This is a genomic window from Gilliamella sp. Choc5-1, from assembly GCF_001690595.1.
GTDB classification, from domain to species: domain Bacteria; phylum Pseudomonadota; class Gammaproteobacteria; order Enterobacterales; family Orbaceae; genus Gilliamella; species Gilliamella apicola_M.
In genome coordinates this window covers 1-47,612 of record NZ_LZHH01000076.1, presented here as the reverse complement: position 1 = coordinate 47,612, position 47,612 = coordinate 1, and the positions used below count along the sequence as shown (strand labels likewise).

At 34.0% G+C, this 47,612-nt stretch carries 47 protein-coding genes and 1 pseudogene; 13 read left to right on the top strand and 35 right to left on the bottom strand.

Translation table 11 applies throughout. From position 1 onward, the window contains the following. The 3 genes and pseudogenes from A9G35_RS13905 to A9G35_RS06890 form a co-directional block, all read right to left on the bottom strand. Positions 1-636: pseudogene (locus A9G35_RS13905) on the bottom strand (transposase); the annotation flags it as partial. An 88-nt stretch (positions 637-724) separates the two neighbouring features. Beyond that, positions 725-1,141, bottom strand: a complete 417-nt coding sequence (locus A9G35_RS06895; RefSeq protein ID WP_065636241.1) for an RnfABCDGE type electron transport complex subunit B — start codon at positions 1,139-1,141, stop codon at positions 725-727. Then, complete coding sequence (locus A9G35_RS06890) at positions 1,141-2,841, bottom strand: formate--tetrahydrofolate ligase (protein ID WP_218057220.1); 1,701 nt, start codon at positions 2,839-2,841, stop codon at positions 1,141-1,143. Before A9G35_RS06890 ends, A9G35_RS06895 begins: the two co-directional genes overlap by 1 nt. Positions 2,842-3,008: 167 nt before the next feature. Between A9G35_RS06890 and sohB the strand changes: the two genes are divergently transcribed. Next, positions 3,009-4,124, top strand: coding sequence for a protease SohB (gene sohB / locus A9G35_RS06885; RefSeq protein ID WP_065636239.1), 1,116 nt, complete (start codon positions 3,009-3,011; stop codon positions 4,122-4,124). Between the two features lie 44 nt (positions 4,125-4,168). Here the strand turns inward: sohB and A9G35_RS06880 are convergent, their stop codons facing one another. The 16 genes from A9G35_RS06880 to A9G35_RS06805 form a co-directional block, all read right to left on the bottom strand. Continuing rightward, a complete protein-coding gene (locus A9G35_RS06880; RefSeq protein ID WP_065636238.1) occupies positions 4,169-5,395 on the bottom strand; it encodes a beta-ketoacyl-ACP synthase in 1,227 nt (408 codons plus the stop codon). Beyond that, a complete protein-coding gene (locus tag A9G35_RS06875; protein WP_065636237.1) occupies positions 5,392-6,123 on the bottom strand; it encodes a 3-ketoacyl-ACP reductase FabG2 in 732 nt (243 codons plus the stop codon). The genes A9G35_RS06880 and A9G35_RS06875 overlap by 4 nt, the downstream gene beginning before the upstream one ends. Then, the gene (locus A9G35_RS06870; protein WP_065636236.1) at positions 6,120-6,602 is read right to left on the bottom strand and encodes an ApeP family dehydratase; all 483 of its coding nucleotides are present in this window, start codon (positions 6,600-6,602) and stop codon (positions 6,120-6,122) included. The genes A9G35_RS06875 and A9G35_RS06870 overlap by 4 nt, the downstream gene beginning before the upstream one ends. Further along, on the bottom strand, positions 6,602-7,783 hold the full coding sequence (locus tag A9G35_RS06865; protein ID WP_065636235.1) for a beta-ketoacyl-[acyl-carrier-protein] synthase family protein: 1,182 nt from the start codon (positions 7,781-7,783) through the stop codon (positions 6,602-6,604). The genes A9G35_RS06870 and A9G35_RS06865 overlap by 1 nt, the downstream gene beginning before the upstream one ends. Next, the gene (locus A9G35_RS06860; RefSeq protein WP_065636234.1) at positions 7,784-8,356 is read right to left on the bottom strand and encodes a DUF3261 domain-containing protein; all 573 of its coding nucleotides are present in this window, start codon (positions 8,354-8,356) and stop codon (positions 7,784-7,786) included. A 36-nt stretch (positions 8,357-8,392) separates the two neighbouring features. Further along, complete coding sequence (locus A9G35_RS06855) at positions 8,393-10,576, bottom strand: MMPL family transporter (protein ID WP_218057219.1); 2,184 nt, start codon at positions 10,574-10,576, stop codon at positions 8,393-8,395. A gap of 112 nt (positions 10,577-10,688) precedes the next feature. Next, positions 10,689-11,294, bottom strand: a complete 606-nt coding sequence (locus tag A9G35_RS06850; RefSeq protein WP_065636232.1) for an outer membrane lipoprotein carrier protein LolA — start codon at positions 11,292-11,294, stop codon at positions 10,689-10,691. Then, the gene (locus A9G35_RS06845) at positions 11,291-11,713 is read right to left on the bottom strand and encodes an acyl-CoA thioesterase (protein WP_065636231.1); all 423 of its coding nucleotides are present in this window, start codon (positions 11,711-11,713) and stop codon (positions 11,291-11,293) included. Before A9G35_RS06845 ends, A9G35_RS06850 begins: the two co-directional genes overlap by 4 nt. Beyond that, the gene (locus A9G35_RS06840; protein WP_065636230.1) at positions 11,703-13,454 is read right to left on the bottom strand and encodes a glycosyltransferase family 2 protein; all 1,752 of its coding nucleotides are present in this window, start codon (positions 13,452-13,454) and stop codon (positions 11,703-11,705) included. Before A9G35_RS06840 ends, A9G35_RS06845 begins: the two co-directional genes overlap by 11 nt. After that, positions 13,445-13,825: an ApeI family dehydratase gene (locus tag A9G35_RS06835; protein WP_065636229.1), complete on the bottom strand. Its 381-nt coding sequence runs from the start codon at positions 13,823-13,825 to the stop codon at positions 13,445-13,447. Before A9G35_RS06835 ends, A9G35_RS06840 begins: the two co-directional genes overlap by 10 nt. Continuing rightward, positions 13,800-15,179 carry an AMP-binding protein gene (locus A9G35_RS06830; protein ID WP_065636228.1) on the bottom strand — a complete coding sequence of 460 codons (1,380 nt, stop codon included), beginning with the start codon at positions 15,177-15,179 and terminating at the stop codon, positions 13,800-13,802. Before A9G35_RS06830 ends, A9G35_RS06835 begins: the two co-directional genes overlap by 26 nt. After that, on the bottom strand, positions 15,149-15,595 hold the full coding sequence (locus A9G35_RS06825) for a hypothetical protein (protein WP_141673813.1): 447 nt from the start codon (positions 15,593-15,595) through the stop codon (positions 15,149-15,151). Before A9G35_RS06825 ends, A9G35_RS06830 begins: the two co-directional genes overlap by 31 nt. A gap of 118 nt (positions 15,596-15,713) precedes the next feature. After that, positions 15,714-15,962 carry an acyl carrier protein gene (locus tag A9G35_RS06820; RefSeq protein WP_065636226.1) on the bottom strand — a complete coding sequence of 83 codons (249 nt, stop codon included), beginning with the start codon at positions 15,960-15,962 and terminating at the stop codon, positions 15,714-15,716. Between the two features lie 13 nt (positions 15,963-15,975). Then, entirely contained in the window at positions 15,976-16,230 is a 255-nt protein-coding gene (locus tag A9G35_RS06815) for a phosphopantetheine-binding protein (RefSeq protein WP_065636225.1), read from the bottom strand. A 12-nt stretch (positions 16,231-16,242) separates the two neighbouring features. Next, positions 16,243-17,040 (bottom strand): lysophospholipid acyltransferase family protein, encoded by a 798-nt coding sequence (locus tag A9G35_RS06810; RefSeq protein WP_065636224.1) that lies wholly within the window; start codon positions 17,038-17,040, stop codon positions 16,243-16,245. Then, positions 17,022-17,741: a beta-ketoacyl synthase chain length factor gene (locus A9G35_RS06805; protein ID WP_065636223.1), complete on the bottom strand. Its 720-nt coding sequence runs from the start codon at positions 17,739-17,741 to the stop codon at positions 17,022-17,024. Before A9G35_RS06805 ends, A9G35_RS06810 begins: the two co-directional genes overlap by 19 nt. Before the next feature lie 129 nt (positions 17,742-17,870). Here A9G35_RS06805 and A9G35_RS06800 point away from each other — a divergent pair, with 129 nt between their 5' ends. The 4 genes from A9G35_RS06800 to A9G35_RS06785 all read left to right on the top strand — a co-directional run bounded on the left by A9G35_RS06800 (position 17,871) and on the right by A9G35_RS06785 (position 23,014). Beyond that, on the top strand, positions 17,871-18,956 hold the full coding sequence (locus A9G35_RS06800; RefSeq protein WP_065636222.1) for a methyltransferase: 1,086 nt from the start codon (positions 17,871-17,873) through the stop codon (positions 18,954-18,956). Between the two features lie 34 nt (positions 18,957-18,990). After that, positions 18,991-19,389 carry a hypothetical protein gene (locus A9G35_RS06795; RefSeq protein ID WP_065636221.1) on the top strand — a complete coding sequence of 133 codons (399 nt, stop codon included), beginning with the start codon at positions 18,991-18,993 and terminating at the stop codon, positions 19,387-19,389. 302 nt (positions 19,390-19,691) lie between these two features. Further along, positions 19,692-21,392: an aspartate-alanine antiporter gene (aspT, locus tag A9G35_RS06790; protein ID WP_065636220.1), complete on the top strand. Its 1,701-nt coding sequence runs from the start codon at positions 19,692-19,694 to the stop codon at positions 21,390-21,392. A 23-nt stretch (positions 21,393-21,415) separates the two neighbouring features. Then, complete coding sequence (locus A9G35_RS06785; RefSeq protein WP_065636219.1) at positions 21,416-23,014, top strand: bifunctional aspartate transaminase/aspartate 4-decarboxylase; 1,599 nt, start codon at positions 21,416-21,418, stop codon at positions 23,012-23,014. A 263-nt stretch (positions 23,015-23,277) separates the two neighbouring features. On the opposite strand, the gene A9G35_RS06780 is transcribed toward A9G35_RS06785, so the two are convergent. The 3 genes from A9G35_RS06780 to nadR all read right to left on the bottom strand — a co-directional run bounded on the left by A9G35_RS06780 (position 23,278) and on the right by nadR (position 26,498). Beyond that, positions 23,278-24,219 carry a hypothetical protein gene (locus A9G35_RS06780; RefSeq protein ID WP_065636218.1) on the bottom strand — a complete coding sequence of 314 codons (942 nt, stop codon included), beginning with the start codon at positions 24,217-24,219 and terminating at the stop codon, positions 23,278-23,280. A 351-nt stretch (positions 24,220-24,570) separates the two neighbouring features. Next, complete coding sequence (pnuC, locus tag A9G35_RS06775) at positions 24,571-25,260, bottom strand: nicotinamide riboside transporter PnuC (RefSeq protein ID WP_065636217.1); 690 nt, start codon at positions 25,258-25,260, stop codon at positions 24,571-24,573. Between the two features lie 2 nt (positions 25,261-25,262). Next, positions 25,263-26,498, bottom strand: a complete 1,236-nt coding sequence (nadR, locus tag A9G35_RS06770) for a multifunctional transcriptional regulator/nicotinamide-nucleotide adenylyltransferase/ribosylnicotinamide kinase NadR (RefSeq protein WP_065636216.1) — start codon at positions 26,496-26,498, stop codon at positions 25,263-25,265. A gap of 226 nt (positions 26,499-26,724) precedes the next feature. On the opposite strand from nadR, the gene A9G35_RS06765 reads away from it, so the two are divergent. Then, positions 26,725-28,320 (top strand): DUF4139 domain-containing protein, encoded by a 1,596-nt coding sequence (locus A9G35_RS06765; protein WP_065636215.1) that lies wholly within the window; start codon positions 26,725-26,727, stop codon positions 28,318-28,320. A 24-nt stretch (positions 28,321-28,344) separates the two neighbouring features. Next, positions 28,345-30,195, top strand: a complete 1,851-nt coding sequence (recD, locus tag A9G35_RS06760; RefSeq protein ID WP_065636214.1) for an exodeoxyribonuclease V subunit alpha — start codon at positions 28,345-28,347, stop codon at positions 30,193-30,195. A 96-nt stretch (positions 30,196-30,291) separates the two neighbouring features. On the opposite strand, the gene A9G35_RS06755 is transcribed toward recD, so the two are convergent. The 10 genes from A9G35_RS06755 to A9G35_RS06710 all read right to left on the bottom strand — a co-directional run bounded on the left by A9G35_RS06755 (position 30,292) and on the right by A9G35_RS06710 (position 37,998). Next, complete coding sequence (locus A9G35_RS06755) at positions 30,292-31,017, bottom strand: amino acid ABC transporter ATP-binding protein (protein ID WP_065636213.1); 726 nt, start codon at positions 31,015-31,017, stop codon at positions 30,292-30,294. Further along, positions 31,014-31,715: an ABC transporter permease subunit gene (locus tag A9G35_RS06750; protein ID WP_065636212.1), complete on the bottom strand. Its 702-nt coding sequence runs from the start codon at positions 31,713-31,715 to the stop codon at positions 31,014-31,016. Before A9G35_RS06750 ends, A9G35_RS06755 begins: the two co-directional genes overlap by 4 nt. A gap of 1 nt (position 31,716) precedes the next feature. Further along, on the bottom strand, positions 31,717-32,436 hold the full coding sequence (locus A9G35_RS06745; protein WP_065636243.1) for an amino acid ABC transporter permease: 720 nt from the start codon (positions 32,434-32,436) through the stop codon (positions 31,717-31,719). Positions 32,437-32,590: 154 nt separating this feature from the next. Further along, positions 32,591-33,499 (bottom strand): glutamate/aspartate ABC transporter substrate-binding protein, encoded by a 909-nt coding sequence (locus tag A9G35_RS06740; protein WP_065560951.1) that lies wholly within the window; start codon positions 33,497-33,499, stop codon positions 32,591-32,593. Positions 33,500-33,725: 226 nt separating this feature from the next. After that, a complete protein-coding gene (gene lnt / locus A9G35_RS06735) occupies positions 33,726-35,267 on the bottom strand; it encodes an apolipoprotein N-acyltransferase (protein ID WP_065636211.1) in 1,542 nt (513 codons plus the stop codon). Continuing rightward, positions 35,260-36,132, bottom strand: coding sequence for a CNNM family magnesium/cobalt transport protein CorC (corC, locus tag A9G35_RS06730; RefSeq protein ID WP_065636210.1), 873 nt, complete (start codon positions 36,130-36,132; stop codon positions 35,260-35,262). Before corC ends, lnt begins: the two co-directional genes overlap by 8 nt. Positions 36,133-36,252: 120 nt before the next feature. Beyond that, on the bottom strand, positions 36,253-36,720 hold the full coding sequence (gene ybeY, locus A9G35_RS06725) for an rRNA maturation RNase YbeY (protein ID WP_065636209.1): 468 nt from the start codon (positions 36,718-36,720) through the stop codon (positions 36,253-36,255). A 23-nt stretch (positions 36,721-36,743) separates the two neighbouring features. Next, positions 36,744-37,214 (bottom strand): 23S rRNA (pseudouridine(1915)-N(3))-methyltransferase RlmH, encoded by a 471-nt coding sequence (gene rlmH, locus A9G35_RS06720; RefSeq protein ID WP_065636208.1) that lies wholly within the window; start codon positions 37,212-37,214, stop codon positions 36,744-36,746. Positions 37,215-37,218: 4 nt separating this feature from the next. Further along, a complete protein-coding gene (rsfS, locus tag A9G35_RS06715) occupies positions 37,219-37,536 on the bottom strand; it encodes a ribosome silencing factor (protein ID WP_065636207.1) in 318 nt (105 codons plus the stop codon). 87 nt (positions 37,537-37,623) lie between these two features. Next, positions 37,624-37,998 (bottom strand): hypothetical protein, encoded by a 375-nt coding sequence (locus A9G35_RS06710; RefSeq protein ID WP_065636206.1) that lies wholly within the window; start codon positions 37,996-37,998, stop codon positions 37,624-37,626. 414 nt (positions 37,999-38,412) lie between these two features. Here A9G35_RS06710 and A9G35_RS06705 point away from each other — a divergent pair, with 414 nt between their 5' ends. Genes A9G35_RS06705 through A9G35_RS06695 form a run of 3 tightly spaced genes read left to right on the top strand, consistent with a single transcriptional unit; the run spans position 38,413 to position 41,129 of the window. Further along, the gene (locus tag A9G35_RS06705) at positions 38,413-39,837 is read left to right on the top strand and encodes a hypothetical protein (protein ID WP_141673812.1); all 1,425 of its coding nucleotides are present in this window, start codon (positions 38,413-38,415) and stop codon (positions 39,835-39,837) included. An 8-nt stretch (positions 39,838-39,845) separates the two neighbouring features. Further along, a complete protein-coding gene (locus A9G35_RS06700; RefSeq protein WP_218057218.1) occupies positions 39,846-40,871 on the top strand; it encodes an SPFH domain-containing protein in 1,026 nt (341 codons plus the stop codon). A gap of 15 nt (positions 40,872-40,886) precedes the next feature. After that, positions 40,887-41,129, top strand: coding sequence for a hypothetical protein (locus tag A9G35_RS06695; RefSeq protein ID WP_065636203.1), 243 nt, complete (start codon positions 40,887-40,889; stop codon positions 41,127-41,129). A gap of 135 nt (positions 41,130-41,264) precedes the next feature. On the opposite strand, the gene cydC is transcribed toward A9G35_RS06695, so the two are convergent. Genes cydC through trxB form a run of 3 tightly spaced genes read right to left on the bottom strand, consistent with a single transcriptional unit; the run spans position 41,265 to position 45,574 of the window. Continuing rightward, positions 41,265-42,896, bottom strand: a complete 1,632-nt coding sequence (cydC, locus tag A9G35_RS06690; protein ID WP_065636202.1) for a heme ABC transporter ATP-binding protein/permease CydC — start codon at positions 42,894-42,896, stop codon at positions 41,265-41,267. Next, complete coding sequence (gene cydD, locus A9G35_RS06685) at positions 42,890-44,605, bottom strand: heme ABC transporter permease/ATP-binding protein CydD (RefSeq protein WP_065636201.1); 1,716 nt, start codon at positions 44,603-44,605, stop codon at positions 42,890-42,892. The genes cydC and cydD overlap by 7 nt, the downstream gene beginning before the upstream one ends. Positions 44,606-44,620: 15 nt before the next feature. Beyond that, on the bottom strand, positions 44,621-45,574 hold the full coding sequence (gene trxB / locus A9G35_RS06680) for a thioredoxin-disulfide reductase (protein WP_065636200.1): 954 nt from the start codon (positions 45,572-45,574) through the stop codon (positions 44,621-44,623). Between the two features lie 364 nt (positions 45,575-45,938). Between trxB and A9G35_RS06675 the strand changes: the two genes are divergently transcribed. From A9G35_RS06675 to A9G35_RS06665, 3 genes are all read left to right on the top strand, one after another. Continuing rightward, positions 45,939-46,124, top strand: a complete 186-nt coding sequence (locus A9G35_RS06675) for a hypothetical protein (protein WP_065636199.1) — start codon at positions 45,939-45,941, stop codon at positions 46,122-46,124. A 700-nt stretch (positions 46,125-46,824) separates the two neighbouring features. Further along, on the top strand, positions 46,825-47,394 hold the full coding sequence (locus A9G35_RS06670) for a PoNe immunity protein domain-containing protein (RefSeq protein WP_065636198.1): 570 nt from the start codon (positions 46,825-46,827) through the stop codon (positions 47,392-47,394). Next, on the top strand, positions 47,391-47,612 hold a 222-nt coding region (locus tag A9G35_RS06665), incomplete at its 3' end, for a transposase (RefSeq protein ID WP_065636197.1). The genes A9G35_RS06670 and A9G35_RS06665, both read left to right, overlap by 4 nt.

The following is a 47,612-nucleotide window of genomic DNA, read 5'->3' as shown; positions in this document are numbered from 1 at the left end:
ATAAAGCCACTATCCGGATCGGTTGTACTGACTTTGACATCCTTATATTTCTCTACCGTCGATGGCTTTAAGGCTTTTTTCCGTTTAATTCTCTTTCTTCGTTGATGGCTTGATTAAGCGCATCAATATATTGACTGTGCTCAACAATACGCTGCTCATTACGTGACTTGCCTTTATTGGCATTTGCTTTTCAGACGTGTGCTCTTCCGATCTCCCGACCACTTATCAACCCTTTGGCAATGGCCTGCTCAACAATATTATCAAAAATCTGTTGATAGATTTCACTGTCATTAAAACGACGACGATTTTGGCTGAGTGTTGAGGCGTCAATCACTTTTTGGTTAATCCCATTCCCAGAAACCAACGGTAAGCTAAATTGACCTGAATTTCCTGAACCAGACGACGCTCACTGGGGATACCAAAAAGATACCCCAATAGCATAATTTTAAACAGTCTGACCGGATCTTCTGCCGGACGACCGTTATTAGGGCAATAAAGTGGCGCTACCGCTTCTCGAATAAATTCAAAATCAATGACTTTAGCTATTTTACGAACAAGGTGATTTTGAGGGACAAGCGCATCTAACGAAATTTGCTCTATTTTTTCGGGTGTCGCTGGCGTTGGTTTTTTTAGCATAGAAGAATTCCTCTTATAATGGACTCTTCTCTATTAGATCAAAGAACTCGCCAAAAAGCGAGCTCTTTGTCATCAATCTGAAAGCTCGCTATTTAGCGAGGTTTTTTTTGGCTTTTACTCTAGCAATGGCATCGGCGATGGACTGTTTTCGGTCGATCGATGTGCTAGTTTTGTTTGCCATCGTTGTGACACGAGGAAACAAAATTGTTGGTGGCACCAATTGGTTGTGATTTAATCGCTGTTGCTTTTTTTCAGTTAGCGCTAACTCTTCTGATTCACTTAATACAGTGCCTAAAGTGCTTAATGTAATACAGTCTGTTGGACAGGTATTAATACAATTACTGCACGAGGTACATAACTGTGGCAAAATTGTGTGCAACACTTGCTTACTGCCGACAATGGCATCAGTTGGGCAAACACGAATGCATTTGCCACAGCCAATACAGTTTTCTTCATCAATAAACGCTTTATATTCTTGCTTAGTTTGCATAATCACTTCTTGCATTAACTTAAACCTACAATATTACCATCCTTGTCAATATCAATATGCCTATAAGCGGGATTAGTACCAAGCCCTGGCATGGTCATCACATTTCCAGCGTAAACACGAATAAAGCCAGCCCCTGCTGAAATAGCCAAATGGCTGATATCAACGTCAAAATTAGTTGGTACATTTTTTAAGTTAGCATCGGCACTAATTGACATTGGTGTTTTAGCAATACAAAGAGGCAAATGATCCAGTTTTAATTCTTCGATCTCTTTGATGTTTTCCAGTGCAGTGGCTGATAAATTAGCTTTGTTAGCACCATATTTTTTTACCATGGTTTGAATCTTATCTGCGAGTGGCATATTATCAGGATAAGGCAATTTAATTTCACTTGGCATTTCACACGCTTTAATAACATGTTTTGCTAATTTTTCAGCGCCTTTACCGCCTTGAGTGAAGACTTCACTCACTTCACAGGCAAATGCACCATGTTCAATCGCATATTTTTGTAAAAACGCTAATTCTTCTTCACTGTCGTGAGGAAAGCGATTAATAGCGACAATTACTTGTAATCCATAGCTTTTGGCATTGTTGATATGCCATGCTAAATTGGCAGCACCAATTTCAAGTAATTCAACGTTAGATTCCGAAATTTCTTTTGGAATTGCTTGCCCAGGTTTAATATTATATTTACCACTGTTAGATTTTAAGCTACGAACTGTTGCAACAAGCACTACACATGAAGCTTTAATGCCAGCTTGGCGATATTTGATATTAAAGAATTTTTCCATGCCCATATCTGAACCAAAGCCCGCTTCAGTCACAACATAATCAGCAAGTTGTAACGCAATACGATCAGCAATGACAGATGAGTTACCATGAGCGATATTAGCAAAAGGCCCAGCATGAATAAGTACTGGTGTATTTTCAACGGTTTGCATCAGGTTTGGATTAATTGCATTTTTAAGTAACACAGTCATGGCGCCAGCAACTTCAAGTTGTTCTGCGGTAATGGCTTCGCCTTGCGTATTATAAGCAAGAATAATACGACCAATACGAGCACGCATATCATGTAAATCTGAAGCTAAGGCTAAAATTGCCATGAGTTCTGACGCTGCGGTAATTTCAAATCCATCTTGGCGCGTAATACCATTAACGCCACCACCAACACCGACAGTTATTTTTCGAAGTGCACGATCGTTATGATCTATCACTCGCTTCCACACAATGCGATTTACATCAATGTTTAAACGCGGTAAACCTGTTTGTGCAGTAAATTCATCACCTAAACGTTCTTCATGATAAAGCCTTGAATCTAAAGCAGCAGAAGCTAAATCATGTGCGGCAGTAATGGCATGAATGTCACCTGTTAAGTGTAGATTTAATGTTTCCATTGGCAAAACCTCGGCTTTACCACCGCCAGCAGCACCACCTTTAACACCAAATACAGGACCTAAACTTGGTTGACGGATACAAGCGATTGCTGACTTACCAATATAATTTAAGCCCTCACTTAGCCCGATAGTATTAACTGTTTTACCCTCACCAAGTGGCGTCGGCGTGATAGCAGTAACTAATACCAATTTACCGTTAGGTTTGTTTGGTTTGGTTTTAAGAATGGATAGATCAACTTTTGCCACATGCTTGCCGTAAGGCAGGACAAATTCTTCTGGAATGTTGCATTGTTTAGCTATTTCGGTAATTGGATGTAATGGCATATTAATTCTCATCTAACAGTAATTTGGGTTATCAGTATAAATAATTTGATTTGCCGAATAAAGCGACAATTTTATCTTTATCGTTTTTCGGCACAATTCGCAATTATCTTGTTATAATTACTAAATCTATTCAATCAACATATATTTCATTAAAGGATAATAATTAAATGAATTGGTTTTCTGAGTATTCTCTTTTTTTAGCTGAAACAGCAACAATTGTTATTGCAATTTTAGCTGTGCTTGTTTTTATATTAAGCCAACGCCGTAAATCAGCAACGGTGGCAGGGCGGTTATCGGTTAAAGATATTAGCCAAGAATATGAACAAGTCAAAGACGACATGTTAATGTCAAGTATGGACGAGTTAGAAGCTAAGCTGTTTATGAAAGATCTTAAAAAACAGAAAAAAAATGAGAGAAAGCAAGCGAAATTAGCAGCTAAACAAAAAAAGAAACAAGCTAAAAATCAAGAAAAATCTGCCGAGCAAACTTCGTCAGATTCAGATAATGTAGCGAAACCAGTAGAAAGTAATACAAACCAACAAGTTAAACCTAAATTATTTGTATTATCTTTCAATGGCAGCATGGATGCACACGAAGTTGAAGAATTACGCCAAGAAATCACTGCTGTGTTAGCTGTTATTAAGCCTGAAGATAAAGTTGTCATTAAGCTTGAAAGTCCAGGTGGCGTGGTTCACGGTTATGGTCTTGCTGCATCGCAATTATTACGGTTTAGACAGCGTGATATACCTTTCACTGTAGTGGTTGATAAAGTTGCGGCAAGTGGGGGATATATGATGGCTTGTACCGCTAACAAAATTGTGGCAGCACCATTTGCAATTGTGGGTTCAATTGGTGTGGTTGCGCAGATCCCTAATTTTAACCGCTTACTCAAAAAACATGATGTAGATATTGAATTACAAACGGCAGGTGCGTATAAGCGTACATTGACGATGTTTGGTGAAAATACCGAAGAAGGACGTCAAAAATTCAAACAAGAATTAGAAGAAACTCATCTTTTATTTAAAGACTTTGTTAAAGAGTATCGCCCAAATGTCGATATCGAACAAGTTGCAACAGGCGAACACTGGTTTGCAACTCAAGCTAAAAATAAAGGCTTAGTTGACGAAATCAGTACGAGTGATGACTTTATTTTATCTCACTTAGAAACACATAAAATTATTTCTGTTAGTTATCAACGTAAGCAAAAACTATCTGAAAGAATTTCAAAAAATGTAATAAAAAGCGTTGAAAGGTTATTCTTTAGACAAGAAAAAGGGCTGTAAGCAGCCCTTCAGAAAGTTAAAGGTAGTTGTTGTTTTAGAAAAGATTAGATACGTTTAATAATAATAGAAGTATTAATACCACCAAAAGCAAAATTGTTGGTTTGCATATATTCAATATCTAAATTTCGACCAGTACCAACAATATAGTCTAGATCACCGCATTCAGGATCGACATTATTAAGATTAATTGTTGGATTAAACCAGCCTGAATGCATCATTTCTATTGATAACCAAGCCTCTAATGCACCGCAAGCACCTAATGTGTGCCCAAAATAACTTTTTAATGATGAGATTGGTGTTTTATTGCCGTATATGTTGGCAACAGCATTGCTTTCTGCAATATCGCCACGAGCTGTTGCAGTACCATGTGCACTAATATAACCAATGTCACTTGCTGCTAAATTTGCTTGTTTCAATGACTGTTCAATACAGTATTGGATTGTTTCTTGCCGTGGTTGAGTTATGTGGCTAGCATCACAATTGGTTTTGAATGCAATTATTTCTCCATAGATTGTTGCACATCGAGCTTTAGCATGTTCATATTCTTCTAGTATTAAAACACCTGCACCTTCACCGATAACAAGACCGTCACGATCACGATCAAATGGTTTTGGTGATGTTTTAGGCATGTCATTTTTTTGACTAGTGGCAAAAAGAGTGTCAAAAACAGCAGCTTCTGAAGGGCATAATTCTTCTGCACCACCTGCAACCATGACGGTTTGCATACCGTATTTTATTGCTTCATAAGCGTAACCAATTGCTTGACTACCGGATGTACAAGCGCTAGATGTGGTGATTAAACGACCTTTTAACCCAAAAAACAACCCAGTATTAACAGCTGTGGTATGTGGCATCATTTGAATATAAGTTGTTGCTGTAATATTATTTGTATGTTTTTCATTAAGCATGGTAGCAAAGGATGCAACTGGCTGTGTGCTACCTGTTGATGAACCAAACGCGATCCCTGTTTCGCCATTCGTCAATATTGGGTCGTTTAGTAGTCCCGATTTTTCTAAAGCAATTTCGGTAGCTTTTGTTGATAATAAAGATACTCTTCCCATTGAACGGGTTTTTTTTCTAGTGTAATGTTCTGGTAACTCAAAATTATCAATTGGTGCGCCTAATTTGGTATGTAATCCATCATAAACTTCCCATTCAGGCATATATCTAACGGCATTTTCTAACTTTTTTAATTTAGATTGAACGTTAACCCAATCACTCCCAAATGCAGTGATCCCCCCCATTCCCGTTATGACTACTCTTTTCGTCATACCATTCCTCCATTAATTGAAATGACTTGACGAGTTACATATCCAGCAATATCAGACATTAAATAACTCGCAAGTCCTGCAACTTCATTTACTTGTCCCATTCGTTTTAAAGGGATCATTTTCATTGCTTCTTGTAATGCAATCGGTTCCATATCTAAAATACCAGTATCAATTAATCCCGGTGCGATACAATTGACGGTAATTTTTCGTTTAGCTAATTCTAGGGCTAACGCTTTACTTGCACCAATAACGCCTGCTTTTGCTGCGCTATAATTGACTTGTCCCCGATTACCAGTAATACCTGAAACCGATGAGATAATAATAATTCTACCTCCATCACGTAATCCTATCATTGGCATTACACACGGATGCAGTACATTATAGAAACTGTCGAGGTCGGTATGGATAACTTTGTTCCAATCATCTTCAGTTAAAGCAGGAAATGCACCATCACGAATGATACCTGCATTATTTACAATGCCATAATAAGCACCATGTTGCTCTATATCAGTTTCTATAGCTTGTTGGCATTGCAACCGGTCACTTACATCAAATTGAATCAATCTGGCGCTACCACCTGCTTGTTCTATTATAGTTTGAGTATCAACTGCTCCTTGTTTATCACTATGGTAATGAACTACGATAGTAAAACCATCTTGTGCAAGTTGGTAAGCAATTGCTTTACCAATACCTTTACTTGCTCCGGTGACAAGAACTGTTCGTTTCATTGTTTTTGTTCTCCTAATCGTTTTTTGCCAAACAAAAAGTCTAATTCGTTGTTATCTGGCTCATAAACATTAAGTTTTCCTGAAACAACACATTGTTTTTCAATCATTATTTGGCAATCAAAATTAGCTAATCTAGCATCAGCAAGAACTAAATTTGCATGAATCATTAAACGGCTATGATGAGGGAATGTGGGTAATGTAGTTGTTATTGATCTTCCCCCTAATAGCATACCTAGTCGTGGTGGTTGGTTGTTTTTCATGCCATGATAACCATTCCAAACGCCAATAGTTTGCGCCATCAGTTCAATGGCATAAAAATTGGATAATGAATTATCTTCATTTAAGAAAGGCGCCAAAATACTATGTTGATTAACATCAACACTACAGATACAACTGTTTTCATCAATTTGATGAACATGTTCTATCATGACCATTGGTTTTTCATGAGGTAAATAATTTTCAGCTAGATAATATTGCATTATATTTTCCCGATAATAAGTGAAGCATTGCTTCCTCCAAATGCAAAAGAGTTTGACATGATAGTTGGAGTTTTTAATATCATATCTTGTGTCACAATATTTATAGGATCAAGAGTTCTGTCATATGGTGATATTGAAAAATCTTGTTGAGGTAAATAAATATCTTGATTTAGTAATAAATAACTTATTGCTAATTCAGTTACAGCTGCACTACCTAAAGTATGTCCTGTTAAGTGTTTGGTTGAACTACAGGGAGGACAATTTTGCTTAAATAGTCGATGAACGGCTTTACTTTCGGCAATATCATTTAATATAGTTGCTGTTCCATGTAAGTTAATATAGCCGATATCGTTGGGTGTTAATTTTGCGTTATCAAGTGCTATTTGCATTGCCTTTTGAGCTCCGATGCCTTCAGGATGGGGAGATGAAATATGGTAAGCATCAGAAGACTCACCTGTACCTAAGATTGCAATGTTGCTCGTTTCAGTTTTCGTAAGCAAAAATAATGCACTTGCTTCACCAATATTTATACCATTGCGTCCTTTTGCAAAAGGCATACAGGGATTTTCAGAAAGTGATTCTAGCGCATTAAAACCATTTATTGGCATTCTACTTAAACTATCGGCTCCACCAACAATAGCAGCATCAACTAAACCTGCTTCAATTAGTCGTTTACCACTGATTACAGCTTTAGCACTCGAAGTACATGCTGTTGATATGGTATAACTAGGTCCCCTTAATCCTAATAATGCTGTTAAAAAGCACGATGGATCACCTAATTCTTGCTGATTATAGGTAAATGTGTATGATTGATTTTTTGTGTGTAAATAATGTTTAATATTTAGATCGCCTTCATGAACTCCAGAAGTACTTGTTCCCATTATAATAGCAATACGTTTATACCCATATTGTCTAATAGCTTGCTCTATTTCAGTATGAATCTGTAAATAAGCTGCATATAATAACTGATTGTTGCGTGTTGCATATTGCGATAAATGAGTTGGGATATTAGGTAGATTATCATCGACTTTTCCTAACCATGCTTTTTTACCATGTAACAGCCACCCATCACACTCAATTAAATTATGTTTTGCGCGATAATGTTGGGTTAATGCGTGCTTTATTTCAGTTTGCGTGCAACCTAAGGTATTGATAGCGCCAAGTGCAGCAACATAAATCATTTATTTTGTATCCATTCTTTGTATTGTAATTTCATAACCGAAGATATGGTGTTTTATTCGGTTTGGTTTTCTAATTTGTTGAGATGCTTTTTCCGTATAGGTGATTTCAACAATCGTTTCTTGTTTGTCATTCAATAAAATTCGTTGCTTTTCATTATCAATAAGTTGCCATCCAGTAGGTAATACCGCTTGCCAATTTTTAATCGGTAAAATGCTTAACATAATATCAGACAAAACTTGCTCTGGTGCAGGTAGTTCTTTTACAAAGATATTATGTTTAGTATTGATGGTTTTGCCATTGTAGTTAATTTCAAATAAACGAATGCCAAGTGCTGAAAGTCCAATAACTTTTAGTTGATTTTGATCAATATCAATTAAGGTAATCAAGGAGTTTTCTTGTCCATTATAATTGAATTTTAATAGCTGTTGATCGTGATAAGGCTGTTGCAAATTAGGCTGTGGAAGGTTGATTCGAGTCCCTTTGGTTAGCCATGCTTTTGTTTGTGTTTGGTTACTACAAGCCGAAATCAATATGGTAAGTAGTAACGTTATTATTATAAAATATTTTTTCATTAATAAGTCCTTGATTTTTTAATTATTTTTATATTTTTAACTTTGATTAGCTTTGACCGTTAATGGCGAAAATAAAAAAGCAGAAAAAATTCCACTGGTTAACACAAGTCCAAAGCCCATAATGGCACTGGTATGACTAAAAATCAGTAGGCCAAAGGATAATAATGTTGTTAGTGCAGCCATAGTCACTGCTAATAATGCACTTTGTGTTTGGCTTTTAGGGTTACCCAAAAAAAGACTATAGTCAATGCCAATACCAATCACCAAAATTAACGCTAACATAGAAAATAAATTAAGCGTTTGGTTGATAATGCCATGTACCGACAATGCAATACCTATTGATAGCAGTGTCGGTAAAGTGCTTTTAAAAGCAGATTTTAAACCATATTTCCAGTTAAAAGTAATAAAACTTAAACAAATAACAACAACCGCTAAGGCAATTAATTGTGATAAATGAATTCGATAGGTCGCAAACATGGTATTAAATTCAGTGTGACGATCAAGCCAATAAACACCGTGTTCAAGATCAGATAATGATGCTATTTTATCTAATAGATGGACCCCGCTAATAGGAATTAGTGTAGCACTTTTTCCCTCTTTTAATGATAACCAAAGTAGTTTTCTACCTTGGCTAATTGAACTTTGTTGCCATAATTCTGGCGTTATAAATTCTTTAATTTCATTAATGTTATCTAATTTTGTATCAATATTCATTTGCTGGAGTGCGGCAATAATATCGGGTGCATATTGTTTTATTAAGGCAATATTTTGCTGTTGTCGTTGTATTGAAGGAATATTGATCGTTTGATATTGGTTAAATATACCATTTTTTTTAGCTTGTTCTAATTTTGGTAAAAAAGTTTCTAAGCGTTGTAGCGTTTGTTCGGGTGTATCACCAAATACAATAAACCATTTTTGATCGGCTGGTTGATGGGTAATGTTAATAATTTTTTGTTCATCGGCTTGAAGCTGAGCAGGCAGTGTTTGCAATTTACTGATATCATCGTCGACTTTTAAATTGATCATCCCGCATCCAATAAATAAAAAGGCGAATGATATCATTGTCCATTGAATTTTTTTATTTTCCCATATATTAAGCCAAAAAGTTAAAAAACGTATCCCCATTTTTTCGCGGACTGGTAATTTTTTGGCTAACAGTGGGTACCAACATATCACGGTTAAAAATGCTCCAATCAAGCCGAATACAGCAAAAATGGATAGTTGTTTTAATCCAGGGAATGGTGCGATCAATAACATTAAATAGGCAATAAAGCTGGTGCATAAAGCAATAGCTAATGTTGATATTAATTTTTTTAAGCTAATGTAGGGGGATTCTTGATTACCATGTAGTAATCGTTCGGTTAGATAGTGAAGTGAGTAATCAATGGCAATACCAATAATGCTGGTACTCATCACTAAAGTTATAATATGAATTTCACCAAATACAGTTAATACAGCAACTAAACCAGTAACAATACCGATAAAAATCGATAATAATGAAAGGATAATTGGTGTGACAGAACGAAATATGGTCATTAATAAAATAATAATACCAATAATCGATAAACTACCGATGGTAGTAATATCATTTTGAGCTTCAATACTGGCATTATCACTATAGAATAGTACACCTCTTTTTAAAACTTCAGTACCTGGCCATATAGTTTGAAGTTCATCTGTTAGTAGTTTGATTTGTTTTACAATTTTATGAGATTGACTCATATTGAAAGATGAACCATTAAGCTCAGCATAAATCATATACCATGTATGGCCTTGTTTATCTTTCCCTGATAACCAATTATTTTTAATGGTTAAATTCCCCGCATGGCTCAATTGATTGATTTGCGATGAGCGTGTTAATAGTAATGGGTCATTTTGTAATTCTTTACTACTTATGCCACTAAAAGGTGAATATAGTTGACTTTGTATCCAAGCTAGTTGCTGATGAGATTGTATTTTTTCTGCTGTTTTTTTATCCATTAATTGGTAACGATATTGATAAGCAAATTGTCCCCATTGTTGCTGAAAGGACTCATCAAGAAAGCCATTTACTTGGTGTATAAATGGTTGCTTTCTTAATTGATTATACCACCAGTTAACCGGTGTTATTTCATCAGGATTTGTAGGTTTAATTAAAAAAATCAGTTGCTTATCTAATCTATTTTGAAACCCATCAATTATCTCTGTTGGAACATTACTAATTTGTTCTTTTGGAAGCAAAGACAAAACACTGCTATTTAGTTTGCTATGTGTTATAAGATAGCAAGCTCCAATAATTAGGCCAATTACAGAAATAAGCCATATGATTGCGCATTTTTTTAGTATTGGGTGATTAGTTGAATAACAATTGTTCATTTTTAGTTAGTTTTGCTGTTTGATGGCGTGAAAATACAATCACGGTTTTATCATTTTGCATATCGTTAATAGTGACTGTTTGTAGGTATTGTTGACCATCTAAAATAATTTGTTTAAAAATTTTATTTAACGGCGCTAATTTTGGTGTAAGGACTAACGTCCATTGTTTATTGTGTTCTGATAATGTTAAATCAAAATTGTTGGTTAACATCTCTTTATCTGCAGTAAAGATTGCTGTGAGTAAATGATTGAATTGAAATAGCTGTGGTTGATTTTCAGCAGTGATGATTTGTGGTTTTTGATCGTCAATACGCTGTTCCATCCTTTGTTCATTCATTTTTAAGGTCATGACAAAAGGTGTTTGCTGTTGCCACCATAACCCAAATTTTTGTGAAATAATCATTTTTCCTGTTGAATGAAGTGGATTTGGTAAGCCATTAATATACCGATCTTGCACAAAATCAGCACGAACAGTTACATGTTTACTAAACTGCTTTTGTAGTTCTTCAAGCGTGATAGCTTGGCTACATGTTGAAAAACAAATAACAAAAAGTGTAATGAGATAACATAAATATTTTTTCATTTTTTTAGTCCAAAGCATTCTAAGAAAACAGATGGTGTAATAAAGTTCATTTTTTTAGTGGCGACTGATACAGCCACTTGAATCGTGTAGCCAGAAGTCGTTTTTTTCCCTGTTTTTTTATCTATTATCGTATAACTAATTTTAATACGATTTTCATACTCTTCTAATTTTGCGGTAATATGTAATGGCTGTTCTGCGATAGTTGAGGCACTATATTTAACACGTGTATCAACAATAGGCCAAAGATAACCCGATTCGAGCATCTCTTTATAGCCATAATTAAATTTCTGAAATAAAGCTTCTCTAGCTTTTTCGAAAAATTTTAAATAATTACCGTGCCAAACTACTCCCATGGCGTCAGTATCATGAAAGGACGTGGTATATTCAATAGTTGCACTATATTTTGATTCACTGTTCATGTTTTTCACTATCGATAGTTAAATTAATTTGTTTAGGTTGATTAAAGTGCCAAAAATCATAAAAATTAAACCAATCTAGGGGGGATATTAAACAGTAATGCTCTAATCTATTTGCATATTTTTGTACGATTAATTCAAGTTCAGAGTGACGATTTTTTCTTGGCAATACCAGTTTATCTGTAAAAAGTTCTAAATAGACTTGAAAACGACCATTCGGTTTTAATCCCCAAACTAAATAAACAGGAAAGCCTAGTGCTGAAGATAAAATAAATGGCCCTTTAGGGAATGGCGCTGGTTTGCCTAAAAAATCTGCCCAGATAACCGAGTTATCTTGTGATCTGTGGTAAGGGTTATTTGAAGTCCTATCGCCTACAATTGCTACCCATTCTCCTAATTCTAATTTTTGTTTTAGTAAAATTGCAGTGTCAGGGCCTAAGGTATCAACTTCGATTAAATTAATTACTGAAGCTTGATTTACTTCCTGTAGAATTTGGTTAAAACGAGCTGCATTTTTTTTAAATACAAGTGCATTAATTTTTATATTATGAGAAAGTTCAGCGATTGCTCTGCACATTTCAATATCACCTAAGTGTGAGCAGAGCAAAATAATTCCTTGTTTTTGTTCGATAATATCTATAAATTCTTGTTTGCTAGTTGAATAAATATCATCAAGTTTTATATCACCTTGCCAACTTGCTAATTTATCCAATAATGAATCGCCAAAACGTTGAAAGTGCCGAAAAGTTGTTAATTGTTTTTTATCTACTAAAGGAATTTTTTCATAATAAGACTTCACGGTTTGCAAATATAGCTTTGAGGCTTGGCGTTGTTTTTTACCTGTTAACCAAAAATAAGTGATAACAGGCAACATTATATATTGCGCTACGTTTCTTCCAAAAAGCTGATAAAGTTTAAGTATTAATCTTATTCCAAATAAGCCTTTTCTTTCTTCTGTTTGTGACCAATGCAACTGTTGGTTATTTTCTGATAAGTTTCTTTTTATTAATAAAGGTATTCGAGGTAACATTCCAAAAAATAGTCTAGTATGCATTCGTGTAATTAACAGATTATCTTTTAGCGCTCTAAAATGTGAAATGCCATCTTTAGGATAAGTAACGTGAGTCGGAACAAAAATTGACGGTATACCTTGCCAGTATAATCGCACCATAATTTCTGTATCAAAATCCATTCTTTTGCCAATTTTACACTGTTGTATTAAATGACATGATTGCTGTAAAGGATATATACGAAGTCCACACATGCTATCTTTAAGCGAAAAGGATAAAGTTTCAACCCATACCCAAAAATGGGTAATATATCTAGCAATTAGACGATGTTTAGGAACTGATTTATCATATACAGGGCAACCCGATATTAATGCATTGGGATGATTTTCTGATTGAGTAATTAACTGTGAAATGGCTTTAGTGTCATGTTGTCCATCTGCATCAATTTGTATTGCATATTTATAGCCAAGACTTAATGCATGTTTAAGTCCTGTCATGACAGCTTCACCTTTACCTTGGTTAGTTGCTAAACGAATTAGAGTTACCCAATGAAATTGAGATACAATTTGTTCAAGTTCTAGGGCTACATGTGCAGCACTACCATCATCTACTAAAATGCATTCAAGTCGATACGATTCAATATTTTTTAGTACACAAGATAAAGTTTTGCTGTGGTTATAACAAGGAATAACAAAACAGTAATGTTTAGGTGTAGGAAATGGTATCACGGACATAGTGTAAGCCTTCCTGAACTAGCGACCTTTTTGTTATTATCTAACGAGACAATAGTGTACTTAAATTCTAGTTTATTTGTTTCTTTATACCATACTAGGTGTAAGATAAGGTGATCTTCTGGTAGTACAGGACATTGAAATTTTACTAAGTCCATAGACGATAAAGTCAACTGTTTCCCAAAGCATTTTTGAGCATAATAAATGACCCAACTAAGTTGAGCTACGCCAGGCAATAAAGGTTGAATTGGAAAATGCCCCTTAAACCAGAATAAATCAGAGGGGACAGTAAACTCAATATCAGCTTCTGTTTCGTTAACATCAATTATTATTTCATTTACATATTTTTTATTCATTACTTTTCTTTTTTGCATCAAATAGTGCTTTTAGCTCAATGTAAGTACATTTTCCTTGAGAGTTTTTTGGAATAAATTCAACAAAACGCCATTTTTTGGGTATTTCGTTTAATGATAAAATATCTTTTAGTAAAAGTCGAAAATATTGTGTTAATTTTAAGTGATCGTACTGTTTTAAAAGTGATTTATAAGGTGATGAAAGAGCAATAACTGCTCCGAGTATTGTTCTATTATTTTGTTCTAAAGGAATAATGATAACTTCATCAACCTGTTCAAGTTGTTGGATTTTTCTTTCAATATAAGTAAGTGACACTCGATTTTCTGAAATTTTTACAATTTTATCTTGTCGCCCATATAGATGAAAATGTCTTTCATCCACTTTTTTTATTTTATCGTTCAATGGTTCTGGTTCTGTTAATAAAGGTGATATTAGTAAAGGTTGCTGAGCTTGTTCAATATGAATTGATGAAAATAATTGCCAAGGGGTTGTTGAGGTATGTTGTTGGCGAGTAGCAATGATACCTGTTTCACTCGACCCATATATTTCATTTGGTAATACATTGAAATTTCGTTGGCAACATAGCGCTTCTTCATAACTTAATTTACCACCAGACGAAATAACTTTATCACATTTGATTGGTGGTAAATTATCATCTAAATTTTTAATAATCGACGGTGTAGTGATATAGATAATTTGTTTTTGTTGATATATTGCTAACTGTTCTTGATAAACTACTGATTCACAAATAAAAGGGATTTTAGTGCTTAGGGCTAACATAATTTTAAATGTTAAACCATACATATGTTCATGTGAAACCGATGCAACAAATAGATCATTAGAAAATGATCCCCAATTATCAATTAGGATCTGAATTTCTTTTTCAAGTTGTGACACTGATTTATCGATTGGTTTTGGTAATCCAGTTGAACCAGATGTAAACAACGTTAAAATCTGTTGTTTAAATTCAGTATTTAAACACCGATAACCGTCAATTAGGGGGGTATCGTCTAACTGGTGAACCTGAATAATTCTTTTATCTGGCAAACATTTTTTATCGTTATTAATATTATCCGTTAATAACCCATTATAGTAATGCTGTATTTCTTGATGATAAGGGTTAAGTAACCTAGGAGTTTTGCCTGAATAAAGTAATGCAAGTAATCCCGCCACAAAATTGAAGCTGTCTTGCATTGATAATGCCCAATATTGATTAGAATAGTGATTCAATGCGTTACAGATACGCAAAACCTGTTTTTTTAGATCGTTAACCGTCAAAGGCTGATGTTGCCTAAACGCAATTATATCGTTTTCTGACCGTGATAGCTGCTGTGATAATGGAACTAATGTTGTAGTTTTTGACGAATGAGCCATTCTACCCCCATTAATATTGCCATTAATAAGTAGCTGATTAAACCATTATAAATTGTCCACCAGTACATATCATTAATTAGACAGGTTGTTAAAGCAATGGAGCCATTTATAACAAAAAATAAACACCAACATATGGTAACTTTACGCGTATATTGCACAGCTTTAATGGGTAAATCTGAGTGTTGCATTCTAGCAAATTTTTCGATGATTGTTTGAGGTTGTGATAATGAGTAGCTAAACAACAACAAAAAAATCATGTTAACCATTACAGGATAATAAAGAAGTAGTTGATATTTGGCAAATAGCCAACTGCTTACTGCTAATAATATACCCATAATGGCAAGAGTTTTAGCCAACCAACGCATAGACGAAAATAGATTAGGCAATGAAATAAATCGTAAAACGAAAAATATCATTAAAACCCAAACAGCTAGGTTAATATATTGATATTTAAAAGATAAGTAGATAATAAAAGGGTAACAAACCAATAATAGGTTAGTTATGATTTTTATTATTAACTTAGCTTTATCCATATTAATGATTGTTCATAAGGTTATAAACGGCTTCAACAACATCTTGCACTGTTCTAACTGATTTAAACGTTTCGGGATCAACTTTTTTACCAATTTTTTTTTGCAGGTGTACAACTAAATCAACAGCATCAATACTATCAAGATCTAGTTCTTCAAATAGTTTTGATTCTGGTTTAATGTTTTCTTCTGGTAATTCAAATAGTTGAACTAATGCTGATTGGACTTGTTCAAAAATCTGTTGCTTATCCATTTTGTTTTGCTCCTTATTGTTGTGATGAAATAAAATTTGCTAACGTTTCTACTGAATAAAACGCTTTTTTTGTTTCGTCACTTTCAGACGATAAAACGATACCGTATTGATTTTTGATAGCTAGACCTAGCTCTAACGCATCAATAGAATCAAGACCTAAGCCATCACCAAAAAGTGGGGCTTGGGTTTCAATATCGTCTGGTGTAATGTCTTCTAAATTTAGTGTATCAATAATAATGGTTTTAATTTCATTATGTAGTTTTTGCATTGAGTTCCCTTTTTACTTATTTTCGTTTGTTTTTTCTAATACCGAAGTAAGATATTTTGTTAATCTTCTTGCTGCAATTGTAGTGTTTTGGTCTGAAAAATCACTAATTGTGATTTTTTCTCCAATGGTAATGTTAAAAAATGCTTTTTTAACAGGGATATCATACCATTTTTGTTCTTTAATTAACCAAGTAGGCTTGCATTCAATATGGACAATTCGAATATTAGCATGACAACGTAAGGCGATATTTGCAGCACCACGTTGTAATATCATTGGTTGATTGGGAACGCTTCTTGTTCCTTCGGGAAATATTAATATTTTCCCCTGATTGTCCAATATTTGCTGACATTGTGGCAAAATTTGGCTTGATTCCCCATTTAAAATATAACCTGCTGTTTTAATTATGCGACTAACAAAAATATTTTTGAGTAATGCACCTTTAACTAAACAATCACAACGAGGCATGATAGAAGCTAATAATACAACATCTAACAAAGAAGGGTGATTGGCAACAATCAGGCAACTTTTATCCTGTTTTAATTTTTCAAGCCCGTTAAATTGATAATCGATAACACCCAAAAATTTTATTATCCATAAAAATAATTTAAAACTAAGGCTAATACTTTTTTGAGCAATAATACTTCTTTGATTTTTATTCCAAATTAGTAATCTTAATAGACTGAACCACAGAATAGATAAAATAACTAATCCGTAAATACCAAATAACACAAATCCGAACGCTGTAGCAAATAAGCGCCACCATTGATTAAAAGTATAACTATTTTTTTTTGTTACAGATTTAATGTCCATTGCCAATCTTGTACATTTCCTTGTAAGGTAAACTGTTTTTGTTGATTTAAATAAGCATGTAAAAAAGCAAGAGATTGTGGGTAGTTTTCTTGATATATAGTTGCCGACTTTTCTACGCTTTGGCAATAAATTTGATTACCTGGAGTTAATATATACCCAACCGCATAAACCGGAACCAATTGCTTAACTTGAGTTTGGTAAATATCAGGAACAATACCATCAAAATCAATCAGTAATCCCTTTTTATTTTCAAATTGCAACATTGGTAATGCTTCAATCAAACCTTGATGAAAACCATCAATATGTGCTGAAAGAGAAGTAATAGGTATTGCTTGATTAGCAATAATGGTTAATAACCCTGAAGCCGTATTGTGTACGGATAAGGCAAAATCTGTTGGTGAAATATCATTATCTTGATTTAGTGTAGATAAAATTTTATACGTTCTTTCTAATTCACCATGTCGGCTAATAAAAATTGCAAAGTCAACTTTATTATCCTGCAATAATTCAAGTCCAACTTCAACAGCCAAACGAGATGGTGCACTCATTCTTCGAGCTTGCATCATTGGTATTTTAATTGGCTTGGATAATGGTAAACGCCAATCATGATCAAAATATGTTGCCCATAATTCCCACTCGGATTTATTAGACAATCCAGAAGATAAAGCAAACCAATTTTCAACAGAAAAAGAAAAGTTCATTTTGATAATATATTATTTAGTTAATTCTTTACTTAACGATATTTTGTATTATTATTTACAATGTTTTTTCTAAAAAGAGCAACAATTTACTTATTACAATACATTAAAACAATACAGAAAGGCAATAGTTTGACGGGACAAAAAAATACTCAATATGGATATCATCAAGATATTTACACTGCGTTAGATGCTATTACAGAAGCTCAAAAAATCGCATTTTCACCTATTTTTTTTCAAGCTGTTCTTTGTATGAGAAATAAAGGTCTCTTGGCTTGTTTGGATCGTGCTGGTAAAAATGGCGCTGATTTTGATGAAATTGCCAAAGAGATTTCTTTATCAGATTATGCTATTGAGCTTTTATTAGATGTTGGGTTGAGCATGCGTGTTTTTTATCAAAAAGAGGCACGCTATTTTCTGGGAAAAATAGGTCACTATTTATTACATGATAAGATGACAACAGTCAATATTAACTTTACTCAAGACATTTGTTATCAAAGCATGTTCTATTTGCAAGAAGCGCTAGAAACTGGCACTCCAGCAGGATTAAAAGTTTTTGGTGATTGGCCAACTATTTACCCAGCGTTACAAACTCTACCAGAACAAGCTAAAAAAAGTTGGTTTGAATTTGATCACTTTTATTCTGATCACTCTTTTCCTGCTGCTTTTTCTCATATAAGCCAATTAAATCCTAAACATATTTATGATGTGGGTGGCAACACGGGGAAATGGGCAATGTATTGTGCAAAACGTTGTCCAGATATAAAAGTAACGTTATTAGATTTACCACAACAAATCGCTATTGCTGAACAAAATATTAAACAAGCAGGTTTTGAAGATCGTATCGATGGGATTGCTGTCGATTTATTAACTGCCGAGACCTTGCCAAATAAAGCTGATATTTGGTGGATGAGTCAATTTTTGGATTGTTTTAGTGTCCAACAAATTACTCATATATTAATACTCATTCATCATAGTATGAAAGATGATGCAACCCTATGTATTATGGATCTTTTCGGAGATAGACAGAGCTTTGAAGGCGGTGCATTAAGTGTCAATGCATCTTCTTTATATTTTACTTGTTTAGCAAATGGCAATAGCCGTTTTTACCATTCTAAAGTGTTTTATCAATGTTTAAGTAGTGCAGGTTTTCATGTTGAACAAGATATTGATGGTCTAGGTTATGGTCATACTTTGTTAATATGTAAAAAACGTTAATTAAAATTAATCAATAATATTTAAGGAGTAAACAATGAAGTTTTTAAAATTTATCATAGCTGCTGTTTTCGTTTCACTTTTATTTGGTTGTTCTGGTAAGTATCAACAACCACAAAATTTTAATACCCCAGTGCAAGGTTTGACTAAACAACAAGTGAAAAACGCTATTTTAGACTCAGCAACAAAAGGACGTGCGGCATTTGGTTCTTGGAAATTAGAATCAATTAATAGCAATACTATCCGTGGTTATTTATATAATCGAAAATTTGAGGTTGTGGTCAACATTCCTTATTCAGCAAAAGGGTATTCAATTAACTATGTATCAGTTAGTGATAATTTAAAAGATAGCCGTGGAAATGTTCACCGTAATTATAATCGTTGGGTAAATAATCTAGACGCTAAAATTAGAGAAAATATTTTTAAAGCAAAATAATAAGTTTTGCTATATTTAGTTCCAAATTACCACATCAGTAATTATAAGCTCAATTTATATTGAGCTTATAACACGCCTTTAGGATAATACTACTAAAAATATATTTTTAAATATAAAGTACCAAAGACATCACTTAATCACTTTTTAACAATGATATTAATCGTTAAAACTGAATATCTATTCTTTAGTTTGCGGTTTAACATGTAAAAGTATTCATAATATTTTATGAATATTATTTAAATCCCAAATATATCTTTTCAAATTCATTAATCACAAATCATTGCGCTATAAGGACAATTATTATGTTTCAATGGCTTTCACAATGGATTTTAGATGGGCTTAAACACTCACCAGAAATTCTTTTATTTCTATCTTTAAGTTTAGGGTATTTAATTGGTGCTATTCGAATTGGAAAATTCCAACTAGGTGGCGTTGCTGGTTCATTACTTGTTGCTGTTGCATTAAGTGTTTTTGGCGTTAGCATTGATGCTGGTGTTAAAGCAGTACTTTTTGCTCTCTTTATTTATGCTGTTGGTTTTGAAAGTGGCCCTCAGTTCTTCCGTTCGCTAGGTGTTAAAACCTTACGCGAAATCTTTTTAGCACTCTTTATTGCTGTTGCAGGGTTAATCACTGTTGTTGTATTGTCTAAATTATTTAATTTAGATAAAGGACTTGCTGCTGGTTTAGCTGCAGGTGGATTAACGCAATCGGCCATTATGGGTACTGCATCTGATGCATTAAGTCAACTTGGCTTGAGTGCTGAAGAGTTAAGCAAAATGCAGGCAAATGTCACCATTGGTTATGCTGTTACTTACATCTTTGGTTCGCTTGGTGCCATTATTGTGTGCGTTAACATTCTACCTAAAATTATGGGAAGTGATATTAGCGATGACGCAATGAAAGCACAAGCCGAACAACTTCACGGTTCACTTTTATTAGGTAGCGATCAGAATTTAGCTTTATCGGATGTCACTGGTCGCTTATATCGTATCACCAATAAAATCAATCAAACCGTCGAACATATTGAAAAAACAATTAATGGGATTAGCATTGAACGTATCAAACGCGGCAATAAAATAATTGAAGCAACGCCTGATACTTTACTCAAATCAAAAGATATCATTCTGGTTGTTGGTCACCGTGATGCCATGATTAGCGCTAGCGATCTACTTGGTGAAGAAATTAACTCAGTATCAGGTATGGATGTTGTGATGAACACCCAAGATGTTGAAATGCGTAACACACGTTACGTTGGGCAAAACCTATCTAACGTTTTATCATCTGACGAAGTGATGAAATTAAAACACGGCATCTACCTAACCGCAATTCACCGCGATGGTATGCCACTACCACTTAATAACGATATTAACTTAAAACTTGGTGATGTGATTACAGTATATGGTAGCACAAGTGATCTTAAACGTGTTGTTGATAAAATCGGGGCACCGATCGCCAAAAGCGATAAAACTGACTGGATATTCCATGGTTTAGGGCTTGTTGTTGGTTTAATTATTGGTTTAATTGTGATTCGTGTCAGCAATATTCCAATTACCTTAGGTGCTGGTGGTGGTGCGCTTTTATCAGGTCTATTATTTGGTTGGTATCGCTCACTTCATCAAACTGTCGGTAATATTCCAACTGGTGCTGTACAGCTACTAAAAGATTTTGGTTTAGCAGGTTTTGTTGCTATTGTTGGCTTAAGTTCAGGTCTTCAAGCAATTCATACTATCCAAGAACAAGGCTTATCTTTGTTTTTAATTGGTGTTGTTGTAACGTTATTGCCAATGCTACTTGCTATTTACTTTGGTAAATACATACTCGGTTATAAAAATACCGCTGTATTTGCTGGCGCTTTAGCTGGCGCGCGTAGCGCTAACCCTGCTTTTGGTGAAGTACTTAACAAAGCAGGCAACTCAACACCTACTAACTCTTTTGCCATTACCTATGCACTAGCTAATGTGTTCCTAACATTATTAGGCCCATTGGTTATTGCTTTCGTTTAATTGAAATATACAGGATACAGATTATGAAAAACAAAACAGAATATGCAAAATACGCCAATTTAAGCCCTTTTGAACTTAAAGATAGTTTAATCGAGTTAGCACAAAGCCATTCTGATCGTGCTATGCTAAATGCAGGTCGTGGCAATCCTAACTTTCTTGCCACATGGCCACGTCAAGCCTTTTTCCAATTAGGCATTTTTGCCACTCAAGAATCTGAAATGTCATTTTCATATTTAAATGAAGGTGTTGGTGGCATGCCAATCAAAGCGGGTTTAACTGGTCGCTTTGAACATTTTATTCGCCAAAATTACAACACTCCTGGAGTGGCATTTTTAGGTAAAGTGTTTTCTTATATTCGTGATCAACTTGGACTTGATGAAAACGCCTTTCTACAAGAAATGATCGAAGGTATTTTAGGGTGTAATTATCCTGTACCAGATAGAATGCTACACTTTAGCGAAGATGTCGTAAAATCCTATATTTTACAACAAATGGGCGCACAATATTTAGATCGTGATAATATTGACCTCTTTGCTGTTGAAGGTGGCACAGCAGCCATGGCTTATATTTTTAACTCAATGAAAGAAAACGGATTAATTGAAAAGGGCGATAAAATAGCCATTGGTGCGCCAATATTCACACCTTATCTTGAAATTCCTGAACTTAACGATTACCAACTTGTTGAAGTGTTAATCAATTCTGATCCTAACTTAAATTGGCAATATCCTGAATCAGAACTACGAAAATTAGAAGATCCATCAATCAAAGCTTTCTTCGTTGTTAATCCTTCAAACCCACCATCAGTTAAAATTGACGATAACAGCTTAAAAATCATAGCCGACATTGTCAAAAAACGTCCTGAACTAATTATTCTAACCGATGACGTTTATGGCACATTTGCCGATGATTTCCAATCTTTATTTGCAATCTGCCCTCAAAATACCATTTTAGTTTATTCATTTTCGAAATATTTTGGAGCAACAGGTTGGCGTTTAGGTGTTATTGCAACGGCACGCGATAATGTGATAGACAAAGCCATTAAAGCACTGCCAAATAAAACCAAACAGATCTTAAACAAACGCTACAGCTCAATTGTTACTGAACCTGAAAATCTAAAATTTATTGATCGTTTAGTGGCCGATAGCCGTGCGGTTGCTTTAAACCATACTGCAGGGCTTTCAACTCCGCAACAAGTACAGATGGTATTATTTGCCTTATGCGAAATGATGGATAGCGATCAAAGTTATAAAAACGCATTAAAATCATTAATCCGTCGCCGTGCAGCATCACTTTATCAACATTTAGGTATGCAACATAAAACGGATGAAAACAGCGTAGATTACTACACATTAGTTGACTTAGAGCATATTTGCCGAGAGTTATATGACGACAAATTCGCAAAATGGATCCTAAAAAATAAAAATCCATCTGAAATGCTATTTAGAATTGCCGACGAAGCGGGTGTAGTGCTATTACCAGGTAAAGGATTTGCCGTACAACACCCATCAGCCCGAGCCTCGTTAGCGAATTTAAATGAGTACCAATATGCCGCAATTGGCTTATCAATGCGTAAATTAGCCGAGGAATATTATGCGGAATATAAAGCAAAAATAAATAATTAGACAAATAAACCTAATCAAAAACCCTAGGAAATCTAGGGTTTTTATTTATTAAATAAAAACAAACAGATCCCAAAATTGTTTAAAAAAATCAATTGATTTCATTTGAATTTTTAATGGATTGAAAAGCAATTATTTATAAAGTAATATTGCGCGTGGTTTATTTTAGATAAGGCTATTTAATCCTAAATTGAACGTGAATTTGATAAAATTGTTATATTTTTAAAGAGGCTATTAAACAGCCTCTTTTTTATGAAATACTAATATTATTTGATTACATAAAAATTGACGTCACGAGTATCTCGAAGAGCATCAATAAATGGTCTTAATACTTTACTATAAGTTTGCTCTGGATCGTTTTCTTTTGTACATTGGCTTTCTGTGTTATAGCTTTTAGCCATTGCATCATTGGATGCTAAATTATTGTATGGTTTTGTAAAATCACTACCTTTTAAGGTAAGAAGGTGATTCCAATCATTTAAAAGACTTTCCATATATTGGCGACCTTCTTTACATTTTATGCTATTTAAATCAATATTAGGAATAACATATTGATTTATATCACTGAACTTTTTAGGGTTATAAGTAAAACCAATTTTTTCTTCACCAGAATCTCCTTTTAAATACTCAATAAAATCACTTTCACGGTATAATTTTTTTAACCGTTCGTGATAAGATTGTTTTTTCTTTAATCTTAGATTTTGTGTTATTTCTTCTGGAAAAGGCTGATCATAAGAATAATCCCAATGATAATTACTTTTTTCAATCAATACATCATTAATTAATTTTGCTGAAACCTCTATTTCAAATTCTTCACCATTAATAATGACCGGAATGTTATTAATCTCTTTTTTGGATTTTAATATTTTAGTTGCCTCTTCATCGCTGATATCGGTTGTTGAATAGATAGCAGTGTATAAAAAATAGTTACTTTGTGTTGGGTTAATAAGACCTGAGTCTCCAAATTGAGCTGGTTTTACGACAAAATTGAAGTTGTCATCATTATACGATAAGCTATGTTTGCCATATTCAAATGTATAATTAACGCCTGATTTTGCTGGGATGGTTAGTTCGTTTCCATCAATAGTGACTTTGATTTCGTTATTGGTGGGGTTGTCAATCCAACGTTCAATGGAGCTAGGTTCAGAACAACCAACAAGTGTAAGGCTATAAGCTAATAGTAAACAGTATTTTATTTTCTTCATCATAATAAGTGTTTTTATAATATTAAAAAGGATAAGATATTACCATATCGTTGGTAAATCTAAAGAAATTTAATATCTATTGTGTGAATTTTTTTAAAGTAATAATGATAGTTAACCATTTATAACACAAAAATACTTCATGAAGCATGAAATAATTCTCCTTAAAATATAACACACTAACTACACTGCGTAATTTTTTACTTCCGTTTTGCATTAATTATAGGAGTATTTAATATTTGATGATGAAGATCTGCGTTTATCTTAAATAAAAAAATAGGAAATAAAAAGGTTATTTCCTATTTTTATACTGAAACAAGGGGCTTTCCTGAAACTTTTTTACAAAATCTAGTCTAGCTACTCTTTTTGTTCAGAACGCTTCCATTCACAAATTCCATAAATGGCATTAAATAGGTAAATTAAGTATTGTGTTGCGATAATGATATTGTCGGTATAGATATTTAAACCAATTACCAGTACATTTAATATAACCCATAAATACCAGTTAAACGCATATCGCATCATCAATAATAATTGAGCAACAATACCTAGACCAAATATAAAACAGTTAGTTATGAGCTGGTAGGTTGTATTGGTTGCACCAATTTTATCCGTTAAATAAATATTAATAAAAGCGGCAATAATAAGAAATATGATTGTATATAAAAATGTGGTTTCATTGAGTGAGCGAACTTTAACGTTTTTATTATTATCAAGGTTCTTTTGCCAAGTGAATAAACCATAGATGTGTGAACAAAAATAGTAGACAGGCGGTAGTCCAGCACCAATATTGCCGCCAAGAACATTTGCACAACATTCTGCAACAACGGCAAACATACCTAATACATTTCCCATGTTTTTACGTTTTGCTAATAAGATAACGCATAGCAGACCGCAAAAAGCGCCTATGTAAGAAGTAGCGTAGCGTAAATCAAATTCAGTAAATGGGTCAGTGTATAAAAATGCTAGTGTTACACATAATATACAAAAAAATGGATAGAATTTATTACGTCCAATTAAAATGACAAGATTGCTTAATTTATTCATAATTAATACTCTTCATTGTTAATAAGTTGGTTAACCAGTTCAATACAGCGCAAATAGCGCTCTTCATAATCAGGCGAATCGATTTGAATATAATTAATATTATTTTTTTCAAGAATCGAAATGAGTAATTGCTGAAAGTCTTTGCGTTGCTTAGGACTACCTAAATGGCGTAAACCATCAGCGACCCAAGGGGTATTGTTGCCTAATAAAATCACTAAATCAAAACGGTAGTTATTAATCATCGCTTGCAAAAAAGGATGCTCTTTGCCTTCATATTTTTTACAAAAAGCTTGTGTAGTGACAAAATCAGTATCAATAAACGAAACTTTATTGGCATGTTTTATTGCAAAATCAATATATTGTGCATGGCCTAAGGCGATTTTATCATAATCAGCATATTGCAAAGCTCTTTCATCGCCACCAAGATGTGAAAATACATAGTCTCGGCCATATTCCCAAGCACTGGTAGTATTAAATACATTAGCAAGTTTGTTAACTAAGGTTGATTTGCCGCTTGATTCACCACCTAAAATAGCCACCGTTCTAACAAAAAATGGCCTAACTTCTGTTGGAATATATTGCCAATTTTTAAGTGGTGCTTGACGGATTTGTGTACCACTGACTTGCATAAATTGGCGTTTAGGATCGATGAGCACGGTATCTAAATCAAATAAATCTTTATACATCGCAACATCTTGCGGTTCGCTTGAGTAAACACAATCGGGATTTATGCCTTTTTCTTGAAACAATTTTTTGACTCGTGCGCTCCACTCATGCCAACCATTAGGATAAGCAGGGATACCGTCTTCTTCTAATAATTCAATGTGGATATTTTTTTGATATTTAAACGTTTGTAATAACCAGCGAATACGGTCATTAATTGTTGGTTGGCGAGACATAGCGCTTTGCTCAAATAATGCCATATCTCGAGTTGTATCAGAACAAAGTACTACATACAACTCATCAACTTGACTAATTGCACGCTGAATAAGGTAAATGTGCCCAGTATGTAAAGGATAGAATTTACCAAAAATAACACCTACTTTCTTATCTTTGGACGGCTGTTCGATTTGTAAATATTGATGGAGTGATTGTAATTTTTGAGCACTAGGGTTTTTAATTTTATCGTTAATAAGCTGACTTAAATAACCTTTAGTCATTTGACAAGTATCAGCCACAGTTTGTAATGACAAATTTTTTCGTTTGATTGTTTTTTTTAAATAACTGAAGCTACCCATAAAATTCCCCTTACATTTGTTTTTTATTTTTAACAAAATATAACTTAAATTTTATTTTTGTTCAATATACTAAACAAAAATAATTTATTTTTTATCTCACTTCATTAAATGTTATAGAAATTACCCTTAAAATAGTGAATACTTATTTGTTATTAATGAAATAATTTTACTTTTTAACTTAACTATTAAGTTATTTATATTTAAATAATTTTTTAAAAGGAATGGTATGAAAATTCAAAAATTAGCTTTTTTAATTGCATTTGCTTCCAGCAGTGTTTTTGCAAACAACAATGTAACACTTAATAAAGTCACGCTTTTTTTGCAAGGTGCCGAATTACAAGGGCAATCAACGGTATCATTGACAAAAGGCGAAAGTGAAATTTTATTAACTGGAATTGCCAATGGCGTTAAAGCTAATTCCATTAATGTTGGATTTGGCAATGATGCTAACGTGAAAGTATTATCAACATCATTCAATGATAATTATATTGACAATAGTAAAGAAAACCAAGAAATTCAATCTTTACTTGAAGAATTACAAAAGTTACAAGAAAAACACGATACAGTCGAAATTGAATTAAAAGCAGTATCAGAACAAGTTACTCTATTACAAGGGAATCGTTTAGATTTGTTAGTTAAAGGTGCTAATGATGATTTAAATGGAATGCAAAGTGCATTAGATTTTATTAAAACTAATTTAGTTACAGTATTAAACGAACAAAACAAACTACAAAAACAACTCGATGAGATAGATGAGCAGATACTACAATGCCAAGATAAGATCGATAAACAGAAAGCATCAGCAAAAAATACAACAAATGCAATTACCGTAAAAGTTTATTCTAATAAAGATATTACACTGCCTGTTACCTTGTCGTATGTTACTAATAAAGCGGGTTGGGCACCAATTTATGATGTGCGTGTTGCCGATATTAATTCGCCGTTACAGCTAACCTATAAAGCAGATATTTATCAAAATAGTGGTTTAGATTGGCAAAATGTTGATTTTAGTTTATCGACTTCGAATCCAAGTGAAGGAATAATAGCCCCAGATTTAGTTCCTTGGTATATTGATATATATACCCAAAAAGGCGGATTGTTGAAAAGTGATGGTAACATGAGCGCTAAAAAGTCAACAGTTGCCTTAGAGGATGCAGATGTCTATATCGATGATAATAATGATAATGCATTAATCAATACATTAGATATTAATACTCGCTTCGAGGTTAAATTGCCTTATACGATTAAATCCAATAGCAATAATAATATCCTTACATTACAAAATAAAGAAGTGGAGGCAAAATATCATTATATTGCTATTCCTAAATTAGATAGCAATGTGTACTTACAAGCGCAAATTGTTGATTGGGATAGACTTAACCTTTTGCCAGGTAAGTCAACGGTATTTTTTAATGGTAATTATATTGGCGAAAGCTTTATTACTACTAAAGATTTAAAAGAGACGTTAGATATCTCTTTAGGAAAAGATAAAAATATCTTTATTGCTCGTAATCGTAATGTTAATGAAACATCAAAACCATCGTTATTTGGTAATGATATTTCACAAAAATATGCTTACACCATTGACGTAAAAAATGCCAAAACATTACCGATTGATATTGTTGTTTATGATCAATTACCGATAATAGTTAATAAATCCGTTTCACTTGATGATGCTAGATATGATGGTGCAACCTATAATAAAGAAACTGGCGAATTAATATGGGAATTTAAGTTAAACCCAAGCGAAAATAAAAACCTTAATTTAAGTTTTAAACTAACTTATCCAAAAGATAAAGTTAACGATATAATTGGTTTATAAATAAGTGAATAACAGAAATAAAATATGTTAAACGAGTGGTTAAACCAATTTAAACAAGATAGCCAAATTAGTTTGCTAGATATTCATTTGGCAACGTTTTTGACGAATAAAGCAATGTTAAATGATGATATTACTAGCAAACGTTTTAGTTTTTTGGTTCTATCACTAAGTAAAGAGGTTAGATCGGGACATGTTTGTCTTGATCTAACACTCCTAACCCCTCCGGCTATTGATACATCACTTTGGTTAGCTTTAGCGTCGCCAAACGAACAAGATTGGCGCCTCACTCTTGAACAAGCAAGCCATAATCAGGTTGTGAGCGATGGCACAAACTTGTCTCCCCTTGTGTTTATTGAAAATAAACTCTATTTTCAACGAATGTGGTTGGATGAAAAGAATGTCGCACAATATTTTAATCATACGACTTTTAGTGAACAACCAAGTTATTATTCTGATTTAAACACTATACTAAATCAGCTTTTTACTCAGCAACAATCTCAAACTGATTGGCAAGAAGTAGCTGTTGCAGCGGCATTAACACGCAAAGTTGCTATTATTTCGGGTGGGCCGGGCACAGGTAAAACAACAACTGTAGCTAAGATTTTAGCAGGAATTTTATTAACCAACCCTAATGCTCGAATTGTGACGGCAGCGCCAACAGGTAAAGCGGCATCAAGGTTAACAGAATCACTGAGTCGAACAATAGAACAACTCAATTTTGCATCATTAAACCTAAAGGCCGAGGCGATCACCTTACACCGTTTATTAGGTGCAAAAGCTGATAACAGTTCATTTACGTACAACAAAAATAATCCTTTACATATTGATGTGTTAGTTATTGATGAAGCGTCAATGGTTGATTTAAACATGATGGCAAGAGTGATAGAAGCGTTACCTATTTCAGCACGTTTGATTCTGCTAGGTGATAAAGATCAGCTTTCGTCTGTTGAAGCTGGGGCTGTATTTGGTGATCTTTGCGCTTTTATTACTCAAGGTTATAGTCAACCTAGAGCAAAAGAGCTAAGCCAATTAACTGGTTATAATGTGCCAGCTTGTGAACAAACAGCAACAATTACCGACAGTATTTGCTTATTACAAAAGAGTTACCGTTTTAACGAATCATCTGGTATTGGTTTGTTAGCTAATGCTGTGAAAGAAGGGCGCTTAAATGTTGTTAAAAAATTATTATTAGATGAATCATTGAATGATATTCAGTATCACGCTCTTTCTTCACAACAGGCTTATGAAGATGTTTTACACGATAGTATTAATCATTATAAACATTATTTAAATATGATTAAGCAGAATGGAACTGATGATATCGCGTTGATTTTAGCTAAATTTGCTGAATATCGCTTACTTTGCGCAGTAAGAGAAAGCCATTTTGGCGTAGAAGGTTTAAACAAACAAATTGAATTACTTTTAGCCAAAAACAAATTAATTTTTTTGAAAAATAAAGAAGCATGGTATGTTGGTCGACCCATCATGATATTACGTAATAGTGCTTCATTAGGGCTATATAATGGTGATATAGGCATTACATTAAAAGCCGAGCATGATAGTTCAAAATTGCGCGTTTATTTCCCTTTTGCTGATGGATCTATTAAAGGATTTTCTCCATTTCGATTACCCGAACATGAAACGGCTTATGCCATGACAATTCATAAATCACAAGGTTCAGAATTCGATGATGTAAATATTATTTTACCAACTGATAGTTCGCCATTACTTAATCGTTCTTTACTTTATACTGCCATTACCCGTGCTAAAAAAACGGTTTCAATTTATGCGACTGAAGCTATCTTGTTACAAGCAATTAAATCACAAACGCAAAGACATAGTGGTTTAGTCAGTTTATTGCAAAATAATAGCTGATTCTGTTTTGATAAGCATATTTGAGTTTATTTTTTGAAAGATGATGTGTAATTCGAGGAAGAATATAACAGGGCTAAAAGCCCTGTAATAATTAAATTAATGGATGATTTTAGCTAAGAAGTCTTTAGCACGATCTGATTGCGGATTAGTAAAGAACTGCTCTTTTGAGGTATCTTCAATGATTTCACCAGCATCCATAAAGATAACTCGGTGGGCTACCTTACGCGCAAAGCCCATTTCATGAGTAACCACCATCATAGTCATACCTTCATAAGCCAGTTCAACCATAACATCTAGTACTTCGTTTACCATTTCAGGATCGAGTGCTGAAGTTGGTTCATCAAACAACATAACAATAGGATCCATACATAATGCACGAGCGATCGCTACACGTTGTTGTTGACCACCAGAGAGCTGAGCAGGGTATTTATTTGCATGGGCAAGTAAACCAACACGATCTAAAAGATTAAGGGCCTTTTCACTCGCTTCTTTATCCGAACGGCCTAACACTTTAATTTGAGCGAGTGTTAGATTTTTCAAAATTGTTAAATGAGGAAATAACTCAAAGTGTTGAAACACCATGCCCACTTTAGAACGTAATTTTGCTAAATTTGTTGATTTGTTAGTAATTTCTGTACCATTAATAACAATTTTACCTTTTTGAATTGGCTCTAAAGCATTAACGGTTTTTATCAGTGTTGATTTACCTGAACCTGAAGGACCACACACAACAACAACTTCGCCTTTACCAACTCGCGTGGTGCAGTTTTTTAATACCTGAAATTGTCCATACCATTTTGATATATTTTCTAAGGAGATCATCGATTTATCCCTTTTTTAAAATAATTAACTAAACATGAAGCAGTAAAACAAATTACAAAATAACTTGCTGCTGCAAAAATAATCATTGAATATTTATCTGTACCGCCTTGGGTGCCCCCAATTTGAGTTACACTTGCGCCAAATAAATCTATTAACCCCATAACATAAACTAAAGACGTATCTTGAAATAAGATAATACCTTGGGTTAATAATAATGGCACCATAGATCTAAATGCTTGCGGTAAAATAATTAAACGCATTGCTTGGCTTTTAGTCATTCCTAGTGCATAAGCAGCGTGGTATTGTCCTTTTGCAACGGCATTAATACCCGCACGAATGATTTCAGAATAATAGGCAGCTTCAAATAGAGCAAAAGCAATCATCGCTGATGCAATACGTACATCTGCATAAGGTGGTAAGTTAAATACATATTTAATCACTTGTGGTAGTGCTAAATAGAACCATAATAACACTAATAAAAGAGGTATTGAGCGAAATAAAGTAACATAACTTTTTGCAAAAATATTTAATATTTTAATATTAGATAAGCGCATTAACGCCAGTACGGTTCCCCAAACAATGCCAAAAGCAACTGCGATGAAAGTGATTTTAGTTGTTAGCCATAATCCACTTAATAATAATTCATAATTATCTAATACTAATGAAGGGATATTTGCAATCCAATTAATTAACTGCATATTATCCTCCATGACTCATGTTAGGTAAGCGAGTGTACTTTTCAACAATTCGCATCACAGTAATTACCAAATAATTAATCAGCATAAAGGTAATACTCACACCCAACAATATTTCAATAATGCTATTAGTTGACTCATTGATACGATCGATTTGACCAATCAAATCAATTAACCCAATTGTTGAAGCGACCGATGAGTTTTTAATAATATTGGTCATTTCTGATGTTAATGGTGGAATAATACGTCGATAAGCGTTTGGTAATAAAACATACATATAAGCTTGTCGATTCGTTAAACCTAGAGCAATAGCGGCATAGCGTTGACCTTTTGGTAACGTTTGAATGCCAGTTCTTACCTGTTCAGCAATACGTGCTGAAGTAAACAAACCTAGTGCTATTGCCGCAGTGATAAATGCGCTTACATTGGGCGATAAATCAGATATAAACCAAACTTTTATACGGCCACTTAATATTACAGGCAGTATCATGTACCACAAAAACATTTGTACAAGTAATGGAATATTACGAAATAGCTGAATATAACTTGCTGCAAAGTTATTTAAAAATTTATTATCTAATGTTCTACATATCCCAACAAGCGATCCTAGTACAAAAGCGATGATCCATGCAGTAAAAGCTAATGAAGCCGTGACGATAACACCGTCTAAAAGCCAGTTTAAATAAATTCCATCACCATAAGGAGTTGGTTCAAAAAAAAGCATCCAGTTAAAGTTTACAAAGAAGTCGAAAACACGTATACAGCATGCTTTAATAAATTGTATCCAATCAAAAATCATAATATATTTAATTCGCTAAATTAGATCATGTACCAAATGCTGTCACATTCAGTACATGGATGGAAAGACAAGAAAAGTACTAATCTAATGCTTTATCATTAGGATTGGCAAATAGTTCAACCATTTTTGGTGAAATCTCAAGACCCATATTTGCACCTTTTGGCGGAACAGGTTGAGTAAACCATTTGTTATAGGATTCTAATGCCTTTCCTGACTTTTGTGCATCAGCAATGGTTTTATCCATTAATTGTTTAAATTGAGTATCGCCTTTTCTTAACATACAACCATAAGATTCATAAGAAAGCGGTTCACCAATAATTTTCCATTCAGCAGGATTAATTGCACGAGAACGTTCACCAGCAAGTAATGCATCATCCATTAAAAATGCCACAGCGCGACCCGTTTCAAGTGCATTGAATGCATCGCCATGATCTTTTGGCGTAATGATACGAATACCTAGGTTATCTTTATTGTTGATTTGATTTAAACGGATTTCTGACGTTGTGCCAGCAGTAGTTACCACATTTTTGCCTTTTAAATCTTCAATACTATTGATATTGCTATCTGCTTTGACTAAGAAGCGCGTACCAACAATAAAAATACTGTCTGAAAAATCAACTGTTTTTTGACGTTCAAGGTTATTTGTGGTTGAACCACATTCGAAATCATAAGTATAGTTGTTAAGTAATTGAATACGAGTCTTAGAGGTAATTGGTAAATATTTTACTTGAAGATTTGGCAAATTTAATTCTTTTTTAACTGCATCAACAATTAAATTAGAATAGTCTTGTGAATAACCAATAACTTCTTGTTTTTCACCATAATAGGAAAATGGAATCGAAGATTCTCGATGACCAACAACAATAACACCTGTATCTTTAATTTTGGCTAATGTACCGCTTAGCTCTTCTGCAATAGCTGAACCAGTCATTAGGCCTAACATTGCAAACGATAACACTAATTTGGTTAATTTTGTCTTTTTGTTCATACTCATCTCCTACTGTTTATTTTGTATCATATTAAATAATTTTAATATTTTTACAAAGGACGTATATTATAACTTATTTTTTTGCATAAAAGTACTTTTTACTGTCTATTTATTTATCACGGAGCTAGATGCAATCAATAATCAGCGTGTTTTTGCTAATGATTGATTATACCAAAACTTCTTAAACCTAATTATATTTAAGCAAAAATTATGCCAATATCATAAATTATGAACGTCTTTTTATAAAAAGTGAGATAAACATAAATGCCATAATAACAAAGCAAGGAATATTCCCCCATCTTGCATAAGGCGTTAACCCAATTGTTGGTGAAACAGAAGCCGACAAAACATCTGTTTTGAATTGAGGCAATTGTTTAACAATATTGCCATGCTGATCAATAATGGCTGTAATACCTGTATTAGTACTACGAATTAACGGCCGACCAAACTCAAGCGCTCTAGCTTGTGCCATTTGTAAATGCTGTTTAGGACCAATACTATCGCCAAACCATGCATCATTAGACACCGTTAATAAAAAATCACTATCAGGGGTAAATTTTTGTCGCATTAAATCTGACAAAATAATTTCATAACAAATAGCAGGCGTAAATTTAAAGCCTTTTATAACTAATTGTGCTTGCTTTGCTTGGCCAGATTTCATTGATGACATGGGAATATTTAGTAATTCAGCAATTGGCTCAAGTACTGACTCTAGTGGTGTAAATTCACCAAAAGGCACTAAATGGTGTTTTTGATAACGATTTATTGTCGGATATTGATAGGGTTCCTTTTCGCCCAATACTAATAGTGTATTATAGATATCACCATTGGATTGATAACCATCTTCACCAAATCGATAATCAATAATACCGACAGCGATTTCAGCATTATGGGCTCTGGCTTCATTATCCAAATGTTGTAAAAAAGACTGCTGATTAATTTCGTAATCGGTAATGCTAGCTTCTGACCATATGATGATCTTATTTTTTTCAAGATTATCTTGAGTTAGTTTGGCATAGGTTTGTAAGGTATTATTCAGCTGTTCTCTTGTCCAACGAATTGACTGCGAAATATTTCCTTGAATTAAAGCAAAATTAGCTGAACGGGTGTTATCGACGGTTGTCCATTCGATATTGTTGAATGAAATCGGTGCAAAGAAGATCGTAATTAGTGCAATAAACGCACCAAAAGCGTGCCTTTTAGGAATTTTTGCAGTGGCGGATTTTATACCATAAACTAGCAAGCCACATAACACCGTTAAAATTAAATTAACACCATCAATACCAAAGACAGAAAAATAAGCACGTAAAGGACTATCAAGCTGGCTATAACCTAATTGTAACCAAGCAAAACCTGTCAAAATATAGCCACGTAAAAACTCGGTCACTTGCCAAAGAATTGGCGCTACAAGCACAAGCTGTTTGAACGAAAATGGCGTAGCAAACCGATTTGTCAATCTTAATAAAAAGGCGAATAGCATTGGGTAGATAGACAAATACAGAACTAAAAGCCCCAGAATAATTACGGCAACAAAAGGCGGTAACTCTCCATACTGTTTAATACTAATATAAACCCAGTGAACGCCAGCTAAAAAGTAGCCAAAACCCCAACTTAATCCAAGCAACGTGGCTTGTTTTTTAGATTTATCGGCGATAAGCCATAATAACCCAGCAAACGACACAAAGGCTAAAGGCCAAATATGAAAAGGGGCATAACTAAAAACCGCTATACCACCTAAAAGCAAGCTTAATAAAATTGGCTTAAGCATTTTCAGGTAACTCTAAATTAGGTACTGTTGCACCATCAGGAATTGTTACATGCAGTTGAATAATACGCCTTCTATCGGCAATGGCTACTTTAAATTGATAACCATCAATTGTAATACTCTCGCCACGTAAAGGTAAACGACCAAAATGTTGCATCACAAGCCCGCCAATGGTGTCCATTTCATCATCACTAAAATCAGTGGCAAAGATTTCATTAAAATCTTCAACGGGTGTAAGTGCTCGAACAGTATAAACCGAAGGGGACAAGCGACGGATATCACGATCTTCAACCTCGTCATATTCATCTTCAATATCACCAACAATCAGTTCTAAAATGTCTTCGATAGTCACAAGCCCTGACACACCGCCAAACTCATCAATAGCCATTGCCATATGGTAACGCTGCATACGAAACTCTTTTAGCATATGATCAACACGTTTACTTTCAGGCACAACAACGGTTGGTCTAAGGATTTTTTTCAAATCAAAATTATCGACGCCTTGGCGAATAAAAATCAACAGATCTTTTGCCAATAAAATCCCTTCAATATGATCGCGATCTTCACTAATAACAGGATAACGGGAATGCCCATGTTCAGAAATAATATCTAAACACTCATCAAGTGAATAATTGTCTTTAATGGTAACAATTTGAGAGCGGGGGATCATAATATCGCGAATGCGTTGTTCAGCAATATCCATAACGCCTTCGATCATATCAAGCGTATCGAGATCGATAAGCTCGTTTTCTTCGGCTTCGCGGATCACTTCGATCAGTTCTTCTTTATCTTTTGGTTCTGAATGAAATAACTGACTTAACCATAATGCAAACCCTTTTTTAGGTCTCCGGTGATTATCATCACTCATTTGTGCTTTTCCTTTCTTACTTTATTATTAATTTACTATTTTGGGCTTAGTTTACTTAATTTACTTACTTACTAAAAAAGTTTGCAAAATAGCATATAACTAAACGGCCTATCGTACATTTTATTCATCAATGGGTTGATAAGGATCTTCAAACCCCAACTGCTGCATAATATCAATTTCGATATTTTCCATTTCTTCGGCCTCGTCGTCAAGGATATGATCATAGCCTAATAGATGCAAACAACCATGCACAATCATATGTGCCCAGTGTGAAGTTAATGATTTATGTTGCTGATCTGCTTCCGCTTCAACCACTTGCTTACAAATCACCAAATCGCCAAGCAAAGGAACATCAATTTCAATGGGTGACTCAAATGGAAAAGATAATACATTGGTTGGCTTATCTTTATGACGATAGGTATTATTTAATTGCTGACTTTCTTGCTCATCAACAATACGAATAGTTAGCTCGGCATTATCCACAAATTGCGGCAAAATAACCTCTAACCATTGCATAATTTGCGCTTCGGTAGGCAAATTTTGGCAATCTTTGGTAGCAATTTGTAAATCTAAAATTATTGCGCTCATTCTATTTTGATTACCTTAGGTTATTATTCACGATGATAAGGGTGATTAGTCGTTAAACTCCATGCTCGATAAAGGCTTTCAGCCACAATCACGCGTACTAAAGGGTGTGGAAGAGTAAGGGGAGAAAGCGACCAACTCTGCTCGGCTGCCGCTTTACAAGCAGGCGATAACCCCTCAGGGCCACCAATCAATAAACTCACATCTCGCCCGTCGGCTTTCCAACGTTCTAACTGCTCGGCTAAATTATGGGTTGTATAAGGTTTACCGGGAATATCGAGTGTCACAATACGATTACTTTTACCGCAGGCATTTAACATCAACTCGCCTTCTTTGTCTAAAATTCGTACAATGTCGGCATTTTTAGTACGCTTACCTGCAGGGATCTCAACAAGCTCTAACGGCATATCTTTAGGAAAGCGAGCACAATAATCATCAAAAGCTGTTGTAACCCAACTTGGCATCTTGGTACCAACAGCAATAAGCTGAATTTTCACGCCATTAACTCCAAAGCTTTTCCAGTTCGTAAAGCTGACGGCTCTCTTCTTGCATAATATGCACAATCACCGAATCCATATCAACTACAACCCAATCGGCATCAGCTTTCCCTTCACTACCTAATACCAAATGGCCTTGTTTTTTTGCTTCATCAAGTAAATGGTTAGCAATAGAGGATACATGACGGTTTGAAGTGCCAGTACAAATAATCATATAATCGGTAATACTTGATTTGCCACGAACATCAAGGGTAACAATGTCTTTTCCTTTTAGATCATCAATCTTATCAATAATAAAATCTTGTAACGACTGCTGCAAAATAAACTCTCTATGATTAAAAAATAAAGCGGCATTATAGCATATATTTCAAAAATAACGGCGATGATAACTTACACATATTTTTATTGATTATTGGGATTGCTTTTTTCTTTTCTTTTTTGCTAGTTTATCTTCACGCATTTTTTTTATTTGTTCTTTTCTGTTTTTCTTTATTTGGTCTCTTTTCAATTTTTTTTGATTATTTATAGCTAAACGTTTCTCTTTTTTTAGAGTATCTTTTATTGTATTTTTTGCTTTTCGCTTTTTTTCTCTATGTATGCTAAATTCAGCTAACACCTCTGTTAACGACGATATACCCAACAAGAATAAAAGTCCTAAAAATAAACCTAATAAAGATGGATATATTGGGTTGTAATCGTGACCCACGCGCGGAAGGATTCTAACCGTTGCTGCTTCTACAAAATTGGTACTAAATAAAAAAAGTAAGAAAAATATCGCTTTCATAATATATGCAATTTAATGGAATAATTTCCACGTATTTTATCTTATACAAATATATATAGATGTTAAAGGAAATTTGAACAATAAAAAAGCAAAGTTTTATATTTCAATGGCACACATTTTCAAACAAAAAATTAGTGTTGCTGATCCAATTTTTGTAAAAAATATTCAGGAGTCTATACCGTCTTGAGATTAAAATAATGAAAATAATAATACGAAATTTGAATTGAGATGTGGAATAATCAACAAATATTTAGTGCGACAAAAGATAGAAAACACAAGCTTAAACGCGTTATGAATTTTTTAAAGAATGAGTTTTAATTATACGATTTTACTTTTTTATCGACAAAAAAGGCTATAGCTTATAATATAGCTAACTAAATTACTTACAATCAATCATATAATTAATTTTTAAAAATGACTTCAAATATATTAACCATTAAATGTCCACAATGTGGAAGTATCAAACATAGTTCATTGGGCAATGAAAAATATCAGTGTGAAGGTTGTGGTGCTGTTTATTTTGTTGATAAAAATGATGTACATGTTTTTCATCATCAACAATCTGAACCCAAAAAAACTATCCAGTCAAAAAATAATACAATCAATATTGTGGTTATAGTTTGTGCATCGATTTTTTGTACGGTGATCTTTGGCGTTATAGCTGTTTTGCAGGTTTTAGGCAGTGAAGGCTTTTTTGAATCTAAACCCGTAGCATATTCAGCAAAAAGTACATCAGATAAAAATCGTACAAATCCACCTGCTACGGTTAATAAAGAAAAATGGACTCATAAAAATATTGATATTTTTGTGTATAAAGATACACCTTATTTGATTATGAAAAGTAAATTAAAAATATCAAAAGACGATCCATTTTCAAGAAGAGAAGAACAGCATTTCATTAAAATTTATGATACCCAAGCAAATCAGTTTGTTGGTCAATTTGAATTGCCTATTGATGAAAAAAGTCATTTTTCAGAACCTATTCCCTATGAATTAAGAAAATGGGACAACGATGATTTTTTATTGCTGATTGATAAACAAAAATTATATCGATTAAATAAGCATAATAAAATTTTTGAATATGTTAATGATACCATGTTTGCAAAACAACCTGAGTTTTCACAAGGATTGGCAGAAATTAAGTTTGTAAGCAAAGAATGGGGTGACGGTTTGTATGTGTATACCAATAAAGGGAAGCATTTTTATTTTTATCCTAATATAGATAAACTTTATAAAGATGATGAATTTTATAAAGCAAGAACAGGAGCAACGCCATTACCTGCCAATTTCTCAGTACGTACAGCTTTTAGCTTTAGCACAATAAGCAATGATTACCCTGATGAAAATTGTCGATTAATACAATATGAGTATCAGTATTTACCCGGTTATCCACGTGAAGAGGCATGGTTTAAATGGTCAAATTTTTACTATACAAAACAAAATCAAGCTATTGTTATTATTAACAGCGATACGCCTTATGAAAAAGTTCTTTTGGAACCATGGCTAAAGAAAGCATCTAGAACGTTAAAATATCGAGATTTTACCCCAGATCGTGTTTATTTCTTCCCTAAATTGCTCGATGATAATGGTGATTCGTTGCTAATTGCTTTTTCTACATCACCAGTCAAGAAAGATAATTATGTTATTCAATTATTAGATACGAAAGATGCAGATATTCGTTGGAGCTATAATTTTCCTTTAACGTTCAATAGCGTTAAGGCAAAAATATTGAATGATCGCATTATATTGATGACAGCAGATAAATTAATTCAATTAAATCATGATGGTAAACAAGATTTTATCTTAGATACAAAGTCTTTAGACAGTAATAAGGAATGAATGTAATTATGTTTAGTTTTTTTAAAAAACAATTAGCTTCGGTTATAGAATGGCGTGACAATTCAACTGATATATTGTGGTATCAGTTTCCCGCTAGCAATAATGATCAAATTATCAATGCCAGTAAGCTTATTGTTGCTCCAGGGCAAGGTGCAGTGCTAGTTTATGAAGGTAAAATAGCCGATGTGATTGAAGACGTTGGTATCTATAATTTAAAAACCGATAACCATCCATTTATTACAACAATGCTAAAAATAAGGCAGTCTTTTAAGAGTGAACACAAACTTTATATTTATTTTTTCAAAAAAAACAATATCGTTAATCAAGGATGGGGTACCGCATCACCCATTAAGTATTTAGAGCCAGAATATCAGTTCCCAATTCAACTTAAAATGAATGGTAACTATGCTTTTTCAATCGGTAATATTCAACAATTTTATCAACAAATTATTGGTCAACGTAATCAATATACAACTCAAGAAGCAAAAGAATTAATTTCAAATCGTATTATTCAAGAAATAACAAGTTTACTTGCTCAAATGCAATATAGTTATTTGCAAATAGATTCAAAATTAAGTGAACTATCTGAAAATGTTAAAATGCATTTAATTGATGAATTTGTTAAGTTAGGTTTAACTTTGTCTGATTTTCGTATTGTGGCTTCTCAGTTTGATAGTGAAACCGAAAAAAGAATTGCTAAAATAGCTGACATTTCGGCCGATGCAATTGCCGCGAGCAAAGGTAATTTAAGTTATATTGAAATGGAAAAATTACAAGCTATGCGTGATGCGGCTAAAAATGAAGGGGGAATAGCAGGTTTAGGTGCTCAATTTGTAGCAGGTGCCGAATTATCAAAAATCTACACTCAAAATGTAGCAGATACTGATAATAAGCAAGGCTCTTCTGACTTTGAAAAGATCGATAACGATGATATATATAGTAAGTTAACAAAATTAAAACAATTGTTAGATATCGGGGTAATTACTCAAGCAGAGTATGATGCAAAGAAAAAAGAGTATATTGATAAGCTTTAATTAAGGAATAACAGAATGAAAACATTTTTAGCCAGTCTTCTTATTGCTTTTATTTTTACGTTGTCACTAGGGATAATATTATTAATATGGGATATAAATGTATTTCAATATGTTGATATAACTAAAATCCTTTTAACTATTTTAACTATTGTTGTTAGTAGCATTATATTATGCCTTATTTGGGCATTACTTTTTAATAATGGCGAATACCGCTATGATAAAAAAGAGGGTAATGTAGCCCAATTTAAAGAAAAATAATAGGTTGTTGATAAATAACTATTATTCTTGAAAAGATATCAACCAAAGTTTGTAAATATATCAAGCCGAATTATAAACTAATAACGTTGTCAGTTGTTTGACAATATAGTAAATAAATACTCGGGCCAAATTTAATTAAAGCGAAATCATACGATCAAACAACGGGTTATCTGTCAATCGGTGCGTCACCATTAGTAACGTTTTACCATTACAGGTTTGTTTAATCAATTGAATTATTTGCTGTTCTGTTTTTTGATCAAGACTTTCAGTTGGTTCGTCCATTAAAATTAATGACGAATTATGTAACAATGCTCTTGCAAGGCCAATACGGCGGATTTCGCCTCCTGATAGTGAGCGACCACCTTGTCCAAGCGGTAAGTTTAGCCCTTGTTCTGTGGTGAGCAGTTTGTCGAGTTCGACTTGATGCAATACCGTTATGAGTTGTTCATCAGTTGCTTGTTGGTTTCCGATTAATAAATTGTGCCGTAGGCTATCACTAAAAATAGTAATCACTTGTGGAACAACGGCAATGGCTTGTCGAAGTGTAGGTTCGTCGAGTTGGTTTATTGGTGTGTCGTTAATAAAAATCGTTCCTGAATTTGGTTCCCAATTGCGTGTGATTAAACTTAATAAAGTCGATTTGCCGCAACCCGTTTTGCCAATTAAGCCAATATGTTCACCAGCTTTGACTGTTAAAGAAAAATCAGTTAATACCGCAAAAGGTTGATTTGGATAGCTAAAGTTGATGTTACTTAACTGTAATTTAGCCGATTTTAGATCAATTAGTTGTCCTTGTGTTGTAAATTCGACATCAGGCTTTTGATTAAAAATAGTGGTAGTGCGAGTAGCCGATGTGAGTACTTGCCCTAAAAAGATAAAAGCGCCAGGAATGGGCATAAGTATTTCAGCACTAGCAAGGCTGACAAAGACAAATAACGCCACTAAAGGCGATAGGGTGTATTGTGTGATTAGCCATAGTACTAATAAGGTTAAAAATCCTGCAATTAATAAGACAAGCGCACTTGATAGCGCCATTAGTGTTGATTGGCGTTGTTGGTTGTAAAGCCAACTCGATTCAAGTTCATCAAGTTTTGCGCGATAGCGTGATTGTGCATTAAATAAAGTAAGTTCGGCTTGTCCTTGTAGGTAGTTAACTAATAGTAGTCGATACTCACTTTGTTGCTTTGCCAGTGTTGTTCCTAATTGCTTACCTGCTTGATAAAAGATAACAGGCACCACCAATAAGGTAGTGGTTAGAATAATGCTTATGATTAATGCAATCGGTAAGTTGATACTTGCTAACCCAATAAATAACACTCCAATAGTTACAAGAGCAGTGACAATAGGCGAAAACAGCTTTAGATATAAGTGATCAAGCGCATCAATATCGACAATAAAGCGATTAAGTAAGTCAGCTTTTTGATATTGAGCAAGTTGATTGGCACTGAGGGGGAGTATTCTTTTAAATGCCAAGGTTCTTAAATAAGAAAGAAGTTTAAACGTCGTGTTGTGATCAACTAAACGCTCCATATAACGTGCAGCGGTTCGCGTTATTGCAGCTGCGCGCACGCCTGCGGCCGGTAACATATAGTTAAAAGAATATAACCCCGCCACGCCAACAACTGCAGTAGAAGCTAAAAACCATCCCGATAATGATAACAAAAATACGCTAGCAAATAGGGTTAAAATAGACAGCGATAATCCCAATAAAATCTGCCAAAAATAGTGTTTGTAAAGTGCAATATAGGGACGCAGAGTGGTTAGCATGTACTCTCCTTGTTATGATAATGCAGTTTTCCTTGTGATAATTGCCATATTTGATCAAAATGCTGCATATCATCATTTTGATGAGTAACAGTAATGCTATTTGTGGCAATATTTTGCTGTTCTAAGTTTTGTACAGTTTGTTTATCTAAACTGGCTGTTGGTTCATCAAGGATCAATAGTTGGCAGGGTTTTAACATGGCTCGGGCTAATGCCACACGCTGTGCTTGCCCAACGGATAATCTAACCGCTTCTTCTCCGACTTGTGTCTCTAAACCTGCAGGTAATTTGGCAATGACTTCGGTTAATTGCGATTTGCAAATCACTGCTTCAATTTCTTGTTCTGATGCATTTGGTTTGCCAAGTAAAATATTGTCACGCACTGAGCCGTTAATTAAATACGGATTTTGGCCGATCCAACTAATTTGTTGTTGCCACGTTTTGATATCTAACTGGTTAAATTCAATACCATTAATTTTGAGTGATCCTTGATAAGGTAAAAATCCTAATAAAACCTGCATTAACGAGGTTTTACCTTCACCACTTGTTCCAATGAGAGCCAATTTAAAAGGTGCGTGTAACGAAAATGATAACGGTCCAACAATAGGTTGTCCTTCGTTTGATATTACAACTAAGTTATCGGCCTCAATGGTTTGTAAGGATTGAGCAAATGGGATATTTGATAATGCCACGTTAGCATGTTGTTGAGGGGATTTTTGGGTTAAGAATGCTTCGATATTATCAGCAGCGGCAATAGCTTCAGCTTTGGCATGGTAATAAGTTCCTAGATCCCGTAAGGGTTGAAAAAACTCAGGCGCTAAGATCAACGCAAAAAAGCCCGCAAATAGAGTAATTGTTCCATTATAAGCACCAAAATTAAATTCGCCTAAATATGAAAAACCAAAATAAACGGCAACAACAGCGATTGAAATTGAAGTAAAGAATTCTAATACCGCTGATGATAAGAACGCCATTTTTAATACTTGCATGGTTTTAATGCGAAAATCTTCCGAGGCTTTTGTAATTTCGTTGGCTTGTCTGTCACCTTGGTTAAATAGGCGAATGGTACTTAAACCTTTTAAGCGATCTAAAAAGTGGCCACTTAAATAAGCCAGAGCTTTAAAATGACGGCGGTTAATGTCAGCAGCACCCATACCGACTAATATCATAAAGATAGGAATAAGTGGTGCAGTACAAAGCAAAATGGTTGCAGCAGCCCAGTTAAATGGCAATATTGCAATACAAATTAAAATGGGCGTCATGCTTGCTAACCGCATTTGAGGCAAATAACGGGCGAAAAAGTCATGTAATTTGTCGACTTGCTCAATCAGCAAGGTGCTCGATGCACCGGTGGTAGTTTGATTTAAATAGGCAGGGCCATATAGTTCAAGTTGATTAATTAATTGGTGCCGAATTTGTTGGCGAATTTTTTTACCTATAGCAAAGTTGATTTTTTCGCGTAGATAAATAAAACCAGCTCGGATTAGTAGTACCGCTATTAGTGCACTAAAAGAGGGTAAAATGTCTACAAAAGGGTGCTGATCAATAATAAGTTTTTGTAAAATAATGGCTAGTAATGCAGCTTGGGTAATAACCAAGATTGTTAACATAAAACCTGTTAATGTTGATACACGCAAATCATTTTTATGTTTTTTTGCCTGCTGTTTTAGCCAGCCTAAAAGGTATGTTTGGCGTTTTTTATCTAATGACATGTAGATTGTTACTTTTTATTTTAAGTTGTCTAAATAATGTTCCGCATCTAAAGCTGCCATACAACCCGTTCCTGCTGATGTAATAGCTTGTCGATAAACATGATCCATCACATCACCAGCAGCAAAAATACCTTCGACACTGGTTTGAGTTGCATTACCTTCAGTACCTGATTGTACTTTGATATAGCCGCCATTGAGTTCAAGCTGACCTTCAAATATCGTGGTATTAGGTTTGTGACCAATGGCGATAAACACACCTAAAACCGAGATTTCTTCGGTTATGTTAGGGTCTTGTGTGCTACGAATCCTAACGCCTGTTACGCCCATATCATCACCTAATACTTCGTCAACAATGCGATGAGTATGTAAAATCACTTTGCCTTCTTTAATTTTTTCAGCCAAGCGATCCATTAATATTTTTTCAGCTCTAAAGCTGTCTCGACGGTGAATTAAGTGTACTTCACTGGCAATATTGGCTAAGTAAAGTGTTTCTTCAACAGCTGTATTACCACCGCCCACGACAGCAACTTTTTGATTGCGGTAAAAAAATCCGTCACAGGTAGCACACGCCGACACGCCTTTACTTTTAAACGCTTCTTCAGACGGTAGACCAAGATATTGTGCCGAAGCACCTGTTGCAATAATGAGTGCATCACAGCTATATTCTGTCTCACTACCAAAAAGCTTATAAGGTTTAGTGCTAAAATCGACACGATCAATTTGATCTAAAATAATTTCAGTATTGAATCTTTCGGCATGTTCTTGCATTTTAGCCATTAATTCAGGTCCTGTTAGATCAGGGGCGCCTGCTGGCCAGTTTTCAAGGTCGGTGGTGGTAGTGAGTTGCCCACCTTGTTGCATTCCTGTAATTAATACCGGTGAAAGGTTAGCTCGAGCAGCATAAACAGCAGCGGTATAACCAGCTGGGCCAGAACCAAGTATTAAAAGGCGTGCGTGTTTGGTTTTCATGTTTAAATCCTTACCTATTTTTTTAATTTTGGTTATTTTAAACAAAATTAACTCAATTTATGGCTGATAAGTCTAACATTATCAATCTTTATCGTGCAAAATAATTCGTTATTGCAGCAATAGGTTATAACAATAAGAATTATTGTTTAAGTAAAATTACGTTATCTTTTTCTTTTCAATTGCTTTATATATCTTTGTTATTTTTTTAAATTACGGTTATTTTAGTTTTTTATTTTTAGTGTTTAAAATATGTGCTTTTATTTTTAACTCCATTTTTTTAAGAATTCTTTTTTTATTACCTGATGATCTTTCTTGATTATCGGTTTATTTTACATCCTGACAAAAGTAAGGGGGGGGAGACGATATGGATAATTCTTCAAGAGATAACGTAGAAGCCGTGCTTAGAAAAATTAATTGGGCACAAGAGATTTTAAATTCAGTAAAACAAAATGTTAGCGATCCTCAGATTGGTAATATTTTATCTGGTATTTCATTTATTATGGATTCGGCCTCAATGGATGCCGAAGCGCTTTATCAATCCATTAAATAATATTTAATAAAGTGTAGCAATTCCTCGCGTTGTTTGCAGTAATTTGAAAAACTACTGTAATAAATATACATAAAAAACCAAAATTAACGCCCTATAACAGACAAGAAATAGGGCGCTGATATCATAAAGAAAAATAACCGTTACTAATTAGGCCAAACAATCTATGGTCATTCGCTAGAGCATTTATAATATGCTAAAAAAGCCTGATGAAAGCTGTCAGTTCTTTTAACCTGCTAGAATGAACACTATAAAAACTGCCTGCCAAAATGCGATGTCTATCTAAAACATGCTATTTATAACCTCAAAAAACGCATTTAACATTAAATAACATCACTCTTCTGAATATAACACACTAATAAAAGTGTAATTTTTTAGATAAACGGTGTAATCACTATTGGGTATTTACTCGACTGCTCTTTTTTTAGGATAAATTTTTGTAAAAAATATTCAGGAGTCTATACCGTCTGGAGATTAAAAAATGAAAAGAGTGATACGAACTTTAAATTGAAATGTGGCATAATCAACAAATATTTAGTGATAAAAAAGACAACAAAACTTAAATGTTTTATTAATTTTTATAATACCGTTAAACTGCATAAAATGATTTCAGGGAAAACTCCTTATGCGTTTTTAGAGGTTCAGTCAGCCCTTGGCCTTAACTAAAAAATAATTAATTTTACCAAAAAAAAGAGATAAAAATATGGAACTAAGAGATAAGCTAAATACGAGACAAAAATATCAAGAAAATATAGAATTCGACGAAAATTGTATCACAAGAGATTTGAAAGAATATAATGAATATGGTTCTAGTTGGAATTCAGAAAAAATCATGAAACATTTCTCTATTCTTTTAATGAGAAATAGACAAATATTAATATCCAAATATTCAATAGGACAACCTATACCAAACTTAATAGAAGATTATAAAAGAAGTGTTTCTTTTATGGAAAAAGGTTGGAAAGCAATATCAGGTTATATTGAGATGGTTTGGATGCTATCTATCGGTATTATGCTGGAGGCAGAACCAGATATATTTGAAAAATTAAAATCTTTGGTTGAAAGGGATCATCTCAATGATTATCTGGTTGATTTTATTTTACAAAACAGTACCCAATGGAGAAAGCAAACGGCAAAGTTTGAATTTCCAAGACCTTATAAAGCAACTCAAGACATTATTTCATTGGCTCAAACTGGATCGGCTACACTAATTCATACAACTTTTTTAAGGGGTAAGGTAAACTTATCACAACTAAAAAAGGAACAAATATGAATAAGATTAAACGCAAAAGACGAACATTCACAGATGATTTTAAACAGCAAATGGTCAGTCTTTATCAACATGGTAAATCACGTAGTGAAATCGTTGCAGAATATGATTTGACGCCATCCGCATTGGACCGTTGGATAACGCAATCAAGCCAAAGTGGCTCATTTAAAACAAAAGATAATCGCAGTCCACAAGAACAAGAGTTAATCGCGTTGCGTAAA

What these genes read in the sequence shown, in the direction of transcription:
- A9G35_RS06895 (WP_065636241.1), bottom strand. Translation starts at nt 1,141, where the DNA reads ATGCAAGAAGTGATTATGCAAACTAAGCAAGAATATAAAGCGTTTATT.
- A9G35_RS06890 (WP_218057220.1), bottom strand. Translation starts at nt 2,841, where the DNA reads ATGCCATTACATCCAATTACCGAAATAGCTAAACAATGCAACATTCCA.
- sohB (WP_065636239.1), top strand. Translation starts at nt 3,009, where the DNA reads ATGAATTGGTTTTCTGAGTATTCTCTTTTTTTAGCTGAAACAGCAACA.
- A9G35_RS06880 (WP_065636238.1), bottom strand. Translation starts at nt 5,395, where the DNA reads ATGACGAAAAGAGTAGTCATAACGGGAATGGGGGGGATCACTGCATTT.
- A9G35_RS06875 (WP_065636237.1), bottom strand. Translation starts at nt 6,123, where the DNA reads ATGAAACGAACAGTTCTTGTCACCGGAGCAAGTAAAGGTATTGGTAAA.
- A9G35_RS06870 (WP_065636236.1), bottom strand. Translation starts at nt 6,602, where the DNA reads ATGCAATATTATCTAGCTGAAAATTATTTACCTCATGAAAAACCAATG.
- A9G35_RS06865 (WP_065636235.1), bottom strand. Translation starts at nt 7,783, where the DNA reads ATGATTTATGTTGCTGCACTTGGCGCTATCAATACCTTAGGTTGCACG.
- A9G35_RS06860 (WP_065636234.1), bottom strand. Translation starts at nt 8,356, where the DNA reads ATGAAAAAATATTTTATAATAATAACGTTACTACTTACCATATTGATT.
- A9G35_RS06850 (WP_065636232.1), bottom strand. Translation starts at nt 11,294, where the DNA reads ATGAAAAAATATTTATGTTATCTCATTACACTTTTTGTTATTTGTTTT.
- A9G35_RS06845 (WP_065636231.1), bottom strand. Translation starts at nt 11,713, where the DNA reads ATGAACAGTGAATCAAAATATAGTGCAACTATTGAATATACCACGTCC.
- A9G35_RS06840 (WP_065636230.1), bottom strand. Translation starts at nt 13,454, where the DNA reads ATGTCCGTGATACCATTTCCTACACCTAAACATTACTGTTTTGTTATT.
- A9G35_RS06835 (WP_065636229.1), bottom strand. Translation starts at nt 13,825, where the DNA reads ATGCAAAAAAGAAAAGTAATGAATAAAAAATATGTAAATGAAATAATA.
- A9G35_RS06830 (WP_065636228.1), bottom strand. Translation starts at nt 15,179, where the DNA reads ATGGCTCATTCGTCAAAAACTACAACATTAGTTCCATTATCACAGCAG.
- A9G35_RS06825 (WP_141673813.1), bottom strand. Translation starts at nt 15,595, where the DNA reads ATGATATTTTTCGTTTTACGATTTATTTCATTGCCTAATCTATTTTCG.
- A9G35_RS06820 (WP_065636226.1), bottom strand. Translation starts at nt 15,962, where the DNA reads ATGGATAAGCAACAGATTTTTGAACAAGTCCAATCAGCATTAGTTCAA.
- A9G35_RS06815 (WP_065636225.1), bottom strand. Translation starts at nt 16,230, where the DNA reads ATGCAAAAACTACATAATGAAATTAAAACCATTATTATTGATACACTA.
- A9G35_RS06810 (WP_065636224.1), bottom strand. Translation starts at nt 17,040, where the DNA reads ATGGACATTAAATCTGTAACAAAAAAAAATAGTTATACTTTTAATCAA.
- A9G35_RS06805 (WP_065636223.1), bottom strand. Translation starts at nt 17,741, where the DNA reads ATGAACTTTTCTTTTTCTGTTGAAAATTGGTTTGCTTTATCTTCTGGA.
- A9G35_RS06795 (WP_065636221.1), top strand. Translation starts at nt 18,991, where the DNA reads ATGAAGTTTTTAAAATTTATCATAGCTGCTGTTTTCGTTTCACTTTTA.
- aspT (WP_065636220.1), top strand. Translation starts at nt 19,692, where the DNA reads ATGTTTCAATGGCTTTCACAATGGATTTTAGATGGGCTTAAACACTCA.
- A9G35_RS06785 (WP_065636219.1), top strand. Translation starts at nt 21,416, where the DNA reads ATGAAAAACAAAACAGAATATGCAAAATACGCCAATTTAAGCCCTTTT.
- A9G35_RS06780 (WP_065636218.1), bottom strand. Translation starts at nt 24,219, where the DNA reads ATGATGAAGAAAATAAAATACTGTTTACTATTAGCTTATAGCCTTACA.
- pnuC (WP_065636217.1), bottom strand. Translation starts at nt 25,260, where the DNA reads ATGAATAAATTAAGCAATCTTGTCATTTTAATTGGACGTAATAAATTC.
- nadR (WP_065636216.1), bottom strand. Translation starts at nt 26,498, where the DNA reads ATGGGTAGCTTCAGTTATTTAAAAAAAACAATCAAACGAAAAAATTTG.
- A9G35_RS06765 (WP_065636215.1), top strand. Translation starts at nt 26,725, where the DNA reads ATGAAAATTCAAAAATTAGCTTTTTTAATTGCATTTGCTTCCAGCAGT.
- recD (WP_065636214.1), top strand. Translation starts at nt 28,345, where the DNA reads ATGTTAAACGAGTGGTTAAACCAATTTAAACAAGATAGCCAAATTAGT.
- A9G35_RS06755 (WP_065636213.1), bottom strand. Translation starts at nt 31,017, where the DNA reads ATGATCTCCTTAGAAAATATATCAAAATGGTATGGACAATTTCAGGTA.
- A9G35_RS06750 (WP_065636212.1), bottom strand. Translation starts at nt 31,715, where the DNA reads ATGCAGTTAATTAATTGGATTGCAAATATCCCTTCATTAGTATTAGAT.
- A9G35_RS06745 (WP_065636243.1), bottom strand. Translation starts at nt 32,436, where the DNA reads ATGCTTTTTTTTGAACCAACTCCTTATGGTGATGGAATTTATTTAAAC.
- A9G35_RS06740 (WP_065560951.1), bottom strand. Translation starts at nt 33,499, where the DNA reads ATGAACAAAAAGACAAAATTAACCAAATTAGTGTTATCGTTTGCAATG.
- lnt (WP_065636211.1), bottom strand. Translation starts at nt 35,267, where the DNA reads ATGCTTAAGCCAATTTTATTAAGCTTGCTTTTAGGTGGTATAGCGGTT.
- corC (WP_065636210.1), bottom strand. Translation starts at nt 36,132, where the DNA reads ATGAGTGATGATAATCACCGGAGACCTAAAAAAGGGTTTGCATTATGG.
- ybeY (WP_065636209.1), bottom strand. Translation starts at nt 36,720, where the DNA reads ATGAGCGCAATAATTTTAGATTTACAAATTGCTACCAAAGATTGCCAA.
- A9G35_RS06710 (WP_065636206.1), bottom strand. Translation starts at nt 37,998, where the DNA reads ATGAAAGCGATATTTTTCTTACTTTTTTTATTTAGTACCAATTTTGTA.
- A9G35_RS06705 (WP_141673812.1), top strand. Translation starts at nt 38,413, where the DNA reads ATGACTTCAAATATATTAACCATTAAATGTCCACAATGTGGAAGTATC.
- A9G35_RS06700 (WP_218057218.1), top strand. Translation starts at nt 39,846, where the DNA reads ATGTTTAGTTTTTTTAAAAAACAATTAGCTTCGGTTATAGAATGGCGT.
- A9G35_RS06695 (WP_065636203.1), top strand. Translation starts at nt 40,887, where the DNA reads ATGAAAACATTTTTAGCCAGTCTTCTTATTGCTTTTATTTTTACGTTG.
- cydC (WP_065636202.1), bottom strand. Translation starts at nt 42,896, where the DNA reads ATGCTAACCACTCTGCGTCCCTATATTGCACTTTACAAACACTATTTT.
- cydD (WP_065636201.1), bottom strand. Translation starts at nt 44,605, where the DNA reads ATGTCATTAGATAAAAAACGCCAAACATACCTTTTAGGCTGGCTAAAA.
- trxB (WP_065636200.1), bottom strand. Translation starts at nt 45,574, where the DNA reads ATGAAAACCAAACACGCACGCCTTTTAATACTTGGTTCTGGCCCAGCT.
- A9G35_RS06675 (WP_065636199.1), top strand. Translation starts at nt 45,939, where the DNA reads ATGGATAATTCTTCAAGAGATAACGTAGAAGCCGTGCTTAGAAAAATT.
- A9G35_RS06670 (WP_065636198.1), top strand. Translation starts at nt 46,825, where the DNA reads ATGGAACTAAGAGATAAGCTAAATACGAGACAAAAATATCAAGAAAAT.